This window comes from Chromobacterium indicum (assembly GCF_039708975.1).
Lineage (GTDB): Bacteria > Pseudomonadota > Gammaproteobacteria > Burkholderiales > Chromobacteriaceae > Chromobacterium > Chromobacterium piscinae.
Window position 1 is genome coordinate 136,142 of sequence record NZ_JAYFSJ010000009.1, and the last position, 54,561, is coordinate 190,702.

Sequence of the window (54,561 nt, forward strand, 5' to 3'; positions counted from 1 at the left end):
GCCGGACTCACCCGCACGCTGAGGCGGATGAATCTGTACGGCATCCTCGGCCAGTACCTGCCCAATTTCGGCCAGATCGTCGGCCAGATGCAGCACGATCTGTTCCACGTCTACACCGTGGATGAACACATCCTGATGGTGGTGCGCAATCTGCGCCGTTTCGCCATCAGCGCCTACAACCACGAATACCCGTTTCTGTCGCGGCTGATCAACGATTTCGACCGGCCGGAGGTGCTGTATCTGGCCGGCCTGTTCCACGACATTGCCAAGGGCCGGGGCGGCGATCACTCCCAGCTGGGCATCGTCGACGCCGAGGCCTTCTGCCGCGACCACGGCCTGCCTCCGGAAGACTGCGAACTGGTCGCTTGGCTGGTGGGCCAGCACCTGACCATGTCCAGCATCGCGCAGAAGCAGGACATCTACGACCCGGAAACGGTGCAGCGCTTCGCCGATCTGGCGCGCACGCCGCGCCGCCTGGCCGCGCTCTACCTGCTGACCGTGGCCGACATCCGCGGCACCAGCCCCAAGGTGTGGAACACCTGGAAGGCCAAGCTGCTGGAAGACCTGTACCACGCGACGCTGCGCGTGCTGTCGCGCGGCGGCGAAATCGACCTCGCTTCGGAGCTGGAAGCGCGCAAGAACCAGGCCCGCGCCCAGTTGCGGCTGCACGCGATACCGGACGGCGCCGAAGCGGGCCTGTGGGCGCAGCTCGATACCGTCTACTTCCTGCGCCACGAGGCCAAGGAAATCGCCTGGCACGCCCGCGTGCTCAACCGCCAGCTGTCGCCCGACCTGCCGCAGGTGCGCGCGCGGCTGGCAGACGACCACGAAGGCCTGCAGGTGCTGATCTACTCGCCCGACAAGCCGGAGCTGTTCGCCCGCGCCTGCGCCTTCTTCGGCCGCACCAACTACAGCATCGCCGACGCCAAAGTCTACACCACTCGCCACGGCTACGCGCTGGACACCTTCCACGTCTTCGTCCCCGAGCATCACGATGGCGACTACCGCGACATGATCAACTTCATCGAGTTCGAGCTGGCGGCGGCGCTGGCCACGGACCAGCCCTTGCAGCTGCCGCCGCAAGGCCGGATCAGCCGCCACTTGAAGCACTTCCCGATCACGCCGCAGGTATCGATCCGTCCGGACGACCGGGACAACGACTTCATCCTGTCCATCGTCGCCGGCGACCGCCCCGGCCTGCTCGCCCGCATCGCCAAGGTGCTGGCCGATTACCGGCTCAATGTCCAGTCCGCCAAAATCATGACGCTGGGCAGCAGGGCCGAGGACTCGTTCCAGATTTCCGGCGCCGCGCTGAAGGACGACAAGACCTCGCTGGCGCTGGAAGCCGCGCTGATCGCCGCGCTGCGGGTCTGAAATCCTGCTTGGAATACTCCACGTCATAACATTAACATTGCATTCCGCAATGCAAGGAGCATGACATGTCGGATATTCTGCGGAACATTCCCGAACCGATCGAAACCAAACGCCCGGTCCTCCGCGGCCCGACGCCGGGAGATGGCCCCGCCGCGCACGCCGGCTGGAAGGCACCCTGCGCGACACCGCGCTGTACGCGCTGGCCAACTAGGCAGGCCCCATGGATTTGCTGACGCCCTATCTGGAACGCCTGGCCGCCGACGGCAATTTCAGCGGCGTCATCCTGGCTGCCGAGGGCGACAGGCAATGGCTGCGCAGCTATGGCTGGGCCGATGCCGCTTCCGGCAGAGCGATGGCAAACGACACGCCGCTGCGCATAGGCTCGCTCAGCAAAAGCTTTACCGCCGCGCTGGTCTTGCGGCTGGTGGACGATGGCCTGCTGGCGCTGGATCAGCCCCTTCAGCCCCTTCAGCCGCTGTTGCCGCAATTCAAGCTGCCGGACGCCCTCACCGCCAGCCACTTGCTGCGCCACCGCTCCGGGCTGGGCAATCACACCGCCCTGCCCGACTACTGGCCGACGCGGATGCAACAATACTGGACGCCGGACCAATTGATAAACGACATCCTCGCCCATCCGCCGCTGTTCGCTCCGGGCGAAGGCTGCGCCTACAGCAATACCGCTTACGCCTTACTGGCGCGGCTGCTTGAGATCTTGCGCGGCAAACCGTTCGCGGTTCTGTTGCGCCAGATGCTGGCGTCGGCGGGGCTGAGCGGCATACTCGATGAAGTGGAGGCGCCGGCAACCGATGGCGCGCGCGGCTATTGGCTGGCCACCGAATGGCAAGAGGCGCCGCCCTTGGATATGAGCAACGGCTTCGGCGCCTTCAGCCTCAGCGCCAACGCTCCCGGCCTGCTGCGCTGGTGGCAAACGCTGAGAGACGGCGACCTCCTCTCCCCGCACAGCCGGGAGTGGATGTTCGCGACCGAAAACGGCGAGGACGGCTTCGCCGCCGGCTGGTATCGCGAACACGCGCCCGACGGCCCCGTCTTCTCCCATCTTGGCGACATCAACGGCTTTGTTTCGGTCTTACTGGCCCAGCCAGCCAAGAACCGTTGCGTGATCGCTCTCAGCAATCTGGCTCAAACCGATGCCTGGGCGCTAGCGGAAACGGTTTGCCAGCTCCTTGACGGTAACCCTGTCGATACCGGCCCCGCCGCAACCGGCTTCGCCACCCTGCCCGATTGGCTCGACGGACGCTACCTGGCCGACGATGGCGATGAGATCCTCATACAGAATGGCGTCGCCACGCTCACGCGCCGCTACGGCGCGCGCTGCGACTGCGCCGTCATCGCCAGCCGCAGCGAGCCAGAACATTGCGAGGCCAGACTGGAGCGGCTGCCCGAGCGGCTGATCTTCAGCCACCAGGCCGCCGGAACCCGGCTGACCCACATCAGCGGCCTGAAACGACATGAATACCGGAAAATTTCAAACTCCTCACGCTGAATCCATCATGCAATATTTCGCGCTTTCCCAGCCGCAAGCCATGCTGCGCTATCACGACATCCCCGGCCACGGCGTGCCGCTCATCATGCTGCACGGCCTGGGCTGCGCCTCCTCGTTCGATTATCCCCGCCTGCTGGCCGAACCGGGTCTCGCCAGGCGCCGCGCGCTATTGGTGGATTTGCTGGGCCACGGCTTCAGCGACAAGCCGGAAGATTTCAGCTACGCCCCCGGCGCCCAGGCTGAAGCGCTGGGGCAATGGATCGAACAACTGGGCTTGCGCGAATTCGATCTCTACGGCCACAGCATGGGCGGCAGCGTCGCCATCGAACTCGCCACGCTATTGCCTGACCGAATCCGGCGCCTGGTATTGGCGGAACCGAATCTGGACAGCGGCGGCGGCGCCTACAGCCGCGCGCTGGCAAGCTGGAGTGAGGCCGACTACGTCGCCCGCGGCCATCGGGAAATCATTCAGACCTTCGGCGCGGACAATCCCAACTGGGCCGGCAGCATGGCCGTCGCCTCGCCGCTGGCCGTGCACAGGGCCGCCAAGGGCCTGATCGCGGGCAGCACGGTCGGCTGGCGCGAGCAGCTGCTGGCCTTGTCCATGCCGCGCCGCATCATCTTCGGCGAAAAATCGCTGCCCGATCCAGACGTCGAATGGCTGCCCCGGCATGGCATCGACACCAGCATCGTCGCCGACGCCGGCCACTCGCTGGCATGGGACAATCCCGCGGGCCTTGCCGAGGCGATCGCCGCCGCGCTGGATTGAGAATGATGCTTTGACCAATTTCAACGCTGGCGCTATGCTGCAAACCTGATATTACGTTAACGTAAGATGAATCATGCTCTACTTCGAAGACCTTAGTCCCGGCCAGCTTTTTTTAAGCGCCGAACACACGCTGAGCGAGCAGGAAATCATCGCTTTCGCCCGTCAGTTCGACCCCCAGCCGTTCCATACCGATCCGGAAGCCGCCCGCCAGACCTTTTTCAACGGCCTGGCCGCCAGCGGCTGGCATACCAGCAGCTTGTCGATGCGGCTGGTGGCGGAGTCCGCGCTGGGCCGCGCCGCCAACGGCCTGATCGGCATGCAGATCGACAAGATGCGCTGGCCGCAGCCGAGCCGCCCCGGAGACACGCTGCAAGTGGAAGTGGAAGTGCTGGACAAGCGCCGCTCCAGCAGCCAGCCCGGCTTCGGCGTGGTGAAAGTGCGCTGGACCACCCGCAACCAGCGCGGCGAGACAGCGATGCATCTGGAGTGCGCGATCTGGCTGCAATGCCAGGCTGTGCAGCCGGCCGAGGCCCAGTCCGCACCGACTGCGCCAAGCAAGCCTGAAACCATCCGGGCGTGAACGGCTATTTGCCGGTGCCATCCGCCATATCGGGAAAGTAGCGCTGGGAGATCGAACGGTATTCCCCGGTCTGCTTGAACTGGCGCAAGGCCTTGGAAAACGCCGCCACGGTCTTGGGGCTGACTGTCTTCTTGCTGAAAATCAGGTATAGCGCGTCCTCCTTCAGCACCGCCCCCGGTAACGCTGCGATCTGCTCCCCGCTAGGAATCCGGAAACGCTCCCGCGCACCGTTGGTCTGGCTGGCGACGACGTAATCGACGCGGCCCGCCAACAATTTGCGGAAATTGGCGTCGTCGTCCACCGACTCCTCGTAATCGTTGTCGCGCCTCACCGCGGCCCAGAACTCGGGAGACACCGCCGCGCCGCGAACCACGCCGACCATGCGACCTTTCAAATCCGCCAGCGAATGGAAGGCCAGCCGATTCAAATTGTCCCGCCGCACGAACAACACCCAGCGATCCCAAGCCAGCGGCTCGTCCGGGTAATAGCAATGCGCCGCCCGCTCCGCGTTGCGAAACGCCGAGAACAGGCCGTCGTTCTGTCCCGCATACACCATGCTCTGCGCCCGCGCCCAGGGATACTGATGAATTTCCACCGACTGCCCCAGAGTTTCGAACACGCGCCGGATCACTTCTACGCTGAAGCCCGGAGCCTGCGGCTCATTCACCGTTTCATAGGGCAACCACTCATCGGTGCCAAGCTGCAATGGCGCGGCAACCGACCACCCGCTGCCCAGCATGCCTATCGCAGCGCCCACACACCACATTCCGAAACGCGACATGGCATCCCCCTGGAAACAGACTCGAAACCACAGCGGCGGCAGGCAGGTGTCTAGCCGACAGCCCAGCGCCGTGTTTCATCATAGTTCGAGCCCACAGGGAAGCCGCCGCAAAAAAAGCCCCGCCGCAAAAACTGGCGGCAGGGCCATGATCAGAGCGGCATCGAGGCCGGTTCTATCAACGATACACTTGGATCATCTCCACATCGCGCAGCGCCGACAGCGTCGCGCCGCCGGCGTAGCTGACCGAAGACTGCAAGTCTTCCTGCAGTTCGCGCAGCAGCTTGCCCATGCTGCCCTTGTACTCGACCAGGATCTTCTTGCCCTCGACGTTGACGTAGGCGCCCTTGTTGAACTGCGAGGCGCTGCCGAAGTATTCCTTGTAATGCTTGCCGGCGATTTCGACGATGTCGCCCGCCGATTCGTCGTAGCCGGCGAACAGCGAACCGGCCATCACCATGGTCGCGCCGCAGACCAGCGCCTTGGCGATGTCCCCATGCTCGACAATGCCGCCGTCGGCGATCACCGGGACTTTCACCGCCGCCACGCAATCGCGCACGGTGGACACCATCGGACGATGGAAGCCGGTCTTGTTCTTGGTGATGCAGACGCGGCCGCCGGCGATGCCGGCCTTGATCGCGTCGCAGCCCCAGGCTTCGAGGTCGCGCGCGGCATCAGCGGTAGCGACATTGCCGCCGATCAGGAAAGTATTCTGGAAGTGCTGCTTGATATGCTTGATCATGCGCTCAGCCTTCACGCACCAGGCGTTGGCGACATCAAGCGTCATGTATTCGGGTTCGAGGCCGGCGGCCTTCAGCGCGTCCAGTTGCTCGTAGGTGTCGTCGTTGACGCCGACGCTGATCGACGCGAACAGGCCTTGCTCCTGCATGTAGCGGGTGAAGGCCACCGCGTCGACGTTGAAGCGGTGCAGGGTGTAGAACCAGCCTTCGCGGGCGAACAGCTCGCAGGTTTCGGCAGAAACCACCGACTTCATATTGGACGGGTAGACCGGCATCGCGAAGCGGCGCGGGCCGAACTGCACGGAGGTATCGCACTCCTTGCGGCTGTCCACCACGGTTTTCTTCGGCACCAGATATACGTCGCCGTAGTTGAATTCGGTCTTGATCATGCGTGTGCTCCCACAAAAACAGGTTGAATGAAAAAACAGGGGCCCCAAACAAAGACGGGAGCCCTATTGGCTCCCATTTGCAGCTACCCCTGCGACGCCTGTTTTGGCTCGCACGCAGTTACGAAACAAAACTACGCGCATTGATTCTCGACGTCAAGAGTCTACACGTAAAAATTTTCGCTATTTGTCGCACCAGGCTGACGGATCGTCTCCCAGCCAACGCAGTATCGGCAACCAGGCTTCCCGATCCCGCTCCGTCCTCGAGGCGGGCAGATCGAACAAGGACATCCCCGCCGAAGCCGCTTGCACATAAAGCTGGGTGTCGCGCAGCCAGCTGAGCACCGGCACGTCGTGCCGCGCCAGGAATTGCTCCAGCTCGCGCGCGGAACGGGTGCGCGGATCCACCCGCATGCCGACCACCGCCATATAGGCCTTGTTCTTGCGGATGGATTTTTCCTCCAGCATCTGCTCGAAGAAGGCCTCGCTGGCCCACTCATCGAACGGCGACGGCTGGATCGGCACGATCACATGCCCCACCTGCGACAACAGCGAGCTCAGCTTCTTGCCATGCAGGCTGGCGGGACTGTCCAGCACCACCACCTCGGTGCCGCGCGGTGGGCGTTTGGGCTCGTTGGCCGCCACTTCCCAGCCGGAAATGCCGGGCAAGGCCCGATCGCGCCTGGCCAGCCAGTGCAAGGAGGTCTGCTGGCGGTCCACATCCCCCAACATCACCTGCTTGCCACTGGCTGCGTAATAGGCCGCCAGATTGGTGGCCAGCGTCGACTTGCCGCTGCCGCCCTTGGGATTCGCTATCAGTACCGACCTCACCCTCGCCTCCTTAGCCTTGCGCTTGACCCGCACCACTATACCAGAGTCATCGCCCTTGCCGGCGGCCGGGGAAACCGATAGTTTGGGGTAGAAAGGAGATGGGATGAACCGTAGTTTCGACGCCCTGCTGTTCGATATGGACGGCCTGATGCTGGATACCGAGACCTTGTCCTGCGCGGCCACCCGCCGCGCCGGCGCCGAGTTGGGCATACAGATAGACGACGCGATGCTGATGGGCATGGTGGGCCTGTCCGAAGCCCGCTGCACCCGCTATATCGCGGAATACCTGGCAGACGAGGAGTTGGCCGCGCGGCTGCAGCAGACCAGCCGCGCCAGTTACCGCCGCATGCTGGAAGAAGAGGAGATTCCGCTCAAGCCCGGCATCATCGAGCTGCTGGATTGGGCGGAAAGCCAAGGCATTCCGCGCGCGGTGGCCACTTCCACCCGCCGCGCGGTCGCCGACGTCAAGCTGGCGCGCAGCGGACTGGCCCGCTATTTCCAGCACACCATAGCCGGCGACGAAGTGGCGCGCACCAAGCCTGAGCCAGACATCTATCTGGCGACAGCGGCGCTGCTGGGCGCTGCGCCGGAGCGCTGCATCGTGCTGGAGGATTCGCCGTACGGCATGCAGGCCGGCGTCGCGGCCGGCACCAGAGTCATCTTAGTGCCGGACCTGATCGCGCCGTCGGAGACGCAGCGCGCGCAAGCGCTGGCCACCTGCGGCGACTTGCATCAGGCGCTGGCGCTGCTGCGAACTCTGTAATTGGCGGCGGGAGGCCTCCGGCCTCTCCCGCGCTAGCCGTGGCCGCGGATGCGCGCGATCAATTCGTCCAGCACGTCCTCGGACTGGTCATGCCCCACCTGGCAGGTGCCGGCGGCTTCGTGGCCGCCGCCGCCGTATTGCAGCATCAGCGCGCCGATATTGGTGCGCGAAGTGCGGTTGACGATGGACTTGCCCACCGCGAACACCGTGTTCTGCTTGTTCAGCCCCCACATCTGGTGGATGGAGATGTTGCAGTCAGGGAACAGCGCGTAAATCATGAAACGGTTGGTCGGGTAGATGGTTTCCTCGTGCAGCAGGTTCAGCACCACCACATTGCCATGCACCCGCGAACAGCGGCGGATCTGCTCCTTGGCCAGCGTCTCGTACTGGCGGTACAGCGCCACCCGCTCCTGCACGTCGGGCAGCTGCAAGATCTCGTCGATGCCGTGATTGCGGCAGTAGCCGATCAAATCCATCATCAACTGGAAATTGCTGACCTTGAACTCGCGGAAACGGCCAAGGCCGGTGCGGGCGTCCATCAGGTAGTTGAGCAGCACCCAATCCTTGGGGTCGAGTATTTCGTCGATGGAAAACTGGGCGGAGTCCGCCTTGTCCACCGCCGCCATCATTTCGTCGCTGATGCCGGGAAACGCTTTCTTGCCGCCGTAATGGTTGTACACCACCCGCGCCGCCGACGGCGCGCGCGGGTCGATCACATAGTTGTCGACGTCGGTGGCATTGCGCAGCGTCTCCGACAGATGGTGGTCGAACACCAGATGCGCCTTGGCGACGTATGGCAGGTTGGTGGTGATGTCGTCGCCGGTGATTTCCACCTTGCCGTCCTGCATGTCCTTGGGGTGGGCGAACATCACCTCGCGGATCAGCTTGAGCTCGTTGAGCAATACCGCGCACACCAGTCCGTCGAAATCGCTGCGCGTCACCAGGCGGTACTGTTTCTGCTGCGTCATCTGCGCCTCCCGTTCGTTGCATTCTCAGCCGTCCGGCGCCGCCACCTCCAGCGCGCCGGCCATGCGGTCGGCCAACTCGGCCAGCCGCGCGTCCACATCCGCCTCAGGCAGCTCCACCGTGAGCCAGACCCTGTCGGCGTACTGCTGATCCACCACCGCCAGCCCCGTCTCCTGGCATGCGTGCCGCAGACGGGCCTCGCCGGAGAAGTCCACTCCCAGCCGCCGCAAGCAGGTTCGGCTCAGCGGCGTCAGGACGGCCTCGGCCAGCGCGGCATTGACAGCTTGAGTGTAGGCCCTGACCAGGCCGCCCGCACCCAGTTTGATGCCGCCGAAGTAACGCACCACCACCGCCAGCACATTGGTAAGGCGCTTATGCTGCAACACGTTGTACATCGGCTTGGCCGCCGTGCCGGACGGCTCGCCGTCGTCGTCCAGCATGGAATCGCCGGCGCACAGCAACACCGCGCAGTAATGGCGGGCGTCCGGCCAACGCGCGCGGATGGCCGCCAGCTCGCGCAGCGCCTCGTCGCGGCTGGCCACCGGCAGCACAATGCCGATGAAGCGGCTCTTGCGGATTTCCACCTCGGCCTGGGCCTTTTCTTGCAACTGGAACATTCCACGCATCCTGCGGTCTGAAACGGGCGGGCATTGTAAACCCGGAGGTCGCCATTCGGCACCGCCGGCAACGCATTCGCGGTCTAAACTGAAAGCGGGAACCCATCCGGAGGGAACGGCCATGACCGCCCTGCTCCTGCTTGTACCGCTGATCGTCGCCGGCCTTTGGCTTTATGTCAGGAAATGCTGGCTAGACAGCGAGGACGCCATCCACCTGTCCCATTTCCTGCCGGATCGCGACCACGTCTGAGCTTTGTCCGCGCCGCCGGCCCCGCCGGCGACCCCGTTGTCATTCGCAAGAAATGGCCGGACAATAACCGTGATGATCGCCCCCTGAGGATTTCATGTCGCAACTCACCTTCTGGTTCGGCTGCGCGCTGGTCGCGCTGATCGCCGAATTCGTGTCGGGCACCTTCTATCTGTTGATGGTGGCGCTGGCCCTGGCCTGCGGCGGCCTCGCCGCCTGGCTGGGCGCGCCGGAACCGTGGCAATGGCTGATCGCCAGCGTCAGCGGCGCCGTCGGCCTGCTGCTAATCTATCGCCGCAGGCGCAGCTTGATGCCTCCGCCCCCGCCCCAGGACGACCCCGACTGGGGCCAGCAGGTGGAAATCCGCGCGCTGACCACCCCGGGCCACGCCCGCATCCACTACCGCGGCGCCGAATGGGACGCCGTATTGCTGGACAGCGGGCTTAGCGCCGGCGGCACCGGTTACATCTCCGGCCGCGAAGGCAATCAGTTCAAGATCTCGTCACAACAACCGCAATAAAGAGAAAATCCATGGAAATCGTCCTGATCCTGTTCGTGGCCGTCGTCATCTTCATTTTCAAATCGCTGGCGGTGGTGCCGCAGCAGCACGCCTACATCGTCGAGCGCCTGGGCCGCTACCACGCCACCCTGACTCCGGGCCTGAACATCATCACGCCCTTCATCGACCGCATCGCCTACAAGCACAGCCTGAAGGAAATCCCTCTGGATGTGCCCAGCCAGATCTGCATCACCCGCGACAACACCCAGCTCAAGGTGGACGGCATCCTGTACTTCCAGGTCACCGACGCCAAGCTGGCCTCGTACGGCACCAGCAACTTCATCGTCGCCATCACCCAGCTGTCGCAGACCACGCTGCGCTCGGTGATCGGCAAGCTGGAGCTGGACAAAACCTTCGAGGAGCGAGACGACATCAACCGCACCGTCGTGGCCTCGCTGGACGAGGCTGCGATCAACTGGGGCGTCAAGGTGCTGCGCTACGAGATCAAGGACCTGGTGCCGCCGCAGGACATCCTGCACGCGATGCAGGCCCAGATCACAGCAGAGCGGGAAAAGCGCGCCCGCATCGCCCAGTCCGAGGGCGTGAAGGTGGAGCAGATCAACCTGGCCACCGGCGCGCGCGAAGCGGCGATCCAGAAATCCCAGGGCGAGATGCAGGCCACCATCAACAACTCCGAAGGCAACAAGCAGGCGGCGATCAACCAGGCGATGGGCGAGGCCGAAGCCATTCGGCTGGTGGCCGACGCAACTGCCGACGCGATCAACCGCATCGCCGGGGCCGTCCGCACCGAGGGCGGCATCGAGGCCGTCAACCTGAAAGTGGCCGAGCAATACATCGACGCCTTCGGCAAATTGGCCAAGGAAAACAATACCATCATCATGCCGAGCAACGTCGCCGACGTCGGCGGACTGGTGGCGAGCGCGCTCAGCGTCGTCAAACAAACTAATCGTTAATCCCTCTGAGAGGCCCGGCGCGGCTTGAATCTGGCCGCGCCAGCCCCCATAATCACCCGCATGAAATTTTTTACCGATCTCCTTCCCGTCCTGCTGTTCTTCGGCGCCTACTGGCTGACCCGCGACATGTTCCTCGCCACCGGCGTGGCCATCGCCGCCACGGTGGCGATGGTGGCATGGGCCTGGTTCAAGCACCGCAAGGTGGACACCATGCAATGGATCAGCCTCGGGCTGATCGTGATCCTGGGCGGCGCCACGCTGCTGCTGCACGACAAGCACTTCATCATGTGGAAGCCCACCGTGCTGTACTGGGTGATGGGCGCCGGCCTGCTGATCAGCGAATTCGCCGGCAAGAACGGCCTTCGCCTGATGATGGGCAAGCAGATCGAGATGCCCGATCCGGTGTGGCGCAAGCTCACCTGGGCCTGGGGCGGCTTCTTCGCCTTCATGGGCGCGCTGAACCTGTTCGTCGCCTATCACTTCAGCGAAGACGTCTGGGTCAACTTCAAGCTGTTCGGCGGCATGGGGTTGATGCTGCTGTTCGTGATCGCCCAAAGCCTGTTCCTGGCCAAGTACATCGAGGAAAAGAAATAATGCTGTACGCCATCATCGCGCGCGACCATCCCGGCAGCCTCGAGCGCCGCATCGCGCTGCGCGCCGAACACCGCGCGCGGCTGGCCGCGCTGCAGGACCAGGGCCGGATGAAACTGTCCGGCCCGCTGCCCGCCATCGACAGCGCCGATCCCGGCCCCGCCGGCTACTGCGGCAGCCTGGTGGTGGCCGAGTTCGCGTCGCTGGAAGAAGCGCGCGCCTGGGCCGCGGCCGATCCATACCAGGGCGGCGGCGTTTACGCCAGCGTGGACGTCCAGCCCTTCGTGCAGGTATTCCCCGCATGAGCGGCACCGTGGAACTGCTGGAAACCGCGTTGCGGGCCCTGGAGCCCGAGCATCTGGACATCCAGGACGACAGCGCCCTGCATGCCGGCCATGCCGGCGCCAAGAGCGGCGGCGGCCACTACACGCTGACCATCGTCAGCGCGCGCTTCGCCGGCCTCAACCGCGTGGCGCGGCACCGGTTGATCTACCAGACCCTGGGCGAACTGATGGCCGGCCGCGTTCACGCGCTGGCCATCCGCGCCCTGACACCAGAAGAACTCTGAATTTCTACCAAAGGGACAATATGAAACTCTCCCGTATCGCCGCCTTGACGCTGGCAGCCTCGATCAGCCTGCCGGTCGCCGCGGAGTCGATCGCCGTGGTCAATGGCGTTTCCATCGACAAGTCCGAACTGGACGCCGCGGTCGCCAATGTCGTGCAAAGCAATGGCGGCAAGGTGCAGGACAGCCCCGAACTGCGCGAGCAGTTGAAGAATTCGCTGGTCAGCCGCCAACTGATCCTCCAGGAAGCCACCCGTCGCGGCCTGGACAAGCAGCCGGCCTTCGTCAAGCGCATGGACGAGGCGCGCGCGGAATTGCTGCGCGATTCGCTGTTCGCCGACATCGCCGAAAAAGCCAACATCGGCGATGCCCAGATCAAGGCCCGCTATGACGAGATGGCGGCCCAGGTTTCCGGCAGCAAGGAAGTCCACGCCTATCAGATCACGCTCGGCAGCAAAGCCGACGCGCAGAAGGCCATCGCCCAGTTGAAGAAGGGCGCCAAATTCGAAGAGCTGGTCAAGACCCGCTCCATCGATCCCAACGCCAAGCAAAGCGGCGGCGACATGAACTGGGGCAATCTGTCCCGCATGGAGCCCAAGCTGGCCGAAGCGCTGAAAGCCATCCCCAAGGGCCAGGTCAGCGGCGCGCCCTACCAGTCGCAACTGGGCTGGCACGTATTCAAGGTAACGGACGTCCGCAACGCCCAGATTCCGCCGCTGGACGCCGTCAAGCCGCAGATCGCCCGCCAATTGCAGGAAGAAGCCATTGCCAAGGCCGTGGAAGATCTGCGCGCCAAGAGCAAGATTCAGTAAATCCACCTCATCCGGGAATAGAACAAAATGCGTAAAATCTTGCTGCAAACCGCCCTGGTAGCCGCGTTCGCCGGCAGCGCCATCGCCGTGGCCGGCCCGACTGTCAATGGCCAGCAAATCTCCGACGCCCGCGTCGACGCCGTGGCCAAGATGATGGAAGCCCAGGGTCAGAGCGTGAACCCGCAAGCCCGCGACCAGATCAAGGACCAGTTGGTGACCGCCGAAGTGCTGCGCCAAGAAGCCGTGAAGAAGGGTCTGGACAAGTCGCCGGAATTCACCGCCGAACTGCAGAACATGCAATCGATGGCGCTGGCCAATCGCCTGATCAAGGACTACGAGAAAGCCAACCCGGTCAGCGACGCCGACCTGAAGGCCGAATACGACAAACTGGTGGCTTCGGTTCCGGAAACCAAGCAATTCCACGCCCGCCACATCCTGGTGAAGACCGAGGCGGAAGCCAAGTCCGTCATCGACGCGCTGAAGAAGGGCAAGTCCTTCGACAAGCTGGCCAAGGAAAAGTCGCAGGACCCGGGCAGCAAGGCCAATGGCGGCGATCTGGGCTGGCAGGAAGCCGGCACCTTCGTCGCGCCGTTCTCCGAGGCGATGAGCAAACTCGCCAAGGGCGAAGTGACCGCCAAGCCGGTGAAGACCGAGTACGGCTGGCACGTGATCAAGCTGGACGACGTGCGCACCCAGCGCAACGTGCCGCAGCTCGAGGAAATCCGTCCGCAGCTGACCCAGCGCGTGATGGGCGGCCGCATCGAGAAGTACGTCGCCGATCTGAAAGCCAAGGCCCAGATCCAGCAGTAAGCCCGCGCAACGCGCGTTACGGGGACGGCATGCCGTCCCCGTTTTGCTTGACAGCGCCCCCCGCCGCGCTTAACTTCGCGCTCAACCGAAGCAGGCGCGCCCTGCCCTTGTCACGGCTGCCGCCGGCAGCCCCATACGGAAACGCCATGACATGGCCGCTCCCTCACAGGAAACTCACATGACCATCATCGTCAATGGCGTCGAAATCAGCGAAGACATGATCGCCTCGCAACTGGAACACTACGCGGACACCCCCAGCCCGCGCGATACCGCGATCCAGCAACTGGTCCTGCACACCCTGCTGGTGCAGCAGGCCAAGAGCGAAGGCCTGGACGTCGCCGACGAGCAGCAAGCCATCCAGGCGCTGCTGGACCAGAAACTGGAAGTGCAGCCGATCGACGAAGCCAGCTGCCGCGAATTCTACGAGCGCTATCCGGAGCGCTTCTCTGCCGGCGAAAGCGCCGTCGCCAGCCACATCCTGCTGCCCAAGGGCGAAGGCCTGGAAGCCAGCCTGATCAAGGCCAAGGCCGAAGGCATCCTGGCGGAAGTGCAAGCCAGCCCGTCGCGCTTCGCCGCGCTGGCGCAGGAGCACTCCACCTGCCCGTCCGGCAAGCAAGGCGGCAGCCTCGGCCAATTCGGCCGCGGCCAGATGGTGCCGGAGTTCGAACAAGCGGTATTCAGCACTGAAGCCGGCCAGATCACTCCGCACCTGGTGGAAACCCAGTTCGGCTACCATATCATCCAGGTGAACGAGCGCGCCGACGGCGGCAAGATCGGCTTCGATGAAGTCAAGGAACGCCTGCAGCACTACCTGACCGACATGGCCTTCAACCAGGCGATGCACGAGTATCTGAACATGCTGGTATCCGGCGCGCAGATCAGCGGCTACCAGATGACCGCCGCCTAAGCGACGGCCATCCGGCCACGCCCTACCAAGCCGTCCGCGTCACGCGGACGGCTTTTTTCTTGCTCGCTGCCGCGGCAGGCAACTGGCGCAAGCTGGCCGCCACCGGCTTGGAGAAGTTGTAGCCGTCATGGCGGTCCCAGTTGATCGACCAGGTCATCGCGCCGCGGAATGTCGGATAGGCCTGCGCCGGCAGCACCCCGCCGCAGCCCTGCAGCGCGGTCAGGCAGCTCAATGCCTTGGCCACCGTGTCCGGCGTGACGAAACCGGAATTGGCCGAACTGCGCCCCGACGGCACGCCGAAGGCCACCTGGTCCGGCCGCAGGCCCTTGAAGCTGCCAGACGCGCCGTTGCCGAGCGGGAAACCCTCGATCAGCATTTTGCTGCCGCCGACCAGCATGTCCACCGAGCCCTCCGGCAGCGCGCCGGTGGAATACGGCGTGTACAGCCCGCCGTTGTTGTAATACTGGACATGGATCACCGAGAGATCGTCGCGCAGCCCGTCGATGATGGGCAAGTAGGCGCCCCAATTGCCGCCGTAAGCGACATAGCCTCCCTGCACATACGGATGCTCGGGCGCCATCGACAGATAGAAACTTGGTCCGATCTTGGCCTTCAACTGCTTCACCGCGCTGACCAGATTGCTGATGATCGGCGCGCCCACCGACACGCCGCTTTCCAGATCCAAGTCGATGCCGTCAAAACCGTACTGGCCGATGATGGCGGCCAGGCTGTTGACGAAATTCTGCGCCTGCGCGGCATTGTTCAGCGTCACCGAGCCGTTCTGGCCGCCCAGCGACAACACCACCTTCTTGCCCTTGGCCTGCTGCGCGCGAACATCCTGGACGAACTGCGCCGCGCTGCCGGCCGTAGGATCCAGCGTGAAGCTGACATTGCCGTTGCCGGCGTCATCGGCGAAAGCCACCACGATCACGTCCCAATCCGCGCTGACCTGGGACAGAGGGAAAGCAGGTCCGCTCGGATTGGCGAAGTTGTGCCAATAGCCGACCAGCGCGTGCTTGGCGAACGGCGCCGGCGTGCCCGGCGGCGGACTGGGCGGCGTCGGAGGACTGGGCGGGATCGGCGGGGTGGGATCGCCGCCGGAGCAGCTGCCACCCGCCTTCCACAACGTCGGCGTCGCGGCGGGATTCCAGTTGGCGCCCGGATAGGCGGTATGCGCGGTCAGCGCGGTGTAATTGGCGCTTTGGTAGGCGACCACGTCGCCCGCCTTGTAGCTGATGCCCTCGGCCCAATCAGGGCAGGCAGCCCACACCTGCTGGCCAAGAACCAGCGACAACGCCATTGCGATTGCGATTGCCCCGCCTGTCGTTCTGCGCATCGACCCTCTCCTCATTGCGATTAATTGGTATCAGATTGGTATTTCATGATATGTCGGAGGCAACATCTTTCAAGCCATAAATTCCAAATAAATATCAATGACAGTCAGGCCACCCATTAGAGCGGACTATAAAAACAAATAAACGACATTGGCATTGCAAGACACCCAGCGTACGATGGCTGTTTTGCTCTGCTCGCCGCCTCTCCATGCCGCCCTACTCAGTCGTCAAACTCGCCGCAGCCCTGCTTCTAAGTGTTCCATCCTGCTTCGCATCCACAGCAGCCACGGACGCGGCGTTCGACCGCCAAGCCTGGATGCAGGATTACCGGCTGCTGAAGCGGGAACTGGAAAAACGCTACTCCCACCTGGCCTGGATGGCCTCGCCCGACAGCGGCGTCAACCTCCCCGACCTGGACCGGCAAGCACAGGCCGCCTTGGCCCGTGCCCGCAGCGACGCGGAAGCCAGGCAGGCGATCCTGGATTTCCAAAACGGCTTTCGCGATGGCCATTTCTCTCCGCTCAACGCTGCGGTCGAATCCTCTGCTTCCAGTTCGGAGCCGCCTAAACGCGATCTATCGCATGACAACTCTCTCGACGGCTGCGCCTCGCTGGGCTATGTCAATGGCAATGGCGGCGCCTTCTCGCTTCCTTTTGAAACCCTGCCCGGCGTGCGGCTGACCGCTGATGGCCTTGTCCTGCCGATGAGAAGCGGCATCGCCGATCTGGGAGCGGCCGGCAAACTCGCGCTGCTGCGCATTCCGTCCTTCACCCCCCGCAACTATCCCCAGCTGTGCCAACAAGCGTGGCAAGCGATGCTTGAACGCGGCGGCCGCTTCGATCCGGACAAGCTTTTCACCGATATCATGCGCGCCTGGTACCGCGAAACCGCCCAGCGCCTGCGCAAGCTGCGCGCGGCCGGCGCCCGCGCGTTGATCGTCGACATCGGCGACAACCCCGGAGGCAACGACAGCGGCGACGCGATGTCCCGCCTGCTGGGCAGCGGCCCGGTCCGCTCCGCGCCGTTATGGCTGGCGCGCTCGCCGCAGGGAGAGGCTTATCTGCGGGAATGGATAGAGAACTTGAGCGCGGGCCTGCCGCCGGAAGCCACGGCGGAAGATAAAGCCGCCCTGCAACCGTTCCTCGATGCGTTCCGCGCCCAGGCATCGCAATGGCGGCAAACGCCTCCCGTCGACATGAGCTGGGTCTGGCGCGAGCAGCGCGCCTTCGATCCCGGCGCGGCGCGCAGCCGCTTGGTCCAGGTTGGCTACGCATCCGGCGCGGTGGACCATCTGGAACCGGGCCGTTATTCGAAAATCGTGTCCGAAGCGCTGTTCTGGCCCGCGCAGTCCTTCGGCAGCCAGGGCGCCTGGCAAGGGCCGGTCTATCTGCTGACCAATGGCCAGACCTATTCCGCCGCCGAGATGTTCGCCGCCGTCAGCCGGGACAACCGATTGGCCAAAACAGTGGGGCAGCGCACCGGCGGCGACGGCTGCGGCTTCATGAGCAAAATTCAGCCCCTGGTTCTGCCGCACTCCGGCCTGCGTTTTCGCATTCCCGATTGCGTCAGGCTGCGCGCCGACGGCAGCGACGAAGTCGCCGGCATCGCGCCGGATCTGCCAGTAAGCGCCGCGCCGGGAGAAAGCAGGCGCGCGATGGCGCAAAAGACGCTGCGGGCCATCGCCGCCGATCTCGCGCCTCGTCCTTAACCAGCCTGGATGCTAGCTTGAACGACGCCGCCGGCATGGGCGCGCGCATGAAAAAACCGCCGCTCCCAAGGGAACGGCGGTCTGGCCGCAAAGCAAATCAGCGGCAGCTGTCCGGCGTGCAGAACAGCGCGTCGTCGCCGGCCGCTGCCGGCTTGGGCAGTTTCTCCGCCAGCGCGGCGGCCAGTTCGGCCGGCTTGCCCAGCCAGCCGGACAGCTCCAGCCGCTCCAGCTTGCCATCCTGTTCCAGCACCACCGACGGGAAGCCTCGCAAGCCCAAACGGCCCATCTGGCGGCGGGTGTCGTCGATGTGCGTTTCGGCCTCTTCTCGAGCGGACTGCCAGGCCGCCTGGAAGGATTCCGCGTCCGTGCCCAGTTCGACCGCCAATTCGCTCAACACCGAGAACTCGGCGATGCGCCGGCCTTCCTGGTAATGGGCGCGCTGGATGCGGGCCAGCATCGCCAGCGGCGCGATGCCCAGCCTGGGGGCGGCCAGCACCGCGGCGATCGGCGGGTTGGACGCCAGCGGCGCGCCGATGTCGTTCAGCAGGCCATCGTAGTAGGCGTCGCCGAAAGGCTGCCCGCTCATCTGGGCAATGCGCTTGTCGTGCGGCATCACGTAGGCGCGCCAGTCAGGGGTGATCGCGCGGCCCTCTTCCTCGTCTATCATGCCGCCGGCGTGCATTTCCACGCTGACGCCGGGCAGCCCGGCCGCCGCCTGCAGCAGCGGGGAGGCGCCGTAGCACCAGCCGCACAGCGGGTCGTAGAAGTAATGCAGTTTCATGCTGGTTACCACTTCATCTCGCCCTTGCGCACCTTTGCGCCCAGCTCCAGCGTGGAGACTTCAGCCGCCTTCGGGTAGGCCTGCTTCATCGCCTCGATCAGCTCGCCGCTGTTGCGGGTTTCGGCATTCTTGGCTTCAAAGGCCTTCAGGTAGTCGCGGGTGTAGCGGATGGCGGACACGTCCATCTTGTCGCCGGCGATCATGTGGCCCGGCACCACCACTTCCGGCTTCAGCGCTTCCATGTCGTCCAGCTGCTTGTACCAGCCCTTGCGTTCGGCGTCATTCTGGGTGTCGGCGGTCCAGACGTGCATGCCGGAGTAGATGCCCACGTTGCCGACGATGGCGCGGATGGACGGAATCCACATATAGCCGCGGTGCGCCATCACGCCCTTGGTGTCGCGCAGTTCCAGCGCCTTGCCTTCCAGCATGATCTTGTCAGTCTTCAGCGCGGTCGGCAGCAGCGGCTTGGCCTGCGGCGCGTTGGCGCCCATCTTCGGCCCCCAGAACGCTACCTTGCCCTTCACATTGCCCTTGATGTGGGCCAGCACTTCCGGCGCCGCCACCAGCTCGGCCTTGGGGAAGATCTGCTTCAGCACGGAGGCGCCGAAATAGTAGTCCGGATCGGCCTGGCTCACGTAGATGGTCTTCAGGTTCTTGCCGCTGTCCAGCACCTTGGCGGCGATGCGGTAGGCATCGGCGCGGGTGAAGCCGGTGTCGATCAGCACGGCATCCTTGTCGCCGGTGACCAGCACGGAAGAAACATTGAAGCTGTTGCCATCGGCGTTGTACACCGACAGTTTCAGGTCGCCCGCATGGGCGAAACCGGCGGCGGTCAGAGCGGCGGCGATCAGGGTTTGGCGGATCATAAGGTGACTCCTTGGTCTAATGCCGGCGCCCGCCGGCGGGTTGAACTGCGTTTCAGTGATGTTGCACACTATAAGCGCAAGAAACGATCCAATAAATCGGCTAAACTGCACATTATTGTTTCTTAAATCGTGCAAATAAATGGACCGCCTCACCGCCATGCAAGTGTTCGCCGAAGTCGCCCAACTGGGCAGCTTCACCGCCGCCGGCGACAAGCTGGACATGTCCCGTCCGATGGTCACCCGCTATGTCGAGGAGCTGGAGCAATGGCTGGGCGTCCGCCTGCTGCAGCGCTCCACCCGCAAAGTCACCCTCACCGACGCCGGCCTAGCCTGCCTCGCCCGCTGCCGGCAGATGTTGGAGCTCGCCGACGAAGTGCGCGCGGATGCCGGCCAGCGCGACGGCCAGGTGCGCGGCCTGCTCCGCGTGGCGGCCAGCACCTCGTTCGGACTGGCGGTGCTGGGCGGCGCGGTGGCGGAGTTCGGCGAGCGCCATCCCCAGCTGCGGGTGGACCTGCAGCTGGGCGATCGCGCCGTCAACCTGATTGAAGAAAGAATAGACCTCGCCATCCGCATTACCAACGAACCGGATCCGGGCCTGGTGGGAAGGCGACTGTGCGACTGCCGCTCCTTGCTGGTGGCCGCGCCGTCCTACCTGGCCCGGAACGGCGCGCCTCAGAGTCCGGAAGACCTGGAGCGGCATCGCTGCCTCAGTTACAGCAACTTCGGCCGCAGCGAGTGGAAGTTGAGCCGCGGCGGCGAGGAACGCAAGGTGCGGGTAGCCGGCAATATCAGCGGCAACGAGGCCAGCGCGCTATTGAGCGCGGCGGTGGCCGGCGCCGGCGTCGCGATGCAGCCCAGCTACCTGGCCGCACACCATGTCAGCCGCGGCGAGCTGGTGGCGCTGCTGCCGGAATGGCAGCCGACCGTCCTCGGCATACACGCGCTCTATCCATCGCGGCGGCTGCTGCCGCTGGCGCTGCGCAGCCTGCTGGACTTCCTGGTGGACCGGCTGGGCGGGCCGCTGCCGCCATGGGACATCCCTTCGGCGCTGGCCGGGCGCACCGCTTGAAAGGCGATCCGCTACCAGGCATTGCAAGCCATGCCCTGCGTTCCTGACGCAGAACTCCGCAGCGCCCCTCGAATTCGACGCTTATATCGATCAGTCATGCCTGCATAACTTTTGCTATCGGCTGTCGCAGGGCGATTGCCTGCGGCCGCAAGATCGCCTAAGCTCAGCTACAAGACCATCCCGGCAGCCAGGCCGGAGCCGCGCAAACCGTTTCAAGAAGTGGAATCAAGCCGATGTGCCAGCTGCTGGGCATGAATTGCAATACCCCGACCGATATCCTGTTTTCCTTCGAAGGCTTCCACCGCCGCGGAGGCCTCACCGACCACCATGCCGACGGCTGGGGCATCGCCTTCTTCGAAAACAAGGGCTGCCGTGTCTTCCTCGACGACAAACCGTCGGTGGAGTCGCCGGTGGCCGATCTGGTGCGCCGCTACCCGATCAAGTCCGAAAACGTCATCGCCCACATCCGCAAAGCCACTCAGGGCGAGATCAACCTGGCCAACACCCATCCCTTCATGCGCGAGATGTGGGGCCAGTACTGGATCTTCGCTCATAACGGCAATCTGGAAAGCTTTCATCCCGAAGCCGGCGAGCACTACCGCCCGGTGGGCACCACCGATTCCGAGCGCGCGTTCTGCCATCTGATGGAAAAGCTGCGCGTCAAATGGTCGGAGCCGCCGGAGGAGGACGCGCTGTTCGAGGAAGTGGCGAGGCTGGCCGCGGAAATCAGCGCCAACGGCGTGTTCAACTTCATGCTGAGCAATGGCCAATCGTTGTTCGTCCACTGCTCCACCCATCTGCATTACATCATCCGCCGCGCGCCGTTCAACACCGCCCACCTGGTAGACGACGACGTCAGCGTGGATTTCGCCTCTGTCACCACCCCGCGCGATCAGGTGGCGATGATCGCCACCCAGCCGCTGACCGACAACGAGCGCTGGACCCCGCTGTCGCCCGGCGAGCTGATCCTGTTTCGCGACGGCGAGCCGCGGCTGATCCACAAACAGGCCGGCTGACACCGGAGCGGCGATAGGCGTTATGCTGAGGGAGACCGCCCGCAGCATGGACACGCCATGAGCCGCTTCGATCTCAATCACCCGCCGTTCGACACCCTCGCGCCCGCGGAACGCGACGCGCTGGAAGCCCGCGCCGACATCGTCTACTTTCCCGACGACGCCCAGATCGTCGGCCCGGATCAGCCGATGGACGCGCTGTACATGGTGATCAAGGGCTTGGCGGCCGAGCTTGCCGGCGACGAAACGCTGGGCCGCTATCGCATCCACGACGTCTTCGACGCCCGCTCGCTGGTGGCCGGCCGCGCGGCCAACCGCTTCGTCGCCGAGGAGGAAACGCTGCTGCTGGCCCTGCCCCGCGACGCGGTGCTGGCTCTGACCGACAGCAACCCGCGCTTCGGCGCCTACTTCTACGCCAGCGTCGCGGAAAAAATGGGCCTGCTCGCCCAGAGCGCCGGCAGCCGCGAATTTCAGACCCTGCTGTCCGCCACCGTGCGCGACGCCGGCTGCCGCCAGCCGGTTTTCATCGACGCCGCCGCCAGCATCCGCGACGCCGCGCGCGCGATGAAGGAACAGCGCAGCAAGTCGGTGCTGGTCCGCGACGGCGAAAGGCTGGGCATCTTCACCACCACCGACTGCCGCGACGTCATTTTGGAAGGCGTGGACAGCGGCGAGCCGGTGGGCCGCCACAGCAGTTACCAGCTGTTGTGCATAGACAGGGACGACTTCCTGTTCAACGCCCTGCTGCTGATGACGCAACGCAATCTGCGCCGGCTGGTGGTGACCGAAAACGGCCAGGCGGTCGGTATCCTGGCCCAAGTGGACGTGCTGTCCTATTTCTCCAATCATTCCCACCTGATCGCCCAGCGGCTGGACCGCGCCGCCGATCTGGACGAGCTGGCCGACATCGCCGGACAGATCGACCGGCTGATCCGCATCCTGTCCGGCCATGGCGTGCGCCCTCCCCAGCTGGGCCGGCTGGTGCAGGCGCTGAACGCCCGGCTGTTCGCCCGCGCCTGGCGCATGATCGCCCCGGCGAGGCTGGCGGAAAGCAGCTGCCTGCTGGTGATGGGGTCGGAAGGCCGCGGCGAGCAGATACTGAAGACCGACCAGGACAACGCGCTGCTGCTGCCGAATGGAGAAGACTTCCCGGAAGCCGCCGCCTGCTGCGAGGCGTTCTCCGCCGCGCTCGCCCGCTTCGGCTACCCGCCCTGTCCCGGCGGCGTGATGGTCTGCAATCCGCATTGGCGCCTGTCCCTCAGCGACATGCGCGACCGCATCCACCATTGGCTGACCCGCCCCGACGGCGAAAGCATGCTGCAATTGGCCATTTTCTGCGACGCCGAATCCGTATGCGGCAACGAGGCTTTGCTGGCGGATTGCCGCGGCTACCTGCGCGCGCGGCTGCAGGACGACGCCGGTTTCTTTTCCCGCTTCGCCCGCACCATCGACCAATTCGACACCCCGCTCGGGCCTTTCTCGCGGCTGCGCACGCAGGAAAGCGGCGGCCGCGAGTTGCTGGACCTGAAAAAGGGCGGCATCTTCCCGCTGGTCCACGGCCTGCGCGCGCTGGCGCTGGAAAACGGCGTCGACGCCGCCTCCAGCGCGGAGCGCGCCAGCTTGCTTGCGGCGGCGGGCAAGCTGGAGGCCGGGCTCGCCGACGACATCCTGGAGGCGCTGGCCTTCCTGTCCCAGCTGCGGCTTGAACGCGGCCTGCGGCGGCTGGACGCCGGCGAGGCCCCAGACAATCTGATCGAGCCGGAGGCCCTGTCCACGCTGGAGCGCGATCTGCTCAAGGACGCGCTGGCGGTGGCGAAGCGCTTCAAGACCCAGCTGCGCCATCATTACCGGCTGGGGAGTTTCTGATGCTGGAGCGGCTACGGCGGCGCTGGCAACGCGCGCGGCTGCGCGATCCGGCCTGGAGCGGGCTGTTCGACGAGCCTGCGGACGAGATGGTCAGCCTGGACTGCGAGACTACCAGTTTGAACGCGGCCGAGGCCGAGCTGCTGTCGATAGGCGCGGTCAAGCTGCGCGGCAACCGCATTCTGCACAGCGAGGCGCTGTACCTGCTGGTCAAACCGGAAAATATTCCCAGCGCCGGCAATATCGCCGTGCACGGCCTGCGCCGCCGCGACCTGGCCGACGCCCTGCCTCCGCGCGAGGCTATCCTGCGGCTGTTGGCCTTCACCGGCGGACGGCCGCTGCTGGGTTACTACCTGGAATACGACGTCGCCGTGCTGAACAAGTACGTGAAGCCCCTGCTGGGCATAGGCCTGCCGCAGCGGCAGATCGAACTATCCGCCCGCTATTACGACTACCGCTTCCGCCAGCATCCGGACTCCCACATCGACCTCAGCCTGGACGCGCTGCACCGTGAGCTGGGCGTGCCGGCCTTGCCCCGCCACGACGCACTCAACGACGCGCTGAGCGCCGCGATGCTGTACCAGGCCCTGCGCAAGCGCGGCTTCGGCTGAGAACCGCCGACCAAGCCAGAACCGAATCGATACGGCGGCGCTCAGATCCTCCGCGAGTTTTTCCAGCGGCGCCGATGCCGCAACATCTGTAAACATCTCCCCCGCTCGATGACGGCAATCTGGCACGCCTATTGCTGAATCAACCCACGCCAAACCATTGTTTTCGATTGGAAAATCAGAAAAACAGCGATTTCCGCGACGACAACGGCAAACATTGAACGGCAAGGCGGCAACAATTGCCGGCCGGACGGGAGTCCACGCTCCGACCGGCTGCCGCCAAGGACAGCAGCGGATCCGTGAAGCGCTGCCCGGCAACATCGTTCTCAAGGAGAAGCATCATGTCCGTCAGCAGTACCAATACCTCGAACGCCTATTGGCAACAGCTGCAGTCGCTGCACCAGCAACGCCGGCAAGACTTCAGCAATCTGACCCAGTCGGTCCAGCAGGGCGACATCGCCGGCGCGCAGCAGGCTCTGGCCGCTCTGCAGCAGTTGAACGGCTCGAACAACAGCAATGGCGGCAACAGCGGCGGCGACTTCAGTTCCGCGCTGAACAACGCCATCAGCGCGGCGTCCTCCCCCTCCAGCTCCAGCTCGACCGATCCGTTCGCCGCGGTGAACAGCAGCCAAACCAGCAACGGCGCAAGCAGCGCCGGGAGTTCCATTTCCTCCTTGCTGAACACGCTGGGCCAGGACCTGCAGTCCGGCAATCTGAGCCAGGCGCAGCAGGATTTCCAGCAACTGCAGCAGGGCCTGCAAGCTGATGGCACCCAGCAAGCCAGCGGCCAGCACCGCCATCACCACCATCATGGCGGCGGCGAGCAACAAAACGACAGCGGCCTGCAAAGCCTGCTGAACGCCGCCAACGGCAGCCAATCCCAATCCTTGGCCACCACCGGCTCCGCCAGCGCGGCCAACAACGTCCAGCAGTTGCAAGCAGCCCTGAGCCTGTACCAGGCGAATGCCGGCAGCAACGACATCAGCAGCCTGTTGATGTCGATGTCGGTCTGAAATGGACGCCCGGCGGGGACGGCTTGCCCGCCCCCGCCGCGTCTAATGATAGGGGGCCAGCAGGCGGCGCATCTCCTGATGGCCTTCCAATGATTCGCAAGCCTGCTTCAACCTGCCCATCGCATCCGCGTCGCGCGCCAGTGCGCTGGACTTAGAGACGTAAATCCTCAGCGGCTGCACGTCCAACTGCCATTCTCCCAAAGCCTTTCCGGCCAGGCCGGCCTCATCCAGCACATTGCCGCAGCCGGGCCGCACGCAAACGGTGGCGTCCAGCCTGCCAGCCGCCAGCATCTTCGCGCCTTGATCCATATCGCCCAGCAGCACTCTGGCATGCGGCACCGCGCGATCGAAGGCATCCAGCGTGTGGCTGCCTCTCAACTCTCCGACGGCAAGGCCGGCGAAGCTGCGCGCCGATGGATGCGCGCGCCCCGGCTCCTTCAAGTAGACCAGCGATACCTTGAGCGTCGCCACCTCGCAGATGGGGATGCCGTAACGCTCCCTCTCCTCGGTGGGGATGCCCAGATTGATCGCGTTGGTTCCGCTGCGCATGCCGTCTATCACCCGCAGATAGGGCCTGACCTCGGCCTTGATCGGCACGCCGGTCTGCGCCGCCAGGAAACGGACGAAATCCGGGCCGACGCCCCGGTCGCTGTCGGCCACGCCCCACGGCTCCACCGCGAGCGTGTAGGAATGGAACAACACAGGCTCCGCGGCCGCAGTTGCGGCAGCGACGGCCAAAACCAGCCAAACAAGCCGCAGTTTCATCGTCTCTCCCAGCCTGCGCGACGGCGGTCCGGCAACGCATCCGCGCGCTCCGGGCCTCCGCTCGGGCCACTTTCGTCAGTGTAGCCCAGCCGCCGTCCTCCACGATGCCGCCTCTCCTAACCAATCAATTCCGAAGGCATTATTTCTATTTGAATATTCATTTACGAAAGAAAAATATTCATCAAAAGATGTTGCCCGCATATAAAAGCGGCGTAAAATGCGGCAAAGTTCACTCTCAAACAAAAAGGCGTTCGATCATGAAACCCGGTAATGCCGACGCGGGCAGCCCCAGTCCCCGCAATCTGCTGCAATACTGGCTGCGCAAGCTCAACGGCTCCCGCCTGAGCGCACATGACAAACTGCATTTCGAACCGCTGCAGGAGGAACTCCTGCTCAATCTGATGGTGGCGGCCTGCATCCTGATGCTGGCGCTGTACGCCTACTTCGCCCGTTAGGACCCGCTAACAAAACTCCTGATCCTGCGTTGCGGCTCCTTGTCGTACGACTGGTACTGCCTGCGTCGGCGCGCCTTGGCTCAGGTTCTCTGCGAGGTTTTGTTAGCGGCTCTGAGCGGCCCTGGCTGTTCCCGCGCGACAAGCTCGCCGCTTCGAACTATCCTGTCTGCGGCATGTCACCGTACTGAAGCCAAAACAGAGGAAACGATGATGAGACTGTCCGCACTAACTCTATTCTGCGTCCTTGGACTGAGTCTGCCCGCCTGGGCCGACAACGCCGACAACCTGTTCACCGTGCCGCTGGATGCTTTCCAGCCCGGCAAGATGGTGCCCGGCCAGCGCGTGTACCAAAAACCCGGCGTGGATCTGAAGGCTTACCATTCGGTGTTGCTGGAACCCTTGCTGTTCCTGCGGCAGGCGGATGACGGCAGCTGGGAATTGCTGCAGGCGGGAGATGAAAACGCGATTGCCGGCTATTTCCACGACCGGATGCAGGCGGAACTGAAAGCCGCCGGCGTTGAGGAAGCGCTGCAGCCGGCGACGGGCGTCGCCCGGTTGCGGGTGGCCGTCACCGGCGTGAGCCAGGACAGGCCGGGCGTCAACGCCATCGACCTACTGCCGGTGAAAGCCGTGTTCAATCTGGCGCGCCTGGCCACCGGCAAAGAGCCCTACCTGCTGAAGATCGCGAGCATGGCGCAACTGGAGGATGCCCAGGACGGCGGCCTGCTGGCCGGCACCGTCAACCTGCGCCAGAACGAAAAGAACAAGACCAAGGAACAGCCGATGACGCTGGACCTGATCAAGCCGCTGATAAACGAATGGTGCCGCCAGAGCGCGCGCCAACTGGCAGCCCATCTGGGCAAGGCCCCGTGACTCACAGCGGCTTGCGCATGAACACGCTGTGCGGGTCTTCCCGGTAATCGCCGAAAGGCGGGCAGAAATCGTAGCCGGCGCGCTGATACAAAGCGATCGCCTCATGCTGATGGATGCCCGTTTCCAACATCGCCACCGCGCAGCCCCTGGCGCGCGCCTTCTCCTCCAGAAAAGACAGCAAGGCCCGCGCCGCGCCCTTGCCGCGGCATTCCGGCTTGACGAATACCCGCTTGAGCTCGCCGAACTCCGGCCCGCACCACACCGCGCCGCACCCCAGCGCCGCACCCTCTTGGCCTCTCGCCACGGCGAAAGCCACCTCCGGCGCCAATAAGGCCGACACATCCGCTCCGTAATGGCACTCCGGCGGATACAGGGGTTTCTGGTAGGCGTCCAGCTCGTCGATCAAGGCCAGCACTTCGGGTTGATCCGGGCGCTCCAGCCTGATCGACACCCTGTTCGCCGTTCCATCGATGCCTGGTCTTGTTCTTTCTTGCAAACGCATCCTGTTTCCTTGGCTATTGTTATCAATCAATCCGGGTTCATCCCGCCATCTGGCCGCGATGCTTGACGAATCCCCTCTTGGCGTCGCCGCGGAAGCCGGCGCGCAGAAAGAAGCGATGCGCGTCCTCCCGGCCAAGCGAGCTGAGCAGCATGATCTTGGAGCAATCGCGCGCCAAGCTGCGCCGCTCGGCCTCGCGCAGCGGCATCGCTCCCAGCCCGCGGCCGCGCCAGCGCGCGTCGACCACCAGGTTCTCCAGCACGGCGAATGGCTGCTCCCCGTACATGATGTCATCGCAAAAACCGAGCCAGGCGGTGCCGGCCAGCTCGCCGCCGCACTCGCACACCAGCACCTGCGCCCGTTCGCCGCCCGCCAAGGCATCCAGCCGCTCCGGCAACACTCGCGTTCGCGCGTCGCCGGTCAACTGGCGATACAGGGCCGCCAGCGCGTCGGCATCCGCGCCGGCGGCGAGCCTTATTTCAACCGGATGCCCTGCGCTGCTGCGCTCATGCATGCCAGAAGCCTCCCATGACAAGGCCCGCCTCGCGGCGGGCCCAATGTGTCTGAAAACGGCAATCTAGCAGAAAACGGCGGCAGCGGCAGCCAAACAGATGACGATGGGAAACAGGATCAGGAGGCTTCGTCCGCCAGTTGCTGCCAAGTCTCGTCCTGCTCCCATCGACTGCACCAGTCCACCACCTTGTCGGCCTCCATCGGCCGGGCGATGCCGTAACCCTGGGCATAACGGCAGCCAAGCCGGCGCAGCAGAGCGGCGTGCTCCATCGTCTCCACGCCTTCGGCGATTGCCTTGCGGGCGAAAATGGAGGCCAACTCGATCACGCCCTCGACGATGCGCCTGTCGTCCTGGCTATCTATCATGTCGTGGACAAAGCTATTGTCTATCTTCAGCGTATCCACCGGCAGGCGGCGCAGATGGGTCAACGACGCGTGACCGGTGCCGAAATCGTCCAGCGCGAAATGCACGCCCAGTTCGCGGCAGCGCTGCAGCACCCGTATGGTTTGCTCGACATCGCCTGAACCGCTCTCCACGATCTCCAATTCCAGATGCCAGGGCGGAACATTGGGATAGCGCCCCAGCACAGCCGACAATTGCTGGCCGAAATCGGCGCGCAGCAGATAATTGGTGCTGACATTGGTGCTGATCTTGATGTGAAAGCCAGCCTCTGCCCACCGCGAAACCTGGCTGAGCGCGGCATCCAGCACCCACAAGCCGAAGGCGGCTTCCAGCTCGTTTCCGGACAAATGGGGCAGAAACTCCGCCGGCGCCAGCAGCCCGCGCCTGGGGTGGCGCCAGCGTATCAGCGACTCCACGCTGATGATCTCGCCGCTCTGCAAATCCACCACCGGCTGGTAGAACAGCGTGAACTCGTCGCGAACCAGCGCCTGGCGCAGCAGTTCGAGAAACTGGCGGTGCTCCTGCGCCTTGCGGTCGTTTTCCGGATCGAACAGCTGGTAGCGGTTCTTGCCGGCGTCCTTGGCCAGATACATCGCCTGATCGGCGTGGCGCAACAGCGTGTCCGGATCGACATTGTCCTGCGGGTACAGGCTGACGCCTATGCTGGCCGTGACGCTGACCGCCGTGTCGCCCACTGGCATCGGCCGCGACGCGGTGGCCAGCACCCGGTCCAGCACCAGCATGCACTCCTCCGCCCCCCCCACCTCCGACAGCAGCACCACGAACTCGTCTCCCCCCAGCCGCGCCAACGTATCGTCGCCGCGCAGGATGGCCTTGAGATTGTTGCTGACCGCCACCAGCAGCTGGTCTCCCACCGCATGGCCGTACTTGTCGTTGACCGCCTTGAAGCCGTCCAGATCCAAAAAGCACACCGCGCAGGACTTGCCGCTGCGGTTGGCGCGCACGATGGCCTGCCGCAGCCGGTCGGACAACAGGCGGCGGTTGGGCACGCCGGTCAGCGGATCGTAGTGGGCGACGCGGTCCAGCTCGGCCTCGTGCTGCTTGAGTTGGCTGATGTCGGAAAAAATGCCGATATAGTGCTGCACCTCCCCTTGCTCGTCGCGCACCACGGAAATCGACAGCAGTTCGGCGTAGAGCTCGCCGTTCTTGCGGCGGTTCCACAGCTCGCCGCGCCAGAAATCGTGTCCTTTGACCGAGTTCCACAGCTCCTCGTAGAAGCTGATCGGCTGCTTGCCGGAAGACAGCAGGCTTGGCTTCTGCCCTATCGCCTCTTCGGCGCTGTAGCCGGTGATGCGGGAGAAAGCGTTGTTGACCTTGGTGATCACGCCGTCCGGGTTCACCATCAGGATGCCTTCATAGCTGCTGTCGAACACCGCGGCGGCTTCCTTCTGCGTCTGCTCGAACACCTTGCGCTCGGTGATGTCGGTATGGGTGCCGGACATCATCAGCGGCTCGCCCTGCTCGCTCCGCTCCACGACCCGCCCGCGCGACAGGATCCAGCGCCAGTCGCCGCCGCGGGTCCGGCAACGCACTTCCACCTCATGGCTGTTCAGTTCGCCGCGCAGATTGCGCTGAATGGAGTCCCGGACCAAGGCCACGTCGTCGGGGTGCAGATGCTCGTACCAGTTATCCGCGGTGATGTGCATCTCGCCGGGGCCGTAGCCCAGCATGCTTTCCCAGCGCGGACTGATCTGGAAGCGGTTGGTTTTCAGGTTCCAGTCCCAAAAACCCTGGTCGGAGCCGGCGATCACCCGCGCCAGCTGGCGCTCGCGGTCGCGCAGCTCCTGCTCGGCGCGGTGCTGTTCGGTGAGGTCGCGGCCAAAGGCTATATAGCGGCCGTCCTTCATCTTGCCGGAGGTCAGGTCCACGCTGACGGCGCCGCCCTTTTTCAGCCGCAGCTTCCACTCGAAGCGCAGGAAGGATCCATTGCTGATCTTGGCCAGGTGCTCGGCCAAAAGACCCAGGCACTCCGGGGCCACCAAGTCGTGGATGTGCATTTCGCGCAACTCGTCCAGGCTATGCCCGGTCAGACGGCAGGCGGCGGGGTTGGCGAAGATGAAGTAGCCGTCCACATCGGTGACCCAGATCGCGTCGCCGGCTTCGTTCAGCACCAGCCGCAGGTCCTCGTCGGCGCGCTTGCGCTCGGTGATGTCGGACAGATTGCCGACCAATCGCACCGCGGCGCCGCGCTCGTCCCACTCCACCGCCCGGCCCCGCACCTGCAGCCAGCGCACGCCATCGTCCTGCCGGGCCAGCCGGAAATCGATTTCTATCTTCGGGCTCTTGCCGCGGCGATGCGCCTCTATCGCCTGCAACACATAAGGCAAATCGGCCGGATGCACCATCTGGCGGAAGAAACGGAAATCGCCACTGTCTTCCTCCGGCTGGGTACCGGTCACCTCGTAGTAGCGGGAAGAACGGTACACCTTGCCGCTGCGCAAATCCCAATCCCAGAATCCATCGCTGGTAGCCTCGGCCACCAGCTGCAGGCGGGATTCACTGGCCTTGACCTGCATGGCCATCTGCTTGCGCTCGGTGATGTCCTGCATGGTGCCGTACAGCCCGACAATGGCGTTCTCCTCGCCGCGCCGCGCCTCTCCCCGCATCGTCAGCCAGCGGCTTTCGCCATCCGCGCGCAGCAATTCCACGTCGCACTCGTAGCCCATGCCCACCAGCTTGCAGCGTTCTATCGCCTCCGACAGCTGCTCCCAGCCCTCGTCGCTGAAAAATCGCCTCATCGCCGGATAGCCCGGCGGCCCGAAGCGTTCGGCCAGGCCGAACAGGCGATAGGCCTCAGGCGACCAGTAATGCCGGTCTTCAGCCAAATCCCAGCTCCAGCTGCCTATGCCGGCCAGCTGCTGCGCCTGCTGCAACATGGATTCGCTGTCGCGCAATAGCTGTTCGGCCTGCTTTTGCCGGGTGACGTCGCGCGAGATGCCGAATAATCCGCCCAGTTGCCCTGCGCTGTTGTAGACCGGCCCCTTGGTCACCAGAAACACCATCCGCTCGCCATTTTGCAGCACCAGATGCTCCTCGTGGGTCTGCACCCGGCCGCTTTGCATGATCAGCCGATCCTGGACGATCAACTCCTTCGCGGTTTCCTCGTCGAACAGCTCCCAATCGTCCTTGCCTATCACCTCGCGGCTGGACTTGCCGACGAAGGCCAGCGCCGCGTGGTTGACCAGCAGGTAGCGCCCCTGCACGTCCTTGATGAACACCGCGTCGGAGGTGCTGGTCACCACTGCGTCCAACAGCGCCCGGTGCATGATGCCCCGCTCCAGCGCCAAGCGCAGCATTTCGCTGAGCAGGCTCACCGCCAAGCCATTCAAGGCCAGAAACAACAGCTGCAGCTTGCTGTGCCACGGTGTTTGCGCGGCATGCAGATGGGGCTCGGCCACCAGGTCGACGGCCAGCACCGCCAACACGGTGGCCAGCAGACCGGGGCCAAGGCCCCCCATGCAGGCCCCCAGAATGATGGGAAGCATGAACAGGATCAACATCGGATGATCGCCCAGCTCCGGCCCCATTAAGAACTGCCGCATCGCCAACGCGCCGCCTAGCAACACCAGTACCACCGGGTAGGCCAGCCAATTAGTCCAACGCTCCGACCGCAAACCATTGGCCAGACTACCCAGCCAAAACAGTTGCAGGCCGTTATCGCTGGACGGCACCGCCCGCAATGCCAGCAACAGCAGAACGGAGGTCACCAGAACGAAGAAAATGCCCTTGGCGATGGAAAGGGAAACCACTCGGGAAATATCCAGCCCGGCCAGCAATTGGTCGGAGAAAAAGATCCAGGCCAGCGCGAACAGCGCGTAACTGGGCACCGCCAGCAGAATGAATCTGGTCCTCGCGTTGCTTGCCATAGAGAGCCCCCTGAGCCCGGCGCCGGCCGGGTCTGTCGTCCTCCGCGCCTCGTTGCCGGCGGAGTCTTGCCGAACTTACGCCGAAACGGACGGCATGCCGTCCGTTTCGTTTGGATTCGTTCCTTACAGGTATAGCATTCGCCTCGCCCCCTGCCGCCGCGAAGAGACAAACAGGCATTCAAATCATCCTATCCTGAACTATGCTGAGCGAAGAATCGTTGTCGCGAGAGGTACCGGGGATGGAGTTTTTGTTCGATCTGGATGATCCCCTGCAGTGTCTGGAGCACATCTACCAGTTTCTCAGCCCGATGGTAGTGGCTTTTCATCCGAAAAAAAGCGCCGGCCGCACCGGCCCCTGCTTCGGCAGCGGCCTGCTGCTGAGCTACCGGGGCGAGAAGTTCATCGTCACATCCGAAGCCGTGCTGTCCGCCGCCTGCGTCAACCACGGCCAGAACGTGGTGGCCAGCAACGGCGCGCAACAATGGCCGCTGCTGCAACTGCGCTGCGCCAGTCCGCAACACCTGGACCTGGCGGCGATACACCTGCCGGCCGACTGGCTGGCGCGCCACCCGGCGGAAAACTGCTTCGAGCTGGATTACGGCACCCTGCCCGATCCGATGGCCAGCGCCTTCACCCTGTTGCTGGGTTATCCGGTCAGCAACGGCAGGCCCGCCGGCCAGCTCAACTCGGCCATAGGCGTGGTATCCCGGCCATACAGCAGCAATACCCGCCGCAACCAGGTGGTTCAGCCCTTGTTCGTGGAATTCGACAGCCGCGACATCCTCAGCCGCTGCCGGCTGGACAAGTCGACGCTGCAGGCCTTTTACCAGTTGGGCGGCGCGCCGGCCATCAGCCTGTATCACTCGTTCCAGCAGGACAGCAATCGTCTGACCGCCTACCTGCAAGGCGTGGTGGTGGAATGGGACCATGCCCGCATCGGCGCCACCGTCACCTCCTCCGCGCTGCTATCCGGCTTCCTGGATAGCTTCCTGCTGCGGCTGCGGCAGGACGGCGAGGTCGCGCCGCCTGAGCTGGCCGAGCTGCTCGCCCGCTTCCGCCACTAAGGCCGCAAGCGCCGTCTCGAAGCGCGCCGGCGCAGCCGCGCGGGATCGAGATTCCGCTCAGCTGGGCATCTCGCCGGCCAGCGCCCTGGCGCGCTCATCGCCGCTGCCCGCCAGTCCCGCGCGCACGCTCAGCCGAGTCGCTTCGTCCTGGTTCTGGCTGAGCTTGTACTTGCCGTCCAGCCGGCTCACCGTCAGCTCGATGCCGACAATGGCCCGCAGCATCTTGTCCAGATAGTCGGCCGGCGCGTCCGCCACTTGCCAGGGCTGCGGGAAACCCTCCTCGCGCGCGCGGGTCAGCTGGTCCAACAGGCTACGCAGCCACACCGGATCGTCCACCGCTCGCAGCCGCCCCCTGGCGTGCGCCACCATGTAGTTCCAAGTGGGAACCACCTTGCCATGCTCGGCCTTCGCCGGGTACCAGGACGGACTGATGTAGGCATCGTCGCCCTGGAACACAGCCAGCGCCTGCGGCGCATCCTCCAGCAGCCGCCACAAGGGATTGGCGCGCGCCACATGCCCCCTCAGCTTCAGCGCGCCCTCCTCTTCCACCGCCAACAGCGGCAGATGGTTGACCTGCGGGCCGTCCTCGCCGTTGACCGCCACGACGGCCAGCGGCCGGGCCCGCATCAGGCTCAGCAGAACGGCCGGATCGGCCTCGACGAAATGGCTGGGCTGGTACATGATGGGCTCCCGGGAAAAATCACGACATTACAAGCAGACGTCATCGCCCGGCAAGCGCTTCCGCCGCGATACAATGACAACAGTATTGCCAATCCATCTCGAGAAATCCATGCCCAGAAAACCGCGCGTCCGCTCCGGCAGCGGCGTCACCATGCATGACGTGGCCAAGGCGGCCGGCGTCAGCGCCATCACCGTGTCCCGGGTGCTGAATCAGCCGCAGCAGGTTTCCGAACCGCTGCGGGAAAAAGTGATGCAGGCGGTCGACGCCCTGGGATACGTGCCCAGCCGTTCCGCCAGCACGCTGGCTTCGGCCAGGTCGCGGACCGTGCTGGTGCTGATTCCCTCTCTGGCCAACACCGTGTTCCTGGAAACGCTGGCCGGCATCGAAACCGTGCTGGACGCCGCCGGCTACCAGATGCTGATCGGCAACAGCCATTACGATGCCGGACAAGAGTTTCAGTTGCTGCGCGCCTATCTGCAGCACCGGCCCGACGGCGTGCTGATCACCGGCCTCAGCCACGCGGAGCCGTTCGAGCGCATTCTGAGCCAGCATGCGCTGCCGGCGGTCTACATGATGGATCTGGCCGACGATGGCCGCTGCTGCGTGGGCTTCTCGCAAGAGGAAGCCGGCGCCGCCATCACCCGCCACCTGCTCTCGCGCGGCAAACGCCGCATCGGCTTTCTCGGCGCGCAGCTGGACGAGCGCGTGATGAAACGCCTGGACGGCTACCGCGCGGCGCTGGACGCGGCCGGCTGCCGCGACGCCGGGCTGGAGTGGCTGGATCCGCAGCCCTCCAGCATGCAGATGGGCGCGGACATGCTGGACGCGGCGCTGGCGGCCCGCCCCGACTGCGACGCGCTGTTCTGCTGCAACGACGACCTGGCGATCGGCGCGCTCGCGCGCAGCCAGGAGTTGGGCATCGCCGTGCCCGAGCGGCTGGCCATCGCCGGCTTCAACGACCTGCAGCCCGCCGCCTGGTGCACGCCCACGCTGACCACGGTGGCCACGCCGCGCCGCGACATCGGCGTCCACGCCGCCCGCGCCCTGCTGCGGCTGATAGACGGCGAGGAGCCGGAATCGCGCCGCGCCGACTTGGGCTTCCGGCTCATGTTGCGCCGCAGCAGCTGAAATCCAGCATCAGCGCGGCCTCCCGCGTTGTTGCTCTCCCACTACAGCGCGCCGCCGGCAAACGCGAAACTTGATCCAACTGCTTGTTGTGCACTTTTTGTTAGCGCTAACATCATCGTCATTCAGCCGGCGTCGAGCCGGCTATCCTTCCACATTAATTGTTAGCGCTAACATGAAAAACGGCAATATCGTGGTGATGGGCGTGGCCGGCTGCGGCAAAAGCAGCGTGGGCCGTATGCTGGCCGAGGCCATCGGCGCCAGCTTCATCGAAGGCGACAGCTTCCACCCCCCCGAGAACATCGCGCGGATGCGCGACGGCATTCCGCTGAACGACGACGACCGCGCCGGCTGGCTGGCCAATCTGGCCGGCAAGCTGCGCCAGGGCCGCCAGAGCGGCGAACCGATGGTGCTGGCCTGCTCGGCGCTGAAGCGCCGCTACCGCGACGTGCTACGCGGCGGCGACCCCGACCTGCGCTTCGTCCACCTGCGCGGCGACAAGGCGCTGATCGCCGAACGCATGCGCGAACGCAGCGGCCACTTCATGCCGGAAAGCCTGCTGGACAGCCAATTCCACGACCTGGAAGCCCCGGGCGCCGACGAAGGCGCGATTCCCTGCGACGTCGCCCTGCCGCCCGAAGCGCAACTGCGGCGCATCCTGGCCGAACTAGGCTGAACCCAACCGTTTCAACGCAAAGGCAGTATCAAAGAGGAGAACAACAATGAACGCCCCGTCCCCGCAACAATTCAAGGTTCCCGCCCGCCGCTGGCGCATAGGCTGGCTGCTGGGCATCGGCATCCTGGTCAATTATTTCGACCGCATCAGCCTGTCGGTGGCCGCGCCGCAGCTGCAGCAGGAGTTCGGCCTGAGCAACGGCGAGCTGGGCCTGCTGTTCAGCGCCTTCTTCTGGAGCTACGCGCTGCTGCAGATTCCCACCGGCGTGGTGCTGGACCGCTTCGGCACCACCCGCATCGGCCGCCTGGGCGCGCTGCTGTGGGGCGTGGCCGCCACCCTCACCGCCTGCGCCGGCGGTTTCGCCGGCATTTTCGCCGCCCGCATGCTGCTGGGCGTCGCCGAAGCGCCGGGCTTCCCGGTCAGCTCCAAAGCCACCGGCTACTGGTTTCCCCGCCGCGAGCGGGCGATGGCCACCGCCATCTTCGACGCCGCCGCGAAATTCTCCAACGTGATAGGCGTGCCGATGGTGGCCTTGGCCGTGGTGCACCTGGGCTGGCGCTGGGGCTTCGGCGTGTCCGCCATCCTCAGCCTGCTGTACTTCATCGCCTTCTACCTGATCTACCGCGACCCCAGCGCCGACAAAAAACTGACCGAGGCCGAGCGCCAATACATCGTCCAGGGCGGCGCGGCCGAGGAAGGCGTCAGCCAGCAAAGCTCGATGGCGATGCTGGGCTACCTGCTGCGCCAGCGCAAAGTGTGGGGGCTGTCCATCGGCTTCGCCGCCTACGGCTATGTGTTCTACCTGTTCCTCACCTGGCTGCCCGGCTATCTGGTGCAGGCGATGCATATGGACATCCTGAAATCGGCATGGTTTTCCGCCATCCCATGGATGTTCGCCACCCTGTCCGACCTGTTCGTCGGCGGCTGGCTGATAGACAAGCTGATCGCCCGCGGCCACGATGAAACCCACGTGCGCAAGACGGTGCTGCTGTGCGGGATGGCCATGGGCATGGCGGTGTTCGGCGCGACGACGACGACCGACCCCTATATCGCCATCATCTGGATCACCATCGCCCTCAGCGGCCTGGCCGCCGCCGCTCCAGTGGGCTGGTCGCTGCCGTCGCTGATCGCGCCGCGCGGCGGCACCGGCACCGTCGGCGGCATCATGAACTTCGCCAACAATATGATGGGCGCGGTCGCCCCCATCGTCACCGGCTTCATCGTCGGCGCCACCCACTCCTTCGCCAACGCTTTCATGGTGGCCGGCTTCATGCTGGTGATCGGCATCCTGGCCTTCGTCTTCCTGCTGGGCCGCATCGAACAACTGCCCGAGCCCGGCGTCTCCCCGGACTAAGGCCGTCCCCCGCCCCGGCGCGAGCCGGGGTTTTTCATTCCATCGCGCTGACCCGCAGCGGCCCCGCCACGCTCAACACCAGCTTCGCTATGGCTTCATTCCCCGCATTGGGTTTCAAGCCCTGCTCGAAAGCCTCCCGGCTTTGCCCGTCGTGCCGCTCCAGCCATCGCAGCGCCTTTTTCGGCCCCTCGTACCACAGCCCCCGCAAAACGAAATAGTCTTCCAGCAAAGCCATCAGCAACCAGGCGCGGCGGTAATCGCCTTCGACATCCCCGCGTTGGATCCGCGCCGCCATCTTGTGCGCCCAATCGCGACGCGCCTGCAACTCATCCTCCGGCAATGCCTCCGGCCCGGCAGCATGAAGGGTTTCCAGGCTAGCCAAAAAGCGGCTCGCCGACTCGCCCCGCTGGCGCAGGATTTTGGCTCCCCGCAGCGCCAGATGCGCTTCGGTCGGTTCGTCCAGCGCGGTGTCGGGATACAGGAACAGATCAAGGTACTCGCCATCTATGCGGCGGGTATCCCGCGTCACCCGCTCCACAGCGCCGAAAGCGGCAATATCGTAATCGCTGCCCTGATTGGCGCTACCGTCGGCACGGGAACCGTATAGCAACACCGTATGCAAGCGCTTGTCGCGATCTAGCTCGGCGATGATGCGCGGCAACAAATCCATCCACTCCATGCAAGCTCCTTCGGGCGATCGCGAGCGTCTGAGCATACCATCAATGCCAAACTCATATCCGGATGGCAAACCCTGGCCCCGGATATGAAAAAGCCCGCCAAGGCGGGCTTTTTCATGATTTGGCGCGAATAGCTCAAGTCGTCAGACCCAGCCTCTTCGGCAGCATGCGCAGCGCCTCGGCGTTGGACGGCGAGAACGCCAGCTCGGCGGCTTCGTCCCATGGCAGCCAGCGGTAGCCCAGATGCTCGCGCGGCGCCAGCGCCACCTCGCAGGGTGAGGGCAGCAGCAGGCCGAACACATGCTCGTCGTTGTGGGTGACGCCTTCCGGGTAGCGGTGGCGCCAGTGCGGGTAGATTTCGTAGCGATTGACCAGATGCCAGTCGCTCAGTTCGAAACGGGACGCGTCCAGACCGGTTTCCTCCGCCACTTCGCGGCAGGCGGTGTCGATCAGGTCTTCGACGCCCTCGCGGCTGCCGGTCACCGACTGCCAGTAGCCGGGCTTGTCGGCCCGCTCCATCAGCAGGGCCCGGCCATCGCGGCTATGGATCACCACCAGCACCGACACCGGCTGCTTGCTGCCCATCAGATCTTGCCTCCCGGAGCGGCCAGCATGCCGGCCAGCTCCACCGCCGACTTGACGCCCATCTTCTCGAACACCCGCGAGCGGTGGACCTCCACCGTCTTCATGCTGATGCTGAGCTCCTCGGCGATCTGCTTGTTCAGCTTGCCGGCCAGGATCAGCTGCATCACCTCGCGCTCGCGCTCGGTCAGCAGCGCCAGCGCCGCCGACACCTTGCGCTGCAGGCCGTGGCGCTGGCGGTTCTGCTCGTCCAGCTCCACCGCCGCCGCCGCGCGCTCCAGCAGGCGCACATCGTCAAACGGCTTCTCGATGAAATCGAGCGCGCCCAGCTTCAGCGCCGCCACCGCGTGCGGCACATCGCCGTGCGCGGTCAGCATGATCACCGGCGGGCAGTACGGCCAGTCCGCCAGCTTCTCCAGCAACACGATGCCGCTGATGCCCGACAGCCGCAGGTCCAGGACAATGCCGTTGTAGTCATGTCCGTTGCCAGCGGCCAGGAAGGTCTCGCCGCTGTCGAAGCCGTCGGCGCGGTAGCCCTGGCCATCCAGCAGCCACAGCAGCGACTGCCGCACCGCCTCGTCGTCGTCGATGATGGCCAGCCGTTTCGCGCTCATGATGCCTCCTCAGCCCTGCCCCGCCGGCTTGTCGCCGACGATGCGCACTTCCCGCTGCGGGAAGGGGATTTCGATATTGTGCTGCTTGAACAGCCGCCAGATAGCCAGGTTGATGTCCGATTTCAGGCCCATGAAGCCGTTCTCCGGATCCGCAACCCAGAAGCCCAGCTCCAGATTGATGCCGCTGTCGGCGAACAGGGTGACGAAGGCGTTGGCGCCCGGATTCTTCAGCACGCGCGGATGGTCCGACGCCTGCTTGAGCAGGCTGAGCGCCAGGTCCAGATCGGTGCCGTAAGCCACCGACACCGGCAGGCTGGTCCACATATTCTTGTCGGAGTAGGACTGGTTGATCACCGTGTTGGACATCAGCGCGTCGTTGGGGATCAGCGCCTCGGTGCCGTCGGAACCCTTCAACACTACATAGCGCGAGGTCATCTTGGTCACGTAGCCGACGCGGTTGTCCACCATCAGCCGGTCGCCGATGCGGATGGAGTGGTCAAGCAGGATGATGAAGCCGGACACGAAATTGCTGGCGATCTTCTGCAAACCCAGGCCCAGGCCGATACCCACCGCGCCGCCGAATACCGACAGCACGGTCAGGTCTATCCCCATCACCGGCAGCGCCACCAGCACCGAGGCCACCACCAGGCCGGTGCGGGTCAGCTTGGCGAACACGATGCGCAGGTTGGAATCGAGGTGCTTGAGCTTCATGATGCGGGCTTCGATCAGGCGGCTCGCCCACAGCGCCACCACCACGATCACCGTCACCCACAGCAGGCCGTTGAGAATGGTCAGCAGGTCCAGCCGGGTCTTGCCCACGTAGAAGGAGATCGACTCCAGCCAATCCATCACCGCCACGTCGAAGCCTATGGTCCAACTGACGAAGCCCAGCCACAAGGCCGAGGCCAGAAAGTGCTCGGAATGCCGCTCGAAGCGGCTGTGCGGGAAGGCCTGGCGCACCACCGCCGTGCAAAGGCGGATCACCGCCAGCCAGAACAGCAGCGCGCTCAGGATGTGCAGCACCAGCATCGGCGCGTGCTCCAGCCGGCCCCAGGTGAAGCTGGCCAGCACCACCAGCACCTGGGCCGATACCGGCAGCACCAGCCGGAAACCGGTATAGGGCAAGAACTGGTCGTAGCGCTCAGGGTTATGAGCAAACCAGTAGCGATACAGCCGGCGGGCCAGCGCATAGGCGGCGATCACGCACAGCAGGCCCAGCGCCAGCTCGATCAGGCCGTTCTTGGTCTGCAGCGCGTCAAGCAGCGCGAAAAAATTCATTTCCTTGCGGATGAACAGCAATGTCCGACTCCTTGGTCAAAACGCGGCGGGCAAGCCGCCGTCAGGCAGAAACGGCATCCGACGCCGCCAGCCGGCCTTCATTCAGGCGCAGTACCCGCTGGGTGCGGCCGGCCAGTTCCAGGTCGTGGGTAACGATGATCAGGCTGGTGCCCAGCGTGCGGTTCAATTCCAGCATCAGCTCGAACACCTGGCCGGCGGTATGGACGTCCAGATTGCCGGTGGGCTCGTCGGCCAGCAGACAGGCCGGCTGCGTCACCAGCGCGCGGGCGATGGCGGCGCGTTGGCGCTCGCCGCCTGACAACTCGCCCGGCTTGTGCTCCAGGCGCTTGCCCAGCCCTACCTTCTCCAGCATTTCGCCGGCGCGGCGGGCGGCCTCGCCCTTGTCCATCCGGCGGATCAACAACGGCATCATCACGTTTTCCAGCGCGGTGAATTCCGGCAGCAGGTGATGGAACTGATAGACGAAGCCCATCGACTCGTTGCGCAGCCTGCCGCGCTCGGTCTCGGACAGCGTGGACAGATCGCGGCCCAGCACCTCCACCGCGCCGGAGGTCGGCGTGTCCAGCCCGCCCAGCAAATGCAGCAGCGTGCTTTTGCCGGAGCCGGACGCGCCGACGATGGCCAGGTGCTCGCCCTTGCCCACTTCCAGATTCACGTCGGCCAGCACGTCCAGCGCCAGCTTGCCTTCCTGGTAGCGTTTGCCGAGCGAGCGGCAGCTCAATACCTTATTCATAGCGCAGGGCCTCCGCCGGCTGGGTGCGCGAGGCGCGCCAGCTGGGATACAGGGTGGCGAACAGGGCCAGCAGCAGCGAAATGATGGTGATGGTGGACACGTCGCCCCACTGCACGTCGGACGGCAGATAATCGATCATATAGACGTCGCTGGACAGGATCTTGGTGCCGATGATGCGTTCGATCACAGGCACGATCACGTCCAGGTTCAGCGCGATCACCACGCCGCTGGCCACCCCGGCCAGCGTGCCCAGCACCCCGGCCACCGCGCCCTGGATCACGAAGATCTTCATGATGCTGCCGGGCGACGCGCCCAGCGTGCGCAGGATGGCGATATCGGCCTGCTTGTCGGTCACCACCATCACCAGCGTGGATACCAGGTTGAACGCCGCCACCGCGACGATCAGCGTCAGGATGATGGTCATCATCCGCTTCTCGATCTGCACCGCGCGGAAGTAATTGGCGTTGGTGTCGGTCCAGTCGGTGACCAGCAGTTGCGGCAGCTGCGGCCGCAGCTCGGCCTTCAGTTGCGGCGCCAGCATCGGGTCATCCAGCCGCAGCCGCACGCCGCTGACGGAATCGCCCATCCGCTCCAGCACCTGGGCGTCGCGCAGATTGACCATCGCCAGCGAGGCGTCGAATTCGAACATGTCCACCTTGAAGATGCCCACCACGGTGAACTGCTTGGAGCGCGGCACCATCCCGGCCGGCGTGATGTTGCCCTGCGGCGTCATCAGCGTCACCTTGTCGCCGACGCCCACGCCCAGCTGGCGCGCCAGCTCCACGCCCAGCGTCATGCCGAAGCTGCCTGGCTTCAGGTCTTCCAGCTTGCCGGACACCATGTGATGGCCCACGTCCACAACCTTGTTTTCCAGCGCGGGCTCGATGCCGCGCACCAGGCCGCCGCGCACATTGCCGTAGGCGACGAACAGGCCTTGGCTGCTGACAAAGGGCGCAGCCGCCTGCACGTGCGGCTGCTTGACCAGCATCGCCTGCGCGTCGCGCCAGCCGGCGAGGCGGCCGTCGTAGCCGCTGACTTCCAGGTGGGAAGCCACGCTGAGAATGCGGCCGCGGATTTCCTTCTGGAACCCGTTCATCACCGACAGCACGATGATCAGCGCCGCCACGCCAAGGGCTATGCCGACGATGGAAATCAGGGAAATGAAGGAGATGAATCCGTTGCGGCGCTTGGCGCGCAGGTAGCGCAGCCCGATAAAGGCTTCAAATGGCATCTCGGGTTTTCTCACTCGGAACGGTAGGGATTGTCCAGGCTCTGCATCATCGCCACCAGGAAGTCGCGCACCTGCTGCTCCTCGCAGCCCATCAGCACCGCGTCCTCGAACGCGTCCTGGGCCATCTGGGCGATTTCCTCCAGGTTCTCGCGCATCACCTTCAGCTTCTCGACGCAGGCGACGACGTTGCCCTCCGGGTCGCGCCATACCGGTATTTCGATTTTCAATGCCATATTCCTGTTCCTGAAAACACGATGCCCGCGAAAAGCGGGCATCGTCGCTCGGCCGGACCGCTCAGTGCCGGCCCTTTTTCTTCTTGCCGACGGATTTCGCCGCCTTTTGCGCCTTGGAGCCCTTCTTGCCCTTGGGCTCGGCGGCCGCCTTGCATTTCCTGCCCTTGCGGCATTTCGCCGCTTCCGGCGCCGGGGACGGCTTCGCCGCGATTTTCACGCTGACGTCATCGGAGGTATCGGCGGCCTGCAAGGCGGTGCTACGATTGACCCTGCGCGCGCCATTGTAACGCGCGGTCCAGTAGCTCTGCGACAGGTTCGACACCTCGATGTTCTTGCCGGTTCGCGGCGCGTGGATGAATTTGTTGTTGCCCATGTAGATGCCGACATGGGAGTAGCTGCGGCCCAGGGTGTTGAAGAACACCAGGTCGCCCGGCATCAGTTCGCCGCGGCCGACCGACTTGCCCACCCGGGCCATTTCGGCCGCGGTGCGCGGCAGGTTCACCCGCAGCGATTTCTGGAACACGTAACGAATGAAGCCGCTGCAGTCCAGGCCGTCGTCCGGCGTGTTGCCGCCGAAGCGATAGGCGACGCCCAACAGGCTCATCGCTTGCAAAAGCAAGTCGCCCACCGCATCCTCTTGCGGAGCGGCGTACTTGGAGATGGGATCGTCCGATTTGTCCGTCGCCGAACTGTCGGCGGCGGCTTTCCCCTCGGTCGGGGCCTTGTCTGGCGCGGCCTGGGCAAAAACCATGAAGCCCGCCAGCGCCAGCGCTGATAAGCGGAGTTGCAATTTCATAGGCCGCACTCTATCGGACGGGACCGGTAGTGTAAAGCCAAGCGGGACGGCGAAAAGCACATGATTCGGGAAACCTTGATTGCAATGCGGGACTTACCGCGGTTAAGAGAAATCAGCGGAATTTTGATCCGTCATGGACTGGGAGAGTTCGCTCAGCGGCTGAAGTTGCCGCGCGCGATGGAAAAGGCCGGAGAATGGCTGAACCTGTCGCTGCCGGACCGCGAATCCGGCCAGCCGACGGCGGTTAGGGTGAGGCTGGCGTTCGAGGAGCTGGGGCCCACCTTCATCAAGCTGGGGCAGATCCTGTCCACCCGCGTGGACGTGTTCCCGCCGGACTGGATAGACGAATTCGAGAAGCTGCAGAACCGGGTGCCGCCGCTGCCGCCGGCCATGGTGCGCAAGCTGATAGTCGACGCGCTGGGCGCCGAGGCCGACCAGCTGTTCGCCGAGTTCGACATGCAGCCGATAGGCTCCGCGTCCATCGCCCAAGTCCACCGGGCGCGGCTGAAGGACGGCAGCGAGGTGGCGGTGAAACTGCGCCGGCCCGGCATCGCCGACAAGGTGGAAGCCGACCTGCGCATACTCGCCCACCTGGCCCACCTGCTGGAGTTGGAGTTTCCCGAGCTGCGCCGCTACCAGCCGTCCGGCATCGTCGCCCAGTTCTCGCGCTCGCTGCGCCGCGAGCTGGACCTGGCGATCGAGGCGCGCAATATGGAGCGTTTCGCCCGGGATTTCATCGACGACCCCTTCGTCGAAGTGCCGACAGTGCATTGGGAATACACCAACGCCGCGGTCAACGTGCAGAGCTACGTCGACGGCGTGCCGGCCAGCGATCTGGCCCGACTGCGCGACAGCGGCCTGGACCCGGTGCTGCTGGCCCAACGCGGCGCCGACGCGGTGCTGAAGATGATCCTGGTCAACGGCTTCTTCCACGCCGACCCCCACCCCGGCAACGTGTTCTTCCTGGCCGAGCATCGCATCGCCTTCATCGATTTCGGCATGGTGGGCCGCATCAGCCACGTGCGGCGCGACGAAATCGTCGACCTGCTGTCAGCGGTGGCCGAGCGAAACGAGCACGGCATCATCGACGTGCTGGTCGAATGGACCGGCAACACGCCGGTGGACATGCCGAAATTCGCCGACGAGGTCGGCGAATTCATGTTCCAGTACGAACACGTTCCGCTGAAGGGGCTCAACATCAGCCAGCTGATCGGCGACATCATGGCGCTGATCCGCAATCACGGCATCGTGCTGCCGCCGGACATGGCGATGCTGTTCAAGGCGCTGGTGACGCTGGAAGGCCTGGGCCGGCAGCTGAACCCTGAATTCCAGTTGGTCGCGCACATCACCCCCTTCGTCAAGGAGTTGATCGTCGCCCGCTACCATCCGGCAGCGCTGCTCAAGCGCGGCCGCCAGTCGCTGTCCGAAGGACTGGAAATGATAGCCGGCCTGCCCCGCGACCTGGTCCGCATCGGCCGCGACATGCGTCACGGCAAGTTCCGCGTCAACCTCGACCTGCAGCGGCTGGACAGCTTCGGCAAGCAGCTGGACCGCAGCAGCAACCGGCTGACCATGGGCATCGTCACCGGCTGCCTGATCATAGGCTCGTCGATCGTGATGACCGTCAACGCCGGCCCCAAGCTGTTCGGCCTGCCCTTCTTCGGCTTCTTCGGCTTCATGCTGGCGCTGTTCAACAGCGTGTGGCTGGTCTGGTCGATCTGGCGTTCGGGCAAGGACTTATAACCGCTGGTACGAGCATTGGAACCATTGGCAATACGGGGAACTGCGGCATCAAGTCGGGCGGAGGCGGGTCGATAGCGAGGGGGTACGCCTTAAGGGACGCCGCCATGAAAATCGCCTCCGCCACCGTCAGCCTCGGCAGCAGCTTCAGCCAGAGCCAATCCCTCAGCGTCACCCAGACCCTCTCCGTGGCTTCCCCGCAGCCAAGCTCCGCCGACAACGTGCAGCTGAGCAACCAGGCGACGCAGGCCAGCCTGCTCGACCAGTTGAGCTCGGACAAGGATGCGGTCTACAGCCTGATCGAGGCGATACTGGAAAAGGCTTTCGGCGTCCATTTCAAGCTGCTGCGCCTGTTCCCGCTCCGGCCCGAGAATTCGCAACTCTCCGCCATCCCCGACCCCACCGTCAGCGCTCAGCAGGACATCGACTACCAGCAACAGCAACAACTGAGTTTCACCGCCAAAGGCCAGATCACCATCCAGGACGGCAAGCAACTGCAATTCTCGCTGAACATGCAGATGCAGAGCAGCTACCAATACCACAGCAGCCAGAGCTACCAGTCCGGCGGCAAGCAAAGCTGCGATCCGCTGATGGTCAATCTGGGCGGCGGCGCCGGCAGCCTGGACGGCGCCAGCGTCAGCTTCGATCTGCAGCGCAGCGGACAGATGGTGAGTTTGCCCTTCTCCAGCCAGGGCGGCTGGCTGGCGCTGGACAAGAACGGCGACGGCAAGATCAATGACGGCAGCGAGTTGTTCGGCCCGCAGTCCGGCAATGGCTTCGCCGACCTGGCCAAGCTGGACAGCAACCACGACGGCGTGATCGACGAGAGCGATCCCGCCTTCGCCCAGCTCAAGATCTGGACCGGCCGCGGCAGCGACGGCAAGGATCAGCTGAGTTCGCTGAAGGACGCCGGCATCGGCGCCATCCTGCTGCCCAGCGTGGACGCGCCGCTGACCATGCGCGCCAACGCAAGCGACGCCGACCCGCAGGCGCAGATGCGGCGCGCCGGCGTATTCGTCAAGGAGGATGGCCAGGCCGGCATGATCAGCCAGCTGGACATCTACGGCTGAATTCGGCCAGAAGACGGCGCCCCAGGCCGGCCGCCTACTGCGGCCGGCTGACGATGTCCGCCTTGAACCACTTGCGCGACAGCGTCTGCAAGGTGCCGTCGCGCTGCAAGTGGCCTATCGCCCGGTTCACCGCCGCCAGCAACTGAGGACTGCCTTTGCGCAGCACCACGCAGGCGTCTTCCCGCGCCAGCATGCGGCCGGCGGGCGCCAGCTCGCCCTGCGTCTTCTGCGCCAGGTTGAAGGCCGCCAGCCGGTTGATCACGATGGCGTCCACCTCGCCGCGACGCAGGCCGTCGTATTTCGTCGGATCGTCCGGGTAACGATGGATGTGGGCCTGCGGCGCGTTGTCGCGCAGCCATTGCTCATAATTGGTGCCCGCGCTGACCCCGACATGGGCGCCGGCCAAGTCCCCGGCGCCGTGGAAGCGCGGCAAATCCGGCTTGCGCACCACCAGCTGCAGCCCGGAGTAAGTGTAGGGAATGGAAAATTCGAAGCGCTTCCTGCGTTCCGGCGTCGCCACCACCTGGTTGATCACCACATCCATCCGGCCGGCCGCCAGATTGTCCAGCATATGATCCCAAACCATGGTCTGAAAACGCGCCTCCACACCCATCTGCGCGGCCAGCGCCCGGCCGAAATCCACCTCGAAGCCCTGCAACTGGCCGCCCGCCAATTGGCTATAGGGCGGAAAGGTGCCTTCCAGACCGATCTGCAACGCGCCGTCACGCCGAATGCGCGCCCATTCTTCGCCGCCCGCTAGCGCCGGAATCTGCGGCAATAGCAACAGCGCGCAAAGCGCCCATCCTTTCCAACCGGCCAAAGTCATATCGCCTCCCGCTCCGCCGCCGCACTGGCACTAAGGGCAAAAACCATTCCTTACACCATAGGCGATGGCCGTCCGGCGGCCAGGTCAAATCCGTAAAAAATCCTTTCCACGCAATGCTTTGCGCCACAGCCTCCACTTCAGGCATGGCCAGACGGAATCGGATCATTCGGTTGCGGAGTAAAAAAGACCTTGAAAAACAGGATTGACTCTGCGAATGATAATTATTATCATTTTCAAAAACTCACACAGGAGAACGCCACGATGAACGCCATGCTGGTTGGAGCCGACACTCTGGGCAACATCCCCGACGTGCTGCAGAACTACGGCATCACCATCCACCGCCACCTGAGCGGCCGCAACAGCTCGCATCAACGCAAGGTGGACCGCCTGCCCGCCGGCACCGATCTGCTGATCCTGTTCACCGATTTTCTCGGCCACAACGTGATGCGCCATTTCCGCGAACTGGCGGCCGAACAACAGATCCGCTTCATCGCCTGTCGGCGTTCGGTCTGCGCGCTCAAGCAATCGCTGACCGGCGCCGGCATGTGCGAGCAGCCTTGCGCCGCTTGCCCGCAACGCGGCGGCGGCGACAAGCCGATCAAACGCAAGCGTTGAAGCGTCTGTTTCAGCAAGATTTTTCTCTAAGCTCTTACCTTTGTAGCTTCACGAGCCGGCCACAGCCGGCTCTCTTTTTGCCCGCCGCGCGCAGTCGTCGAACCAAGGACGCAGATCTGAATCGAACGAGGCCGCCAACGCCTGCGCCTCGGCACAAGCCGCTTCCGCCTCAGCCTGGCGGCCCGATCCGCCCAGCGCCCGCGCCCGCTCCAGCAACAGGAAAGCGCGGTCCACCTCCTCCTCGCCATTGGCCGCGATCAGGGCCAGGCCCGCGTCGGCGGCCAGCAAGCCATCCGGCCAGCGCTCGAAACGGTTCGCCGTCAGCGCTCGCAGGTATTCCGCCCGTTCGTGGTTGACCCAGTCTCCCGCCCTGCCCCATAGCAGCCTGGCGATCCGCGCGCCATTGAACAGCGTCTCCTCGCAGAACGGATCTCGGGCATCAAGCTCGTGTCTCTCCAGAAAGGCCGACACGATATTGCTGACCAGCGCCGCCAGCGCGGCATCGGTCTCGCCGGACTCGCCCAGCTCCAAAGCCGCCTGCAGGACAGCGAACTCGGTCAGCGATTCCCGCAGCGGAGCGCCGCCCAGCGCGCCGAGCAGCACCTCAAGCCGGATCGCGAGGCGGGCTCCGTCGGCGCTCGCGCCTCCCGCCAGGCATTGCCGCTCCAGGCGCCAGGCCGCCAAAGCGTCGCCGGCCAGCGTGGCGGCCACCACGCAATGGCGCAGCAGCGCCGGACCGGCATCGGCCAGAGGCATCGCCTTCAACAGGGTCCAGGCCCCCCGCCAATCGCCCCTTTTTTCGCCCAGCAAATGGTTGGCCAGCCAGGCCGCTCTCGAGAGCGAAGCAGCGGGAAGGCCCGGAGACGCGAGCAAGGCGGGCAATTGCGCGATCGCCTCGTCCGGGCGGTCGTCATGGGTTCGCATCAATGCATCGAGAACAGCAATCACAGACATGAAAAAGCCTTTCCAAAAAAGAAAGGCCCAGTGTCTCCAGTGCGCGCAAAAATGTCAAAAGCATTAATCGCCGGACGCGTCGTCTCCCCTGCCCGCCCGGCGCGCGGCATCCCGCAGCGCATCCAGCTGCCGCGAAAACTGCCGGCAGTTGCCGCACAGCGCCAAATGCATTCTCAGCTTGAGCAACTCCCCCATGCCCAGCGGGCGGTCCATCCCAATGGATATCAGCCGGCTGGCCGCGCGGCAACTCAACTTCATCGCTCGTCCTCCCGGCTCCAGCGTATTGAAAAACATTCGCGCAGGCTCATCCGCGCGCGGTACAGCAGCACTGAACAGTTAGTCGCGGTGATCTCGAGATTGTTACAGATGTCGGCGATCTCCATCCCCATCACCTCGCGCATCGCGAACACCATCGCGGTGCGGCGCGGCATCACCTTGGAGCACTCCTCGAACACCTGCCAGAACTGCTTGGAAACCAGCTGCGACTCCGGCCCGCTCCAGGCGCGCATCGGCTCGCGCCAATGGCCATCCTGGGTGAACAAGCCGTCGAAATCGCTATCATCGCACTCATCGTCCAGCGATTCGAACAGCTTTTCCTTGCCCTTGCGGCGCAAGGCGTCTATCAGCTTGAAACGCAAAATGGAGGTGAGCCAGGTGCGCAGAGTCGACTTGCCCGAGAAATTATCCCGCGACTCCAGCGCCGCCAGCAGCGTCTCCTGCACCGCCTCCTCGGCCGCGTCGCGCTCGCGCAACTGCGCCAGCGCGTAACGCAGCAGATAAGGCCGCTCCTGTTCTATCGCTTGCGGATCCACCATGCCGCTACTCCCTGCAGTATTCCACCGCCTGGTCCAGGCGGTCCACGGCCAATACCTTCAGGCCCTCGATTTCCTGCCGCGGCTTGTTGGCGCTGGGCACGATGGCGCGGGTGAAACCCAGCTTGGCGGCTTCCTTCAACCGTTCCTGCCCGCGCGTCACCGGCCGCACCTCGCCGGCCAGGCCCACCTCGCCGAACACCACCAGCTTCTCCGGCAGCGCCTTGTTGCGCAAGGACGAAACCATGGCCAGGATGATGGCCAGGTCGGCCGCCGGCTCGTTGATCTTGACGCCGCCCACCGCGTTGAGGAACACGTCCTGGTCGAAGCAGGCCACGCCGCCGTGGCGGTGCAGCACCGCCAGCAGCATCGCCAGCCGGTTCTGCTCCAGGCCGACGGTGAGGCGCTTGGGCTGGAAGCCGTGGCAATCGTCCACCAGCGCCTGGATCTCCACCAGCAGCGGCCGCGTGCCTTCCTGCGTCACCAGCACGCAGGAGCCGGCGACGTCATCCCGGTACGATGAGAGGAAGATGGCCGACGGGTTGGACACGCCCTTCAGGCCGCGATCGGTCATCGCGAACACGCCCAGCTCGTTGACCGCGCCGAAGCGGTTCTTGATCGCGCGTATCATCCGGTAGCTGGAATGGGAATCGCCCTCGAAATACAGCACGGTATCCACCATGTGCTCCAGCACGCGCGGGCCGGCCAGCGAGCCCTCTTTGGTGACGTGGCCGACCAGCAGCACGGTGATGCCGCTCTGCTTGGCCATCCGCGTCAGCTGCGCCGCGCATTCGCGCACCTGCGACACCGAGCCCGGCGCCGAAGTCACCTGCTCGGTGTACAGCGTCTGGATCGAGTCGATCACCACCACCTCGGGCTGCTCGCGCTTCAGCGTGGCCAGGATGTTCTCGATGCAGATTTCGGCCAGCAGGTCGACGCTGCTGGTATCCAGCGCCAGCCGGGACGCGCGCAGCGCGATCTGCTGCGCCGATTCCTCGCCGGACACGTACAGCACCTTGCGGTTCTGGCCTATCTGCGACAGCGCCTGCAACAGCAGCGTGGACTTGCCGATGCCCGGGTCGCCGCCGATCAGCACCACCGCGCCGCGGACGATGCCGCCGCCCAGCACGCGGTCCAGTTCGTCGATGCCGGACGGATCGCGCGGGGTTTCCTCGGTCTGCACCTCGGACAGCTTCTGCACCTTGGTGACGTTGGCCGCCCACGACTGGAAACGCGGACCGGCCGCGGCCGGCGCGGCCACCGCCTCGGTCAGCGTGTTCCAGGCATTGCAATGCGGGCACTGGCCCTGCCATTTAGGCGATTGTCCGCCGCACTCGGTGCAGCTGAACACGGTTTTGTTCTTGGCCATCAGGGAAGGATTCAGGGTGAATCAAAGGCGGAAGGATAGCAGGACGGCGCGAAACTGGCAGTCAAAAACGCTTCAGCCCGGGCTGCGGCCCGGGTCGGACTTGTTCAATTCCTGGATGATGTTGAGCAGGCGCTTCTGGTCCTCGGGCGGCGCCGACGATGAATGCTTGGCCGGCGGCTGGCCGTTGCGTATCGCGCGCATCACCGCCGCCACCTGGGGATCGTTCTTGGCGGCGCGGTCGGCCTCTTCGCTGCTCATCAGATCGGGCAGACCGGTCTGCCCGGCCGAAGAGGTGGAGCCGCTGGCCGCGCGTTTGCCGGCCACCGCCGGCGTCGGGCCGGAGGCCGGCTGCGCCGCGGCCTCGGGCAGCGGCTCCATCGTTTCCAGCTTGTTCTTGGCCATGTACTCGTTCATCTCGCGCCAGCCGGCGTAGATGAAGGCCTTGTCCGCGCTCGGATTGCGCTGGTAGCACTCCTCCAGCGAGCGGCCGGTCTGGCGGCAGGCCGCGCCTATCGCCTTGTCCGAATCCTTGCTCAGCCCGGTCACGCTGTTCACATAGTTGCAGCCACCCAGCAGCAGCGCGCAGGCCAACAACAGCAGTCTCTTCATGCCCTCTCCCCGTTTCAGCCGCGCGGCTTGCGCAGGTCCAGCTCCACCACTTCCCCGCGGCGGCCGCGGCTATCGCCGCCCAGCCAATACAGGAAATGCGGCATCAGATCGGCCAGATCGGCGCGCTCGCTCTTGTCCTCGCCCGGATGGGTGCGGTTGCGCTGCGGCGAATTGACCGGCCCCGGCAGCAACAGATTGACGCGCAGATTGGGCAGCATCTCCCACTCGTCGGCCGCCACCTTGGTCAGGTACGGCAAACTGGCATTGGACGCGCCGAAACCGCCCCAGTAAGCCGCCGGATGCAGCGCGTGATGCTCGCCGACGAACAGCACCGACGCGTCCGGCGCGTCCTTCAATAGCGGCAGGCAGGCGCGGGTCAGCGCGAACGGCGCCACGGTGTTGATCCGGTACTGGTTCATCCATTCTTCTATGGTCTGGTTGGTCAGCGGCGACAATGCGTAGAAATGCGAGGCGCAATGCACGATGCCGTCCAGGCGATCGAATTCGCGCTTGATGGTCAGCGCCAGCTGGTTGAATTCGTTCTCGCCCGCGTTCAGCAAGTCCAGCGGCACCGCCGCCGGCTCCGGCCCGCCGGCCGCCACGATTTCATCGTAGACCTTCTCCAGCCCCTTGACGCTGCGCGCGAGCAGCACCACGGTCGCGCCGTGGCGGGCGAAGGCCAGCGCGGCCTCGCGCCCCACGCCCTGGGAGGCGCCGGTGATCAGGATCACGCGCCCTGCCAGCGCGTCTTGGGCAAACTCGGTCTTCATCGTCATCGTTCTATTCCTAAGTCCTGCAATGCGGCCGCCGCCGCGGCCACGCCGCTGCGCGCCGCCCCCTCGAGCGTCGCCGGATAATCGGGATGCGCCCAATCCCCAGCCAGATAGATTCCTCTTTGCGCCGTCCGCGTCGCCGGCCGCTCCAGGCCGACCTCGCTGGCGAACGTCGCCCGCTTTTCCACGATCACCCGGCTGCGCGCCGGTTCGGGCAGATGCGGCGCCAGCCGGCGCGCGTCGGCCAGCGCCCTGGCGACCAGTTCCTCGGCGTCCGGCAGCGCCGTCGGCGCGCTGAGCACCGCCGCCACCAGGCCGGCCTCCCCTGCCAGCGCCTCGCGGTCGAACAGCCAGTCCATGCCGCCGCCGCTGACGCCCATCATCGGAGCCGGCAGCCGCGGCGAAACGTCGAAACACAAGTAGACGGTGGCGATCGGCCAGTAGCGGTAGGCCTCCAGCGCAGCGCGCAGAGCCGGCTCGTCCAGCAGCTCCGCCGCATGATAGGGCGCGACGGCGCTTATCACCGCATCATACCTTTCATCGTCCACTTGCGGACCATCCTGAAACGGGGCGATCCGCCGCGCCCGGCATCCGGCGCGCAGATCCGCGCCCCTCTCCGCCAGCCAGCGCCAGGCCGGATCGGGAAACAGCGCCGACAGCCCGGCGGCCGGCAGCAACAGGTCGCTGTCCGCGCGCTGCGCGCCCAGGCTGTCGCGCAGCGTGGCGGCCAGCACGCGCATCGACGCCTGCTCCGGCGGCGTGTTCAGCGCCGACAACACCATCGGCCGCCAGAAATCGTCGAGCAACCTGCAGCTCTGGCCTTGCTCCGCCAGCCATGCGGCCACGCTGCAATCGCGCGCCAGCCGGTAGCCGCCGCGCCGTAAACCGTCCAGCGCGCGCGCCAGCAGCCATTTGTCGCGCCAGCCCAGGCCGCGCGCCGCCAGCAATCCCGCGGCCAGATGCAGCGGCGCGGGTAGGCGCGGGCAATCCAGGCTCAGGCCCCCCTCCCGCCGCCACTGCAGCGGCTTGCGCAGCAGCAAGCGGTCGGGATCGGCGCCGACTGTCCGCATCAGGCGCAGGCATTCTGCATAAGCGCCGAGCAAAATGTGCTGACCATTGTCAAACCTGTCTTCCGCGCGCCCGATGCAGCGCGCGCGGCCGCCGGGCTCCCGCCCGGCCTCATAGACGGTCACATCGGCATGGCCGGCCAGTTCCACCGCCGCGGCGAGCCCGGCCCAGCCGGCGCCCACCACCGCCACCCTGGGTTTCACGGCTTGTAGCCGAAGGTCCAGGTTTTCCAGGCCAGCCACAGCTTGCGGCCGGTTCCCAGCGACAGGCGCTGGTTCAACACTTTCGCCGGACCATCCTGCTGGATTTCCCGCAACGTGGCGCGGTAAATGGCCGCCATCAGCAGGCCCGGACGCTGCGATTTGCGATCCGCCGCCGGCAGCAGCTCCCAGGCCTTGCGGTAATGCTCGTGCGCGCGCTCGATCTGGAACGCCATCAGCGACTTGAAGGCATCACTTTCCTCGTAATGCAGAATGTCCATCGCCGGGCAGTTGAAGCGCTGCAGCTCCTCCATCGGCAGATAGATGCGGTCGCGCCGCGCGTCCTCGCCGACATCCCTGATGATATTGGTCAGCTGGAAGGCGACGCCCAGCTCGTGCGCGTACTCCAGCGTGCGCTCGTCGGTATAGCCGAAGATGCGCGCCGCCAGCTTGCCCACCACGCCTGCCACCCGGTGGCAGTACAGCAGCAGGTCCTGGAAACGCTGATAGCGCACCATGCTCAGGTCCATCTCCATGCCGTCGACGATTTCTTCCAGCTCCGACTGCGGCAGATGGAAAGCTTCAAGATGCGGCAGCAGCGCGCGCATCACCGGGTGATCCACCTCGCCGCGGTAGGCCCGTTGCACCTGGCCGCGCCACCAGGCCAGCTTGGCCTGGGCCACGCTCAGGTCGTGGCATTCGTCCACCGCGTCGTCCACCTCGCGGCAAAACGCGTACAGCGCGGTGATCGCCCTCCGCCGCGCTTCCGGCAGGAAGCGGAAGCTGTAGTAGAAACTGGAGCCGCTGGCCGCGGCCTTGTCTTCGCAATACTGATCGGGCGTCACGCGCCTCTCCCCACTGTCGCCGGCCCGTCTTGGGACCGGATGCATTCCATCCATGGCGCGGCGCAGGCTCACTTGGCCCGGCACGCCCGCCACATCATATATATCCAATCGCCAACGCCCAGTTTGGGACGCTGCCCGAACACGTCGCCGCCGGACGCGTGCAGCTTGTGCAGAATGCGGTCGCCGCCCATCACGATCAGCCTCAACTCCAGCCCCAGCCTGCCGCGCAGCGTTCTGCCCAGCGGCGCGCC

General features: G+C 64.9%; 60 protein-coding genes (2 of these 60 only partly in view). 29 read left to right on the top strand and 31 right to left on the bottom strand.

What is annotated here, in order from left to right:
- The 4 genes from VA599_RS13890 to VA599_RS13905 all read left to right on the top strand — a co-directional run.
- Positions 1-1,374: the 3' portion of a [protein-PII] uridylyltransferase gene (locus tag VA599_RS13890; RefSeq protein WP_346789088.1), read on the top strand. It extends 1,197 nt beyond the left edge of the window; the window shows 1,374 of its 2,571 coding nt (coding positions 1,198-2,571); its start codon lies beyond the left edge, outside the window; the stop codon is at positions 1,372-1,374.
- A 220-nt stretch (positions 1,375-1,594) separates the two neighbouring features.
- On the top strand, positions 1,595-2,878 hold the full coding sequence (locus VA599_RS13895) for a serine hydrolase domain-containing protein (protein WP_346789090.1): 1,284 nt from the start codon (positions 1,595-1,597) through the stop codon (positions 2,876-2,878).
- A gap of 7 nt (positions 2,879-2,885) precedes the next feature.
- Positions 2,886-3,647: an alpha/beta fold hydrolase gene (locus VA599_RS13900; RefSeq protein WP_346789092.1), complete on the top strand. Its 762-nt coding sequence runs from the start codon at positions 2,886-2,888 to the stop codon at positions 3,645-3,647.
- A 73-nt stretch (positions 3,648-3,720) separates the two neighbouring features.
- Positions 3,721-4,227 (top strand): MaoC family dehydratase, encoded by a 507-nt coding sequence (locus tag VA599_RS13905; protein ID WP_346789094.1) that lies wholly within the window; start codon positions 3,721-3,723, stop codon positions 4,225-4,227.
- Positions 4,228-4,231: 4 nt separating this feature from the next.
- Here VA599_RS13905 and VA599_RS13910 read toward each other — a convergent pair whose 3' ends face one another.
- The 3 genes from VA599_RS13910 to VA599_RS13920 all read right to left on the bottom strand — a co-directional run bounded on the left by VA599_RS13910 (position 4,232) and on the right by VA599_RS13920 (position 6,962).
- Positions 4,232-5,008, bottom strand: a complete 777-nt coding sequence (locus VA599_RS13910; protein ID WP_346789095.1) for a substrate-binding periplasmic protein — start codon at positions 5,006-5,008, stop codon at positions 4,232-4,234.
- Positions 5,009-5,183: 175 nt separating this feature from the next.
- Entirely contained in the window at positions 5,184-6,134 is a 951-nt protein-coding gene (locus VA599_RS13915) for a GMP reductase (RefSeq protein WP_346789096.1), read from the bottom strand.
- Between the two features lie 180 nt (positions 6,135-6,314).
- On the bottom strand, positions 6,315-6,962 hold the full coding sequence (locus tag VA599_RS13920; RefSeq protein ID WP_021477581.1) for a ParA family protein: 648 nt from the start codon (positions 6,960-6,962) through the stop codon (positions 6,315-6,317).
- 103 nt (positions 6,963-7,065) lie between these two features.
- On the opposite strand from VA599_RS13920, the gene VA599_RS13925 reads away from it, so the two are divergent.
- On the top strand, positions 7,066-7,725 hold the full coding sequence (locus tag VA599_RS13925) for an HAD family hydrolase (protein WP_346789097.1): 660 nt from the start codon (positions 7,066-7,068) through the stop codon (positions 7,723-7,725).
- A gap of 32 nt (positions 7,726-7,757) precedes the next feature.
- On the opposite strand, the gene VA599_RS13930 is transcribed toward VA599_RS13925, so the two are convergent.
- Complete coding sequence (locus VA599_RS13930) at positions 7,758-8,693, bottom strand: exopolyphosphatase (RefSeq protein ID WP_104947526.1); 936 nt, start codon at positions 8,691-8,693, stop codon at positions 7,758-7,760.
- A 24-nt stretch (positions 8,694-8,717) separates the two neighbouring features.
- On the bottom strand, positions 8,718-9,308 hold the full coding sequence (locus VA599_RS13935) for an IMPACT family protein (RefSeq protein WP_346789099.1): 591 nt from the start codon (positions 9,306-9,308) through the stop codon (positions 8,718-8,720).
- 121 nt (positions 9,309-9,429) lie between these two features.
- Between VA599_RS13935 and VA599_RS13940 the strand changes: the two genes are divergently transcribed.
- The 9 genes from VA599_RS13940 (at position 9,430) to VA599_RS13980 (ending at position 14,713) form a co-directional block, all read left to right on the top strand.
- Positions 9,430-9,558: a hypothetical protein gene (locus VA599_RS13940; protein ID WP_021477585.1), complete on the top strand. Its 129-nt coding sequence runs from the start codon at positions 9,430-9,432 to the stop codon at positions 9,556-9,558.
- Between the two features lie 94 nt (positions 9,559-9,652).
- A complete protein-coding gene (locus VA599_RS13945; RefSeq protein WP_021477586.1) occupies positions 9,653-10,075 on the top strand; it encodes an NfeD family protein in 423 nt (140 codons plus the stop codon).
- An 11-nt stretch (positions 10,076-10,086) separates the two neighbouring features.
- Positions 10,087-11,028, top strand: a complete 942-nt coding sequence (locus tag VA599_RS13950; RefSeq protein WP_046156586.1) for an SPFH domain-containing protein — start codon at positions 10,087-10,089, stop codon at positions 11,026-11,028.
- Between the two features lie 60 nt (positions 11,029-11,088).
- Positions 11,089-11,622: a septation protein A gene (locus VA599_RS13955; RefSeq protein ID WP_021477588.1), complete on the top strand. Its 534-nt coding sequence runs from the start codon at positions 11,089-11,091 to the stop codon at positions 11,620-11,622.
- Complete coding sequence (locus VA599_RS13960) at positions 11,622-11,924, top strand: YciI family protein (protein ID WP_021477589.1); 303 nt, start codon at positions 11,622-11,624, stop codon at positions 11,922-11,924. The genes VA599_RS13955 and VA599_RS13960 overlap by 1 nt, the downstream gene beginning before the upstream one ends.
- A complete protein-coding gene (locus VA599_RS13965; protein ID WP_021477590.1) occupies positions 11,921-12,187 on the top strand; it encodes a BolA family protein in 267 nt (88 codons plus the stop codon). The genes VA599_RS13960 and VA599_RS13965 overlap by 4 nt, the downstream gene beginning before the upstream one ends.
- Positions 12,188-12,207: 20 nt before the next feature.
- Positions 12,208-12,996, top strand: coding sequence for a peptidylprolyl isomerase (locus tag VA599_RS13970; protein ID WP_346789101.1), 789 nt, complete (start codon positions 12,208-12,210; stop codon positions 12,994-12,996).
- Positions 12,997-13,023: 27 nt separating this feature from the next.
- Positions 13,024-13,806 (top strand): peptidylprolyl isomerase, encoded by a 783-nt coding sequence (locus tag VA599_RS13975; RefSeq protein WP_346789103.1) that lies wholly within the window; start codon positions 13,024-13,026, stop codon positions 13,804-13,806.
- A gap of 178 nt (positions 13,807-13,984) precedes the next feature.
- Positions 13,985-14,713 (top strand): peptidylprolyl isomerase, encoded by a 729-nt coding sequence (locus VA599_RS13980; protein ID WP_021477593.1) that lies wholly within the window; start codon positions 13,985-13,987, stop codon positions 14,711-14,713.
- Between the two features lie 22 nt (positions 14,714-14,735).
- On the opposite strand, the gene VA599_RS13985 is transcribed toward VA599_RS13980, so the two are convergent.
- On the bottom strand, positions 14,736-16,049 hold the full coding sequence (locus VA599_RS13985) for a chitinase (RefSeq protein ID WP_346789105.1): 1,314 nt from the start codon (positions 16,047-16,049) through the stop codon (positions 14,736-14,738).
- Positions 16,050-16,255: 206 nt separating this feature from the next.
- Between VA599_RS13985 and VA599_RS13990 the strand changes: the two genes are divergently transcribed.
- A complete protein-coding gene (locus VA599_RS13990; protein ID WP_346789106.1) occupies positions 16,256-17,755 on the top strand; it encodes a S41 family peptidase in 1,500 nt (499 codons plus the stop codon).
- Between the two features lie 97 nt (positions 17,756-17,852).
- Here the strand turns inward: VA599_RS13990 and VA599_RS13995 are convergent, their stop codons facing one another.
- Both VA599_RS13995 and VA599_RS14000 read right to left on the bottom strand, forming a co-directional pair.
- Positions 17,853-18,536 carry a DsbA family protein gene (locus tag VA599_RS13995; protein WP_346789108.1) on the bottom strand — a complete coding sequence of 228 codons (684 nt, stop codon included), beginning with the start codon at positions 18,534-18,536 and terminating at the stop codon, positions 17,853-17,855.
- 5 nt (positions 18,537-18,541) lie between these two features.
- Positions 18,542-19,402: an MBL fold metallo-hydrolase gene (locus VA599_RS14000; protein ID WP_021477597.1), complete on the bottom strand. Its 861-nt coding sequence runs from the start codon at positions 19,400-19,402 to the stop codon at positions 18,542-18,544.
- A 139-nt stretch (positions 19,403-19,541) separates the two neighbouring features.
- On the opposite strand from VA599_RS14000, the gene VA599_RS14005 reads away from it, so the two are divergent.
- From VA599_RS14005 to VA599_RS14025, 5 genes are all read left to right on the top strand, one after another.
- Positions 19,542-20,471, top strand: coding sequence for a LysR family transcriptional regulator (locus VA599_RS14005; RefSeq protein ID WP_346789111.1), 930 nt, complete (start codon positions 19,542-19,544; stop codon positions 20,469-20,471).
- A gap of 233 nt (positions 20,472-20,704) precedes the next feature.
- The gene (locus tag VA599_RS14010) at positions 20,705-21,487 is read left to right on the top strand and encodes a class II glutamine amidotransferase (RefSeq protein WP_429838749.1); all 783 of its coding nucleotides are present in this window, start codon (positions 20,705-20,707) and stop codon (positions 21,485-21,487) included.
- A 57-nt stretch (positions 21,488-21,544) separates the two neighbouring features.
- Positions 21,545-23,350 carry a putative nucleotidyltransferase substrate binding domain-containing protein gene (locus tag VA599_RS14015; protein ID WP_346789113.1) on the top strand — a complete coding sequence of 602 codons (1,806 nt, stop codon included), beginning with the start codon at positions 21,545-21,547 and terminating at the stop codon, positions 23,348-23,350.
- Positions 23,350-23,958, top strand: a complete 609-nt coding sequence (locus tag VA599_RS14020; protein ID WP_346789114.1) for a 3'-5' exonuclease — start codon at positions 23,350-23,352, stop codon at positions 23,956-23,958. Before VA599_RS14015 ends, VA599_RS14020 begins: the two co-directional genes overlap by 1 nt.
- A gap of 338 nt (positions 23,959-24,296) precedes the next feature.
- Positions 24,297-24,968 carry a hypothetical protein gene (locus tag VA599_RS14025; protein WP_346789116.1) on the top strand — a complete coding sequence of 224 codons (672 nt, stop codon included), beginning with the start codon at positions 24,297-24,299 and terminating at the stop codon, positions 24,966-24,968.
- A 42-nt stretch (positions 24,969-25,010) separates the two neighbouring features.
- Here the strand turns inward: VA599_RS14025 and VA599_RS14030 are convergent, their stop codons facing one another.
- Positions 25,011-25,667, bottom strand: coding sequence for a substrate-binding periplasmic protein (locus VA599_RS14030; RefSeq protein WP_346789117.1), 657 nt, complete (start codon positions 25,665-25,667; stop codon positions 25,011-25,013).
- Positions 25,668-25,990: 323 nt separating this feature from the next.
- On the opposite strand from VA599_RS14030, the gene VA599_RS14035 reads away from it, so the two are divergent.
- The gene (locus VA599_RS14035; protein WP_021477604.1) at positions 25,991-26,188 is read left to right on the top strand and encodes a hypothetical protein; all 198 of its coding nucleotides are present in this window, start codon (positions 25,991-25,993) and stop codon (positions 26,186-26,188) included.
- Positions 26,189-26,395: 207 nt separating this feature from the next.
- Positions 26,396-27,061, top strand: a complete 666-nt coding sequence (locus tag VA599_RS14040) for a DUF3313 domain-containing protein (protein ID WP_346789118.1) — start codon at positions 26,396-26,398, stop codon at positions 27,059-27,061.
- 1 nt (position 27,062) lies between these two features.
- Here the strand turns inward: VA599_RS14040 and VA599_RS14045 are convergent, their stop codons facing one another.
- The 3 genes from VA599_RS14045 to VA599_RS14055 form a co-directional block, all read right to left on the bottom strand.
- Positions 27,063-27,512 carry a GNAT family N-acetyltransferase gene (locus VA599_RS14045; RefSeq protein ID WP_346789119.1) on the bottom strand — a complete coding sequence of 150 codons (450 nt, stop codon included), beginning with the start codon at positions 27,510-27,512 and terminating at the stop codon, positions 27,063-27,065.
- Positions 27,513-27,600: 88 nt separating this feature from the next.
- Positions 27,601-28,074: a GNAT family N-acetyltransferase gene (locus VA599_RS14050; protein WP_346789120.1), complete on the bottom strand. Its 474-nt coding sequence runs from the start codon at positions 28,072-28,074 to the stop codon at positions 27,601-27,603.
- Between the two features lie 116 nt (positions 28,075-28,190).
- Positions 28,191-32,363 carry a PAS domain S-box protein gene (locus VA599_RS14055; protein WP_346789121.1) on the bottom strand — a complete coding sequence of 1,391 codons (4,173 nt, stop codon included), beginning with the start codon at positions 32,361-32,363 and terminating at the stop codon, positions 28,191-28,193.
- 239 nt (positions 32,364-32,602) lie between these two features.
- Here VA599_RS14055 and VA599_RS14060 point away from each other — a divergent pair, with 239 nt between their 5' ends.
- Positions 32,603-33,427 carry a hypothetical protein gene (locus VA599_RS14060; protein WP_346789122.1) on the top strand — a complete coding sequence of 275 codons (825 nt, stop codon included), beginning with the start codon at positions 32,603-32,605 and terminating at the stop codon, positions 33,425-33,427.
- 57 nt (positions 33,428-33,484) lie between these two features.
- Here VA599_RS14060 and VA599_RS14065 read toward each other — a convergent pair whose 3' ends face one another.
- The gene (locus VA599_RS14065; protein WP_346789123.1) at positions 33,485-34,108 is read right to left on the bottom strand and encodes an FMN-binding negative transcriptional regulator; all 624 of its coding nucleotides are present in this window, start codon (positions 34,106-34,108) and stop codon (positions 33,485-33,487) included.
- 109 nt (positions 34,109-34,217) lie between these two features.
- On the opposite strand from VA599_RS14065, the gene gntR reads away from it, so the two are divergent.
- From gntR to VA599_RS14080, 3 genes are all read left to right on the top strand, one after another.
- Complete coding sequence (gene gntR, locus VA599_RS14070) at positions 34,218-35,237, top strand: HTH-type transcriptional regulator GntR (RefSeq protein WP_346789124.1); 1,020 nt, start codon at positions 34,218-34,220, stop codon at positions 35,235-35,237.
- A 172-nt stretch (positions 35,238-35,409) separates the two neighbouring features.
- Positions 35,410-35,910 carry a gluconokinase gene (locus VA599_RS14075; RefSeq protein ID WP_346789125.1) on the top strand — a complete coding sequence of 167 codons (501 nt, stop codon included), beginning with the start codon at positions 35,410-35,412 and terminating at the stop codon, positions 35,908-35,910.
- Between the two features lie 46 nt (positions 35,911-35,956).
- Positions 35,957-37,264, top strand: coding sequence for an MFS transporter (locus VA599_RS14080; protein ID WP_346789126.1), 1,308 nt, complete (start codon positions 35,957-35,959; stop codon positions 37,262-37,264).
- 34 nt (positions 37,265-37,298) lie between these two features.
- On the opposite strand, the gene VA599_RS14085 is transcribed toward VA599_RS14080, so the two are convergent.
- The 8 genes from VA599_RS14085 to VA599_RS14120 all read right to left on the bottom strand — a co-directional run bounded on the left by VA599_RS14085 (position 37,299) and on the right by VA599_RS14120 (position 43,429).
- Positions 37,299-37,943, bottom strand: a complete 645-nt coding sequence (locus tag VA599_RS14085; protein WP_346789127.1) for a nucleotidyltransferase domain-containing protein — start codon at positions 37,941-37,943, stop codon at positions 37,299-37,301.
- A 133-nt stretch (positions 37,944-38,076) separates the two neighbouring features.
- The gene (nudB, locus tag VA599_RS14090) at positions 38,077-38,526 is read right to left on the bottom strand and encodes a dihydroneopterin triphosphate diphosphatase (RefSeq protein WP_346789129.1); all 450 of its coding nucleotides are present in this window, start codon (positions 38,524-38,526) and stop codon (positions 38,077-38,079) included.
- A complete protein-coding gene (locus VA599_RS14095; RefSeq protein WP_021477616.1) occupies positions 38,526-39,137 on the bottom strand; it encodes a response regulator transcription factor in 612 nt (203 codons plus the stop codon). Before VA599_RS14095 ends, nudB begins: the two co-directional genes overlap by 1 nt.
- Positions 39,138-39,146: 9 nt before the next feature.
- Positions 39,147-40,436 (bottom strand): mechanosensitive ion channel family protein, encoded by a 1,290-nt coding sequence (locus VA599_RS14100; RefSeq protein ID WP_346789130.1) that lies wholly within the window; start codon positions 40,434-40,436, stop codon positions 39,147-39,149.
- A gap of 40 nt (positions 40,437-40,476) precedes the next feature.
- A complete protein-coding gene (gene lolD / locus VA599_RS14105) occupies positions 40,477-41,169 on the bottom strand; it encodes a lipoprotein-releasing ABC transporter ATP-binding protein LolD (protein WP_046156561.1) in 693 nt (230 codons plus the stop codon).
- Positions 41,162-42,400, bottom strand: coding sequence for a lipoprotein-releasing ABC transporter permease subunit (locus tag VA599_RS14110; RefSeq protein ID WP_104947549.1), 1,239 nt, complete (start codon positions 42,398-42,400; stop codon positions 41,162-41,164). The genes lolD and VA599_RS14110 overlap by 8 nt, the downstream gene beginning before the upstream one ends.
- A gap of 11 nt (positions 42,401-42,411) precedes the next feature.
- The gene (locus VA599_RS14115) at positions 42,412-42,633 is read right to left on the bottom strand and encodes a hypothetical protein (RefSeq protein WP_021477620.1); all 222 of its coding nucleotides are present in this window, start codon (positions 42,631-42,633) and stop codon (positions 42,412-42,414) included.
- Between the two features lie 61 nt (positions 42,634-42,694).
- The gene (locus VA599_RS14120; protein ID WP_346789133.1) at positions 42,695-43,429 is read right to left on the bottom strand and encodes a C40 family peptidase; all 735 of its coding nucleotides are present in this window, start codon (positions 43,427-43,429) and stop codon (positions 42,695-42,697) included.
- 123 nt (positions 43,430-43,552) lie between these two features.
- On the opposite strand from VA599_RS14120, the gene VA599_RS14125 reads away from it, so the two are divergent.
- Together VA599_RS14125 and VA599_RS14130 are read left to right on the top strand one after the other, a co-directional pair.
- Complete coding sequence (locus VA599_RS14125) at positions 43,553-45,172, top strand: ABC1 kinase family protein (RefSeq protein ID WP_346789134.1); 1,620 nt, start codon at positions 43,553-43,555, stop codon at positions 45,170-45,172.
- 104 nt (positions 45,173-45,276) lie between these two features.
- The gene (locus VA599_RS14130; RefSeq protein ID WP_346789136.1) at positions 45,277-46,239 is read left to right on the top strand and encodes a hypothetical protein; all 963 of its coding nucleotides are present in this window, start codon (positions 45,277-45,279) and stop codon (positions 46,237-46,239) included.
- Positions 46,240-46,273: 34 nt separating this feature from the next.
- Here VA599_RS14130 and VA599_RS14135 read toward each other — a convergent pair whose 3' ends face one another.
- A complete protein-coding gene (locus VA599_RS14135) occupies positions 46,274-47,065 on the bottom strand; it encodes a transporter substrate-binding domain-containing protein (RefSeq protein ID WP_031296516.1) in 792 nt (263 codons plus the stop codon).
- Between the two features lie 261 nt (positions 47,066-47,326).
- On the opposite strand from VA599_RS14135, the gene VA599_RS14140 reads away from it, so the two are divergent.
- Complete coding sequence (locus VA599_RS14140; protein WP_021477625.1) at positions 47,327-47,680, top strand: DUF2325 domain-containing protein; 354 nt, start codon at positions 47,327-47,329, stop codon at positions 47,678-47,680.
- Positions 47,681-47,728: 48 nt separating this feature from the next.
- On the opposite strand, the gene VA599_RS14145 is transcribed toward VA599_RS14140, so the two are convergent.
- The 9 genes from VA599_RS14145 to hpnC all read right to left on the bottom strand — a co-directional run.
- Positions 47,729-48,604, bottom strand: coding sequence for a hypothetical protein (locus VA599_RS14145; RefSeq protein WP_346789138.1), 876 nt, complete (start codon positions 48,602-48,604; stop codon positions 47,729-47,731).
- Between the two features lie 93 nt (positions 48,605-48,697).
- Positions 48,698-48,892: a zf-HC2 domain-containing protein gene (locus VA599_RS14150; protein ID WP_104947554.1), complete on the bottom strand. Its 195-nt coding sequence runs from the start codon at positions 48,890-48,892 to the stop codon at positions 48,698-48,700.
- Positions 48,889-49,449, bottom strand: coding sequence for a sigma-70 family RNA polymerase sigma factor (locus tag VA599_RS14155; protein ID WP_104947555.1), 561 nt, complete (start codon positions 49,447-49,449; stop codon positions 48,889-48,891). The genes VA599_RS14150 and VA599_RS14155 overlap by 4 nt, the downstream gene beginning before the upstream one ends.
- Before the next feature lie 4 nt (positions 49,450-49,453).
- Positions 49,454-50,815: a DNA repair protein RadA gene (radA, locus tag VA599_RS14160; RefSeq protein WP_021477629.1), complete on the bottom strand. Its 1,362-nt coding sequence runs from the start codon at positions 50,813-50,815 to the stop codon at positions 49,454-49,456.
- A gap of 72 nt (positions 50,816-50,887) precedes the next feature.
- Positions 50,888-51,424: a hypothetical protein gene (locus tag VA599_RS14165; RefSeq protein ID WP_021477630.1), complete on the bottom strand. Its 537-nt coding sequence runs from the start codon at positions 51,422-51,424 to the stop codon at positions 50,888-50,890.
- A gap of 14 nt (positions 51,425-51,438) precedes the next feature.
- Positions 51,439-52,200 carry an SDR family oxidoreductase gene (locus VA599_RS14170; protein WP_346789141.1) on the bottom strand — a complete coding sequence of 254 codons (762 nt, stop codon included), beginning with the start codon at positions 52,198-52,200 and terminating at the stop codon, positions 51,439-51,441.
- Positions 52,197-53,468 (bottom strand): hydroxysqualene dehydroxylase HpnE, encoded by a 1,272-nt coding sequence (gene hpnE / locus VA599_RS14175; RefSeq protein ID WP_346789143.1) that lies wholly within the window; start codon positions 53,466-53,468, stop codon positions 52,197-52,199. The genes VA599_RS14170 and hpnE overlap by 4 nt, the downstream gene beginning before the upstream one ends.
- A complete protein-coding gene (gene hpnD / locus VA599_RS14180) occupies positions 53,465-54,310 on the bottom strand; it encodes a presqualene diphosphate synthase HpnD (protein WP_021475117.1) in 846 nt (281 codons plus the stop codon). Before hpnD ends, hpnE begins: the two co-directional genes overlap by 4 nt.
- A gap of 68 nt (positions 54,311-54,378) precedes the next feature.
- On the bottom strand, positions 54,379-54,561 hold the 3' end of the coding sequence (gene hpnC, locus VA599_RS14185; RefSeq protein WP_346789146.1) for a squalene synthase HpnC. Its footprint extends 630 nt past the window's final position; only the last 183 of its 813 coding nucleotides appear in the window; the start codon falls outside the window, past its right edge; its stop codon occupies positions 54,379-54,381.

What these genes read in the sequence shown, in the direction of transcription:
- VA599_RS14085 (WP_346789127.1), bottom strand. Translation starts at nt 37,943, where the DNA reads ATGGAGTGGATGGATTTGTTGCCGCGCATCATCGCCGAGCTAGATCGC.
- VA599_RS14015 (WP_346789113.1), top strand. Translation starts at nt 21,545, where the DNA reads ATGAGCCGCTTCGATCTCAATCACCCGCCGTTCGACACCCTCGCGCCC.
- VA599_RS14020 (WP_346789114.1), top strand. Translation starts at nt 23,350, where the DNA reads ATGCTGGAGCGGCTACGGCGGCGCTGGCAACGCGCGCGGCTGCGCGAT.
- VA599_RS14035 (WP_021477604.1), top strand. Translation starts at nt 25,991, where the DNA reads ATGAAACCCGGTAATGCCGACGCGGGCAGCCCCAGTCCCCGCAATCTG.
- VA599_RS14130 (WP_346789136.1), top strand. Translation starts at nt 45,277, where the DNA reads ATGAAAATCGCCTCCGCCACCGTCAGCCTCGGCAGCAGCTTCAGCCAG.
- VA599_RS13915 (WP_346789096.1), bottom strand. Translation starts at nt 6,134, where the DNA reads ATGATCAAGACCGAATTCAACTACGGCGACGTATATCTGGTGCCGAAG.
- VA599_RS13935 (WP_346789099.1), bottom strand. Translation starts at nt 9,308, where the DNA reads ATGTTCCAGTTGCAAGAAAAGGCCCAGGCCGAGGTGGAAATCCGCAAG.
- VA599_RS14075 (WP_346789125.1), top strand. Translation starts at nt 35,410, where the DNA reads ATGAAAAACGGCAATATCGTGGTGATGGGCGTGGCCGGCTGCGGCAAA.
- VA599_RS14115 (WP_021477620.1), bottom strand. Translation starts at nt 42,633, where the DNA reads ATGGCATTGAAAATCGAAATACCGGTATGGCGCGACCCGGAGGGCAAC.
- VA599_RS14145 (WP_346789138.1), bottom strand. Translation starts at nt 48,604, where the DNA reads ATGCGAACCCATGACGACCGCCCGGACGAGGCGATCGCGCAATTGCCC.
- VA599_RS14065 (WP_346789123.1), bottom strand. Translation starts at nt 34,108, where the DNA reads ATGTACCAGCCCAGCCATTTCGTCGAGGCCGATCCGGCCGTTCTGCTG.
- VA599_RS14150 (WP_104947554.1), bottom strand. Translation starts at nt 48,892, where the DNA reads ATGAAGTTGAGTTGCCGCGCGGCCAGCCGGCTGATATCCATTGGGATG.
- VA599_RS14080 (WP_346789126.1), top strand. Translation starts at nt 35,957, where the DNA reads ATGAACGCCCCGTCCCCGCAACAATTCAAGGTTCCCGCCCGCCGCTGG.
- VA599_RS13925 (WP_346789097.1), top strand. Translation starts at nt 7,066, where the DNA reads ATGAACCGTAGTTTCGACGCCCTGCTGTTCGATATGGACGGCCTGATG.
- VA599_RS14040 (WP_346789118.1), top strand. Translation starts at nt 26,396, where the DNA reads ATGATGAGACTGTCCGCACTAACTCTATTCTGCGTCCTTGGACTGAGT.
- VA599_RS13965 (WP_021477590.1), top strand. Translation starts at nt 11,921, where the DNA reads ATGAGCGGCACCGTGGAACTGCTGGAAACCGCGTTGCGGGCCCTGGAG.
- VA599_RS13910 (WP_346789095.1), bottom strand. Translation starts at nt 5,008, where the DNA reads ATGTCGCGTTTCGGAATGTGGTGTGTGGGCGCTGCGATAGGCATGCTG.
- VA599_RS14120 (WP_346789133.1), bottom strand. Translation starts at nt 43,429, where the DNA reads ATGAAATTGCAACTCCGCTTATCAGCGCTGGCGCTGGCGGGCTTCATG.
- VA599_RS13905 (WP_346789094.1), top strand. Translation starts at nt 3,721, where the DNA reads ATGCTCTACTTCGAAGACCTTAGTCCCGGCCAGCTTTTTTTAAGCGCC.
- VA599_RS14095 (WP_021477616.1), bottom strand. Translation starts at nt 39,137, where the DNA reads ATGAGCGCGAAACGGCTGGCCATCATCGACGACGACGAGGCGGTGCGG.
- VA599_RS13990 (WP_346789106.1), top strand. Translation starts at nt 16,256, where the DNA reads ATGCCGCCCTACTCAGTCGTCAAACTCGCCGCAGCCCTGCTTCTAAGT.
- VA599_RS14055 (WP_346789121.1), bottom strand. Translation starts at nt 32,363, where the DNA reads ATGGCAAGCAACGCGAGGACCAGATTCATTCTGCTGGCGGTGCCCAGT.
- VA599_RS14050 (WP_346789120.1), bottom strand. Translation starts at nt 28,074, where the DNA reads ATGCATGAGCGCAGCAGCGCAGGGCATCCGGTTGAAATAAGGCTCGCC.
- VA599_RS14110 (WP_104947549.1), bottom strand. Translation starts at nt 42,400, where the DNA reads ATGCCATTTGAAGCCTTTATCGGGCTGCGCTACCTGCGCGCCAAGCGC.
- VA599_RS13955 (WP_021477588.1), top strand. Translation starts at nt 11,089, where the DNA reads ATGAAATTTTTTACCGATCTCCTTCCCGTCCTGCTGTTCTTCGGCGCC.
- VA599_RS13950 (WP_046156586.1), top strand. Translation starts at nt 10,087, where the DNA reads ATGGAAATCGTCCTGATCCTGTTCGTGGCCGTCGTCATCTTCATTTTC.
- VA599_RS13945 (WP_021477586.1), top strand. Translation starts at nt 9,653, where the DNA reads ATGTCGCAACTCACCTTCTGGTTCGGCTGCGCGCTGGTCGCGCTGATC.
- nudB (WP_346789129.1), bottom strand. Translation starts at nt 38,526, where the DNA reads ATGGGCAGCAAGCAGCCGGTGTCGGTGCTGGTGGTGATCCATAGCCGC.
- lolD (WP_046156561.1), bottom strand. Translation starts at nt 41,169, where the DNA reads ATGAATAAGGTATTGAGCTGCCGCTCGCTCGGCAAACGCTACCAGGAA.
- gntR (WP_346789124.1), top strand. Translation starts at nt 34,218, where the DNA reads ATGCCCAGAAAACCGCGCGTCCGCTCCGGCAGCGGCGTCACCATGCAT.
- VA599_RS13985 (WP_346789105.1), bottom strand. Translation starts at nt 16,049, where the DNA reads ATGCGCAGAACGACAGGCGGGGCAATCGCAATCGCAATGGCGTTGTCG.
- VA599_RS14165 (WP_021477630.1), bottom strand. Translation starts at nt 51,424, where the DNA reads ATGAAGAGACTGCTGTTGTTGGCCTGCGCGCTGCTGCTGGGTGGCTGC.
- VA599_RS14000 (WP_021477597.1), bottom strand. Translation starts at nt 19,402, where the DNA reads ATGATCCGCCAAACCCTGATCGCCGCCGCTCTGACCGCCGCCGGTTTC.
- VA599_RS13940 (WP_021477585.1), top strand. Translation starts at nt 9,430, where the DNA reads ATGACCGCCCTGCTCCTGCTTGTACCGCTGATCGTCGCCGGCCTTTGG.
- VA599_RS13970 (WP_346789101.1), top strand. Translation starts at nt 12,208, where the DNA reads ATGAAACTCTCCCGTATCGCCGCCTTGACGCTGGCAGCCTCGATCAGC.
- VA599_RS13930 (WP_104947526.1), bottom strand. Translation starts at nt 8,693, where the DNA reads ATGACGCAGCAGAAACAGTACCGCCTGGTGACGCGCAGCGATTTCGAC.
- VA599_RS14135 (WP_031296516.1), bottom strand. Translation starts at nt 47,065, where the DNA reads ATGACTTTGGCCGGTTGGAAAGGATGGGCGCTTTGCGCGCTGTTGCTA.
- VA599_RS14060 (WP_346789122.1), top strand. Translation starts at nt 32,603, where the DNA reads ATGGAGTTTTTGTTCGATCTGGATGATCCCCTGCAGTGTCTGGAGCAC.
- VA599_RS14155 (WP_104947555.1), bottom strand. Translation starts at nt 49,449, where the DNA reads ATGGTGGATCCGCAAGCGATAGAACAGGAGCGGCCTTATCTGCTGCGT.
- VA599_RS13980 (WP_021477593.1), top strand. Translation starts at nt 13,985, where the DNA reads ATGACCATCATCGTCAATGGCGTCGAAATCAGCGAAGACATGATCGCC.
- VA599_RS13995 (WP_346789108.1), bottom strand. Translation starts at nt 18,536, where the DNA reads ATGAAACTGCATTACTTCTACGACCCGCTGTGCGGCTGGTGCTACGGC.
- VA599_RS14170 (WP_346789141.1), bottom strand. Translation starts at nt 52,200, where the DNA reads ATGACGATGAAGACCGAGTTTGCCCAAGACGCGCTGGCAGGGCGCGTG.
- VA599_RS13895 (WP_346789090.1), top strand. Translation starts at nt 1,595, where the DNA reads ATGGATTTGCTGACGCCCTATCTGGAACGCCTGGCCGCCGACGGCAAT.
- radA (WP_021477629.1), bottom strand. Translation starts at nt 50,815, where the DNA reads ATGGCCAAGAACAAAACCGTGTTCAGCTGCACCGAGTGCGGCGGACAA.
- VA599_RS13900 (WP_346789092.1), top strand. Translation starts at nt 2,886, where the DNA reads ATGCAATATTTCGCGCTTTCCCAGCCGCAAGCCATGCTGCGCTATCAC.
- VA599_RS14010 (WP_429838749.1), top strand. Translation starts at nt 20,705, where the DNA reads ATGTGCCAGCTGCTGGGCATGAATTGCAATACCCCGACCGATATCCTG.
- VA599_RS13975 (WP_346789103.1), top strand. Translation starts at nt 13,024, where the DNA reads ATGCGTAAAATCTTGCTGCAAACCGCCCTGGTAGCCGCGTTCGCCGGC.
- VA599_RS14025 (WP_346789116.1), top strand. Translation starts at nt 24,297, where the DNA reads ATGTCCGTCAGCAGTACCAATACCTCGAACGCCTATTGGCAACAGCTG.
- VA599_RS14005 (WP_346789111.1), top strand. Translation starts at nt 19,542, where the DNA reads ATGGACCGCCTCACCGCCATGCAAGTGTTCGCCGAAGTCGCCCAACTG.
- VA599_RS14140 (WP_021477625.1), top strand. Translation starts at nt 47,327, where the DNA reads ATGAACGCCATGCTGGTTGGAGCCGACACTCTGGGCAACATCCCCGAC.
- VA599_RS13960 (WP_021477589.1), top strand. Translation starts at nt 11,622, where the DNA reads ATGCTGTACGCCATCATCGCGCGCGACCATCCCGGCAGCCTCGAGCGC.